Annotated in this window: 60 protein-coding genes (2 of these 60 cut by a window edge); 29 read left to right on the forward strand and 31 right to left on the reverse strand. The window is 55.7% G+C overall.

The window, feature by feature from the left end; all coding sequences use genetic code 11:
* The 8 genes from pyrD to rmf all read left to right on the forward strand — a co-directional run.
* Positions 1-304, forward strand: the 3' end of a protein-coding gene (pyrD, locus tag LRL22_RS05785; protein WP_005336601.1) for a quinone-dependent dihydroorotate dehydrogenase. The gene continues 707 nt to the left of window position 1, outside the view; the window shows 304 of its 1011 coding nt (coding positions 708-1011); its start codon lies off the left edge, out of view; the stop codon is at positions 302-304.
* 90 nt (positions 305-394) lie between these two features.
* The gene (locus LRL22_RS05790; protein ID WP_270904926.1) at positions 395-931 is read left to right on the forward strand and encodes a cell division protein ZapC; all 537 of its coding nucleotides are present in this window, start codon (positions 395-397) and stop codon (positions 929-931) included.
* Between the two features lie 380 nt (positions 932-1311).
* Entirely contained in the window at positions 1312-1575 is a 264-nt protein-coding gene (locus LRL22_RS05795; protein ID WP_270904927.1) for a type B 50S ribosomal protein L31, read from the forward strand.
* Entirely contained in the window at positions 1576-1701 is a 126-nt protein-coding gene (gene ykgO / locus LRL22_RS05800) for a type B 50S ribosomal protein L36 (RefSeq protein ID WP_005336596.1), read from the forward strand.
* A 139-nt stretch (positions 1702-1840) separates the two neighbouring features.
* The gene (rlmKL, locus tag LRL22_RS05805) at positions 1841-4036 is read left to right on the forward strand and encodes a bifunctional 23S rRNA (guanine(2069)-N(7))-methyltransferase RlmK/23S rRNA (guanine(2445)-N(2))-methyltransferase RlmL (protein ID WP_270904928.1); all 2196 of its coding nucleotides are present in this window, start codon (positions 1841-1843) and stop codon (positions 4034-4036) included.
* Positions 4036-4266, forward strand: a complete 231-nt coding sequence (locus LRL22_RS05810) for a glutaredoxin family protein (RefSeq protein WP_047435069.1) — start codon at positions 4036-4038, stop codon at positions 4264-4266. The genes rlmKL and LRL22_RS05810 overlap by 1 nt, the downstream gene beginning before the upstream one ends.
* Positions 4267-4339: 73 nt before the next feature.
* A complete protein-coding gene (uup, locus tag LRL22_RS05815) occupies positions 4340-6253 on the forward strand; it encodes an ATP-binding cassette ATPase Uup (protein ID WP_270904929.1) in 1914 nt (637 codons plus the stop codon).
* Positions 6254-6411: 158 nt separating this feature from the next.
* Positions 6412-6591 (forward strand): ribosome modulation factor, encoded by a 180-nt coding sequence (gene rmf, locus LRL22_RS05820; RefSeq protein ID WP_005315693.1) that lies wholly within the window; start codon positions 6412-6414, stop codon positions 6589-6591.
* Positions 6592-6675: 84 nt separating this feature from the next.
* Here the strand turns inward: rmf and fabA are convergent, their stop codons facing one another.
* The 3 genes from fabA to LRL22_RS05835 all read right to left on the reverse strand — a co-directional run bounded on the left by fabA (position 6676) and on the right by LRL22_RS05835 (position 9731).
* Positions 6676-7236 carry a 3-hydroxyacyl-[acyl-carrier-protein] dehydratase FabA gene (gene fabA / locus LRL22_RS05825; RefSeq protein WP_270904930.1) on the reverse strand — a complete coding sequence of 187 codons (561 nt, stop codon included), beginning with the start codon at positions 7234-7236 and terminating at the stop codon, positions 6676-6678.
* A gap of 76 nt (positions 7237-7312) precedes the next feature.
* Positions 7313-9289 (reverse strand): Lon protease family protein, encoded by a 1977-nt coding sequence (locus LRL22_RS05830; protein ID WP_184233778.1) that lies wholly within the window; start codon positions 9287-9289, stop codon positions 7313-7315.
* Between the two features lie 49 nt (positions 9290-9338).
* A complete protein-coding gene (locus LRL22_RS05835; protein ID WP_247822793.1) occupies positions 9339-9731 on the reverse strand; it encodes a helix-turn-helix domain-containing protein in 393 nt (130 codons plus the stop codon).
* Positions 9732-9855: 124 nt separating this feature from the next.
* Between LRL22_RS05835 and LRL22_RS05840 the strand changes: the two genes are divergently transcribed.
* The 7 genes from LRL22_RS05840 (at position 9856) to LRL22_RS05870 (ending at position 15471) form a co-directional block, all read left to right on the forward strand.
* Positions 9856-10107, forward strand: a complete 252-nt coding sequence (locus tag LRL22_RS05840; RefSeq protein WP_069526815.1) for a hypothetical protein — start codon at positions 9856-9858, stop codon at positions 10105-10107.
* Entirely contained in the window at positions 10094-11626 is a 1533-nt protein-coding gene (locus LRL22_RS05845; protein WP_270904931.1) for a replication initiation factor domain-containing protein, read from the forward strand. Before LRL22_RS05840 ends, LRL22_RS05845 begins: the two co-directional genes overlap by 14 nt.
* Before the next feature lie 34 nt (positions 11627-11660).
* Positions 11661-11981 (forward strand): hypothetical protein, encoded by a 321-nt coding sequence (locus tag LRL22_RS05850; protein WP_023583768.1) that lies wholly within the window; start codon positions 11661-11663, stop codon positions 11979-11981.
* Between the two features lie 298 nt (positions 11982-12279).
* Positions 12280-12504, forward strand: coding sequence for a hypothetical protein (locus LRL22_RS05855; protein ID WP_019446388.1), 225 nt, complete (start codon positions 12280-12282; stop codon positions 12502-12504).
* A 111-nt stretch (positions 12505-12615) separates the two neighbouring features.
* Positions 12616-13947, forward strand: a complete 1332-nt coding sequence (locus LRL22_RS05860; protein ID WP_270904932.1) for a hypothetical protein — start codon at positions 12616-12618, stop codon at positions 13945-13947.
* 6 nt (positions 13948-13953) lie between these two features.
* A complete protein-coding gene (locus LRL22_RS05865) occupies positions 13954-14268 on the forward strand; it encodes a DUF2523 family protein (RefSeq protein ID WP_019446390.1) in 315 nt (104 codons plus the stop codon).
* Positions 14269-15471 carry a zonular occludens toxin family protein gene (locus tag LRL22_RS05870; protein ID WP_270904933.1) on the forward strand — a complete coding sequence of 401 codons (1203 nt, stop codon included), beginning with the start codon at positions 14269-14271 and terminating at the stop codon, positions 15469-15471. It abuts the gene before it with no gap.
* Positions 15472-15775: 304 nt separating this feature from the next.
* Here LRL22_RS05870 and LRL22_RS05875 read toward each other — a convergent pair whose 3' ends face one another.
* Entirely contained in the window at positions 15776-16732 is a 957-nt protein-coding gene (locus tag LRL22_RS05875; protein WP_270904934.1) for a DUF2971 domain-containing protein, read from the reverse strand.
* A gap of 617 nt (positions 16733-17349) precedes the next feature.
* The gene (locus LRL22_RS05880; protein ID WP_043850803.1) at positions 17350-17700 is read right to left on the reverse strand and encodes a DUF3653 domain-containing protein; all 351 of its coding nucleotides are present in this window, start codon (positions 17698-17700) and stop codon (positions 17350-17352) included.
* Positions 17701-17815: 115 nt separating this feature from the next.
* Here LRL22_RS05880 and LRL22_RS05885 point away from each other — a divergent pair, with 115 nt between their 5' ends.
* A complete protein-coding gene (locus LRL22_RS05885) occupies positions 17816-18028 on the forward strand; it encodes a helix-turn-helix domain-containing transcriptional regulator (RefSeq protein ID WP_270904935.1) in 213 nt (70 codons plus the stop codon).
* A 765-nt stretch (positions 18029-18793) separates the two neighbouring features.
* Here LRL22_RS05885 and LRL22_RS05890 read toward each other — a convergent pair.
* The gene (locus LRL22_RS05890; RefSeq protein ID WP_270904936.1) at positions 18794-19078 is read right to left on the reverse strand and encodes a hypothetical protein; all 285 of its coding nucleotides are present in this window, start codon (positions 19076-19078) and stop codon (positions 18794-18796) included.
* Between LRL22_RS05890 and LRL22_RS05895 the strand changes: the two genes are divergently transcribed.
* A complete protein-coding gene (locus LRL22_RS05895; protein ID WP_270904937.1) occupies positions 19077-19343 on the forward strand; it encodes a hypothetical protein in 267 nt (88 codons plus the stop codon). The two genes, LRL22_RS05890 and LRL22_RS05895, sit on opposite strands and share 2 nt — an antisense overlap.
* 165 nt (positions 19344-19508) lie before the next feature.
* On the opposite strand, the gene LRL22_RS05900 is transcribed toward LRL22_RS05895, so the two are convergent.
* Together LRL22_RS05900 and LRL22_RS05905 are read right to left on the reverse strand one after the other, a co-directional pair.
* Positions 19509-20786, reverse strand: coding sequence for a tyrosine-type recombinase/integrase (locus LRL22_RS05900; RefSeq protein WP_270904964.1), 1278 nt, complete (start codon positions 20784-20786; stop codon positions 19509-19511).
* A gap of 378 nt (positions 20787-21164) precedes the next feature.
* Positions 21165-21467 (reverse strand): YebG family protein, encoded by a 303-nt coding sequence (locus LRL22_RS05905; RefSeq protein WP_005333111.1) that lies wholly within the window; start codon positions 21465-21467, stop codon positions 21165-21167.
* 170 nt (positions 21468-21637) lie between these two features.
* On the opposite strand from LRL22_RS05905, the gene LRL22_RS05910 reads away from it, so the two are divergent.
* Complete coding sequence (locus tag LRL22_RS05910; protein ID WP_270904938.1) at positions 21638-22513, forward strand: esterase/lipase family protein; 876 nt, start codon at positions 21638-21640, stop codon at positions 22511-22513.
* A gap of 90 nt (positions 22514-22603) precedes the next feature.
* On the opposite strand, the gene LRL22_RS05915 is transcribed toward LRL22_RS05910, so the two are convergent.
* Positions 22604-24577 carry an SDR family oxidoreductase gene (locus LRL22_RS05915; protein WP_270904939.1) on the reverse strand — a complete coding sequence of 658 codons (1974 nt, stop codon included), beginning with the start codon at positions 24575-24577 and terminating at the stop codon, positions 22604-22606.
* 248 nt (positions 24578-24825) lie between these two features.
* Between LRL22_RS05915 and LRL22_RS05920 the strand changes: the two genes are divergently transcribed.
* From LRL22_RS05920 to LRL22_RS05935, 4 genes are all read left to right on the forward strand, one after another.
* Entirely contained in the window at positions 24826-25398 is a 573-nt protein-coding gene (locus LRL22_RS05920) for a phasin family protein (RefSeq protein WP_005333118.1), read from the forward strand.
* A gap of 94 nt (positions 25399-25492) precedes the next feature.
* Positions 25493-26680 carry a patatin-like phospholipase family protein gene (locus LRL22_RS05925; protein ID WP_042055038.1) on the forward strand — a complete coding sequence of 396 codons (1188 nt, stop codon included), beginning with the start codon at positions 25493-25495 and terminating at the stop codon, positions 26678-26680.
* Between the two features lies 1 nt (position 26681).
* On the forward strand, positions 26682-27323 hold the full coding sequence (locus LRL22_RS05930; RefSeq protein WP_005345492.1) for a TetR/AcrR family transcriptional regulator: 642 nt from the start codon (positions 26682-26684) through the stop codon (positions 27321-27323).
* Positions 27324-27348: 25 nt separating this feature from the next.
* Positions 27349-28137: a hypothetical protein gene (locus tag LRL22_RS05935; RefSeq protein ID WP_270904940.1), complete on the forward strand. Its 789-nt coding sequence runs from the start codon at positions 27349-27351 to the stop codon at positions 28135-28137.
* A gap of 115 nt (positions 28138-28252) precedes the next feature.
* On the opposite strand, the gene LRL22_RS05940 is transcribed toward LRL22_RS05935, so the two are convergent.
* Positions 28253-29683: a wax ester/triacylglycerol synthase family O-acyltransferase gene (locus LRL22_RS05940; protein WP_043820038.1), complete on the reverse strand. Its 1431-nt coding sequence runs from the start codon at positions 29681-29683 to the stop codon at positions 28253-28255.
* Positions 29684-29937: 254 nt separating this feature from the next.
* Positions 29938-30270: a polyhydroxyalkanoic acid system family protein gene (locus LRL22_RS05945; protein WP_058057034.1), complete on the reverse strand. Its 333-nt coding sequence runs from the start codon at positions 30268-30270 to the stop codon at positions 29938-29940.
* A 259-nt stretch (positions 30271-30529) separates the two neighbouring features.
* Here LRL22_RS05945 and LRL22_RS05950 point away from each other — a divergent pair, with 259 nt between their 5' ends.
* Positions 30530-31258 carry an FFLEELY motif protein gene (locus tag LRL22_RS05950; RefSeq protein ID WP_270904941.1) on the forward strand — a complete coding sequence of 243 codons (729 nt, stop codon included), beginning with the start codon at positions 30530-30532 and terminating at the stop codon, positions 31256-31258.
* 99 nt (positions 31259-31357) lie between these two features.
* On the opposite strand, the gene LRL22_RS05955 is transcribed toward LRL22_RS05950, so the two are convergent.
* The 3 genes from LRL22_RS05955 to prpB are packed head-to-tail and all read right to left on the reverse strand — an operon-like array spanning position 31358 to position 34839.
* On the reverse strand, positions 31358-32803 hold the full coding sequence (locus LRL22_RS05955; protein WP_270904942.1) for a bifunctional 2-methylcitrate dehydratase/aconitate hydratase: 1446 nt from the start codon (positions 32801-32803) through the stop codon (positions 31358-31360).
* A gap of 10 nt (positions 32804-32813) precedes the next feature.
* The gene (prpC, locus tag LRL22_RS05960) at positions 32814-33941 is read right to left on the reverse strand and encodes a bifunctional 2-methylcitrate synthase/citrate synthase (protein WP_150389117.1); all 1128 of its coding nucleotides are present in this window, start codon (positions 33939-33941) and stop codon (positions 32814-32816) included.
* A 10-nt stretch (positions 33942-33951) separates the two neighbouring features.
* Positions 33952-34839 carry a methylisocitrate lyase gene (prpB, locus tag LRL22_RS05965; RefSeq protein ID WP_270904965.1) on the reverse strand — a complete coding sequence of 296 codons (888 nt, stop codon included), beginning with the start codon at positions 34837-34839 and terminating at the stop codon, positions 33952-33954.
* Positions 34840-34986: 147 nt separating this feature from the next.
* On the opposite strand from prpB, the gene LRL22_RS05970 reads away from it, so the two are divergent.
* The 4 genes from LRL22_RS05970 (at position 34987) to rsmF (ending at position 40382) form a co-directional block, all read left to right on the forward strand.
* Positions 34987-35613: a paraquat-inducible protein A gene (locus LRL22_RS05970; RefSeq protein WP_100645876.1), complete on the forward strand. Its 627-nt coding sequence runs from the start codon at positions 34987-34989 to the stop codon at positions 35611-35613.
* Positions 35597-36199: a paraquat-inducible protein A gene (locus tag LRL22_RS05975; protein WP_005333132.1), complete on the forward strand. Its 603-nt coding sequence runs from the start codon at positions 35597-35599 to the stop codon at positions 36197-36199. The genes LRL22_RS05970 and LRL22_RS05975 overlap by 17 nt, the downstream gene beginning before the upstream one ends.
* Positions 36200-36254: 55 nt before the next feature.
* Positions 36255-38807 (forward strand): MlaD family protein, encoded by a 2553-nt coding sequence (locus LRL22_RS05980; RefSeq protein ID WP_270904943.1) that lies wholly within the window; start codon positions 36255-36257, stop codon positions 38805-38807.
* 144 nt (positions 38808-38951) lie between these two features.
* A complete protein-coding gene (gene rsmF / locus LRL22_RS05985) occupies positions 38952-40382 on the forward strand; it encodes a 16S rRNA (cytosine(1407)-C(5))-methyltransferase RsmF (RefSeq protein ID WP_270904944.1) in 1431 nt (476 codons plus the stop codon).
* A gap of 226 nt (positions 40383-40608) precedes the next feature.
* On the opposite strand, the gene LRL22_RS05990 is transcribed toward rsmF, so the two are convergent.
* From LRL22_RS05990 to yceD, 15 genes are all read right to left on the reverse strand, one after another.
* Positions 40609-40893, reverse strand: a complete 285-nt coding sequence (locus LRL22_RS05990) for a RepB family protein (RefSeq protein ID WP_201951120.1) — start codon at positions 40891-40893, stop codon at positions 40609-40611.
* 160 nt (positions 40894-41053) lie between these two features.
* Entirely contained in the window at positions 41054-42043 is a 990-nt protein-coding gene (locus LRL22_RS05995; protein ID WP_270904966.1) for a tyrosine-type recombinase/integrase, read from the reverse strand.
* A 322-nt stretch (positions 42044-42365) separates the two neighbouring features.
* Entirely contained in the window at positions 42366-43145 is a 780-nt protein-coding gene (locus LRL22_RS06000) for a TatD family hydrolase (protein ID WP_005345529.1), read from the reverse strand.
* Positions 43146-43170: 25 nt separating this feature from the next.
* A complete protein-coding gene (holB, locus tag LRL22_RS06005; RefSeq protein ID WP_270904945.1) occupies positions 43171-44118 on the reverse strand; it encodes a DNA polymerase III subunit delta' in 948 nt (315 codons plus the stop codon).
* Positions 44103-44744: a dTMP kinase gene (gene tmk / locus LRL22_RS06010; protein ID WP_270904946.1), complete on the reverse strand. Its 642-nt coding sequence runs from the start codon at positions 44742-44744 to the stop codon at positions 44103-44105. The genes holB and tmk overlap by 16 nt, the downstream gene beginning before the upstream one ends.
* Entirely contained in the window at positions 44744-45745 is a 1002-nt protein-coding gene (gene mltG, locus LRL22_RS06015) for an endolytic transglycosylase MltG (RefSeq protein WP_270904947.1), read from the reverse strand. The genes tmk and mltG overlap by 1 nt, the downstream gene beginning before the upstream one ends.
* Positions 45735-46541, reverse strand: coding sequence for an aminodeoxychorismate lyase (pabC, locus tag LRL22_RS06020; RefSeq protein ID WP_270904948.1), 807 nt, complete (start codon positions 46539-46541; stop codon positions 45735-45737). Before pabC ends, mltG begins: the two co-directional genes overlap by 11 nt.
* A gap of 68 nt (positions 46542-46609) precedes the next feature.
* Complete coding sequence (fabF, locus tag LRL22_RS06025; RefSeq protein WP_005333158.1) at positions 46610-47851, reverse strand: beta-ketoacyl-ACP synthase II; 1242 nt, start codon at positions 47849-47851, stop codon at positions 46610-46612.
* Between the two features lie 82 nt (positions 47852-47933).
* Positions 47934-48170: an acyl carrier protein gene (gene acpP, locus LRL22_RS06030; protein ID WP_005300909.1), complete on the reverse strand. Its 237-nt coding sequence runs from the start codon at positions 48168-48170 to the stop codon at positions 47934-47936.
* A 158-nt stretch (positions 48171-48328) separates the two neighbouring features.
* On the reverse strand, positions 48329-49063 hold the full coding sequence (gene fabG / locus LRL22_RS06035; RefSeq protein ID WP_270904949.1) for a 3-oxoacyl-ACP reductase FabG: 735 nt from the start codon (positions 49061-49063) through the stop codon (positions 48329-48331).
* Positions 49064-49076: 13 nt separating this feature from the next.
* A complete protein-coding gene (gene fabD / locus LRL22_RS06040) occupies positions 49077-50012 on the reverse strand; it encodes an ACP S-malonyltransferase (RefSeq protein WP_042083039.1) in 936 nt (311 codons plus the stop codon).
* A gap of 71 nt (positions 50013-50083) precedes the next feature.
* A complete protein-coding gene (locus tag LRL22_RS06045) occupies positions 50084-51043 on the reverse strand; it encodes a beta-ketoacyl-ACP synthase III (RefSeq protein WP_040065495.1) in 960 nt (319 codons plus the stop codon).
* Positions 51044-51050: 7 nt separating this feature from the next.
* Positions 51051-52070, reverse strand: a complete 1020-nt coding sequence (gene plsX, locus LRL22_RS06050) for a phosphate acyltransferase PlsX (RefSeq protein ID WP_005351844.1) — start codon at positions 52068-52070, stop codon at positions 51051-51053.
* A 9-nt stretch (positions 52071-52079) separates the two neighbouring features.
* Positions 52080-52247, reverse strand: coding sequence for a 50S ribosomal protein L32 (rpmF, locus tag LRL22_RS06055; RefSeq protein WP_005300935.1), 168 nt, complete (start codon positions 52245-52247; stop codon positions 52080-52082).
* Between the two features lie 19 nt (positions 52248-52266).
* Entirely contained in the window at positions 52267-52788 is a 522-nt protein-coding gene (gene yceD / locus LRL22_RS06060; protein ID WP_043850932.1) for a 23S rRNA accumulation protein YceD, read from the reverse strand.
* Between the two features lie 119 nt (positions 52789-52907).
* Here yceD and LRL22_RS06065 point away from each other — a divergent pair, with 119 nt between their 5' ends.
* Positions 52908-53489: a Maf family protein gene (locus tag LRL22_RS06065; RefSeq protein ID WP_270904950.1), complete on the forward strand. Its 582-nt coding sequence runs from the start codon at positions 52908-52910 to the stop codon at positions 53487-53489.
* A 100-nt stretch (positions 53490-53589) separates the two neighbouring features.
* Here the strand turns inward: LRL22_RS06065 and LRL22_RS06070 are convergent, their stop codons facing one another.
* Complete coding sequence (locus LRL22_RS06070) at positions 53590-54252, reverse strand: HAD-IA family hydrolase (RefSeq protein ID WP_270904951.1); 663 nt, start codon at positions 54250-54252, stop codon at positions 53590-53592.
* Entirely contained in the window at positions 54252-55196 is a 945-nt protein-coding gene (gene rluC, locus LRL22_RS06075) for a 23S rRNA pseudouridine(955/2504/2580) synthase RluC (protein WP_270904952.1), read from the reverse strand. Before rluC ends, LRL22_RS06070 begins: the two co-directional genes overlap by 1 nt.
* Before the next feature lie 413 nt (positions 55197-55609).
* Between rluC and rne the strand changes: the two genes are divergently transcribed.
* On the forward strand, positions 55610-56004 hold the 5' end (the start) of the coding sequence (rne, locus tag LRL22_RS06080) for a ribonuclease E (RefSeq protein WP_270904953.1). Its footprint extends 2698 nt past the window's final position; the window shows 395 of its 3093 coding nt (coding positions 1-395); its start codon is at positions 55610-55612; its stop codon lies off the right edge, out of view.

Genomic DNA, 56004 nt, shown 5'->3' on the forward strand with positions numbered 1-56004 from the left:
TAATGGCATTGATGGGGTTATCGCCACCAATACCACCCTCGAGCGCGAGATGATTTATGACATGCCCCACGCCGGTGAAGCGGGTGGCTTGAGCGGTCGTCCGCTGCAGCACAAGAGTACCGAGGTGATCCGTCATCTGGCCAAGGCGCTCAATGGTGCTCTGCCAATTATCGGTGTGGGTGGTATTGATAGTGCCATGGCCGCCCGTGAAAAATTGGCCGCCGGTGCCAGTCTGGTACAAATTTATAGCGGCTTTATTTATAAAGGGCCGGGGTTGGTCAAAGAGATTGTGACCAATATTTAAGAAATAGATGGCGGAGCCCTTTATTTGACGTTGCTGATTTCCTGCATATGGAATAAAGTCAACTGGTAATTATCAAGTAAGGGCTCCAACATGTTTATCCAACCGACCGATAGCTGGCAATGGCACTATGATGCCCAGAGTGACCGTCTGATGTTGGACCTGTCTGATAACATGTTATTTGCTACCGAGTATAAAGGGCGACATTTGGTGCCCAGCTCATTTGCAACCCAGCCTTTTTGTGTCGATGATGCCGCCCTCTATTATCAGTTGATGGATAAAGCAGCCGAACTTGAGTGGAGTATTCCACATCAGGTTCAGTTGGTGCTTAATGCCATCGCGGTCAGTCGTTTTTATAAACCCCTGATGCCGCAAAGCTGGTTTTTTAGTGAACAGCATCCGCAAGTGATCCCGCAAAACGGTGATCTGGTCCTGATGAATACACCCCATGGTAACGGCGAATTTATGGTCATTGAGGTAGGGGAGCAGGCCAGCGTCTGTTTGAACCTCACAGCCGATCTGGTATTGACCACCAGTAAAACCTTGCCGCGTTTCGGGGTGATCAAGGTGATGAATAACCGGATGAAACCGCGTATTACCGTGACCGAGCAATATCGTCAGGTCAGTTGATATATTTTCATCAATCGTTTTATCTCTGTGATTACACCGCTGCCTGTTTTTACTGTTGTCACCTCAATCGCGCCTCGTTTCTGATACTTCATTGATCCGCGAACATCTTGCCCATTCTCATTGATCTTCATGGTTGTGATTCAGCCTCTCTTGAGGCTTGTTACAGTCACTTGCGCCTTGTGTTCTGACCCACGCAGTATCTTGGTCTTCCGTGCTATAAGCATGGTCTCTCATTCTTGTTTCGTTCTGCTTGCGTAGTGCTTCCACCTCGCTATCAACACATCACTCACTGCTGCGATTTTCTTTATACGACATTTTATGCTTGAAACGAGAGCTATTCTCACTTACATTTTGTTATAACATAACAAAATGGAGTTGCCATGAAGCCTCATATTCATCCTGATTATCGTTTGGTGCTGTTCCATGACACGGCAGCAGATGCCTTTTTCCTGGTCGGGTCAACCATCAAGAGCGATCGCCGCTATACGTGGCAAGACGGGAAGGAGTATCCCTATGTGTCGATCGATGTTTCCAGCCAGTCGCACTCGTTCTATACCGGCAAGCAGAAGCAGGTATCGAGCGAGGGGAGTGTGGCCCGTTTCAACAAGCGCTTTGGCGCATTTTCAAGCAAGAAGGAGTCCTGAATGCAGGTCGTCTGTTCACTCAAATCCGCACGTGCGCGTCATCCTGATTGTCAGTTGGTGCGCCGCCGGGGCAAATTGTTCGTGATTTGTAAAAGCAATCCCCGCTTCAAGGCTCGCATGAAGTGATTCGTTAATGATGTCTGGCCCCATGATCTCGCCATCGGGTAGTCATGGGGTCTCTTGCCTTTCTCTCTGTCTACCAATCTGTTTCCATCCTGCTGTTTGCGCCGACTTTTGCATGCTCCAGCCCGCCTGATGAGGTATAATGCGGCACTATTTTTATGGGTTCCCCGTGAGCGTGATGAAAGAATTTTTTGCAACCTGCCCCAAGGGGCTGGAAAACCTGTTGGCCGATGAGCTGACCAATCTTGGCGCAGAGCAGGTCCGTGAGACCGTTGCTGGCGTTCACTTCAAAGGCGAACTGGCGATTGGCTACAAGGCCTGCCTGTGGAGCCGTTTTGCTTCCCGCATCGTGCTGGTGTTGTCCGAATTCCAGATGAACGACGATCTTGATCTCTATCTGGGCGCCCACACAATCCCCTGGGAAGAGCACTTCTCCGGTACCTCTACCATCGCGGTGGACTTTACCGGTACCAACCCTGCCATCCGCAATACCCAATATGGCGCGCTGAAGATCAAGGATGCCATCGTCGACCGCTTCACCAAGCGCGGTCATGTGCGTCCGGACGTGGACAAAAAGTCGCCGGATATCCGCATCATGGCGCACCTGTGCAAGGGCAAGGCCAATATCACGCTGGACTTGTCGGGCCCGGCGCTCCACCAGCGTTTCTATCGTCAGGGCACCGGTGAAGCACCGCTCAAAGAGAACCTGGCCTGCGCCATGATTGCCCGTAGCGGCTGGGCCGGTGAGCCCATGATGGACCCGATGTGCGGTTCCGGTACCTTGCTGATTGAAGCGGCCTTTATCGCCGCCGACATGGCGCCGGCGCTGCGCCGCGAGCGCTTCGGTTTCGATCGCTGGCTGCAGCACGATAGCGAGTTGTGGCAGAGCCTGATGATGGAAGCGCAAGTGCGCGCCAAACGCGGCATGCAGCGCTGTGAAGTAAAACTGTTTGGTTGTGATGCCGACCAGCGTGTGCTGCTCAAAGCCCGTGATAACGCCAAAGCAGCCGGTGTGGCCCACCTCATCACCTTCAAGCAGGCCGACGTCACCAAGCTGGAAAACCCGCTGCCGATGCCTGCCCCTGTTGAAGGGGAAGAAGGTCAAGGGGAGGCCCGCCAGGTTGGTATGCTGATCTCCAACCCGCCTTACGGCGAGCGTCTTGGCGAATTCCCGGCGCTGCTGGAAGTGCATCAGGCCCTCGGTGATGCTCTGCGTCGCAGCTTCCAGGGGTGGAGAGTCTCCATTCTTTCCGCATCTCCCGAGCTGCTCAGCTGTCTGCGCCTGCGCGCCGACAAGCAATATCGCCTGTTCAATGGCGCCCTCGAGTGTCAGCTGCGCAATTATCAAATCGCACTGGACTCCGTGGCTTCCCAGAAAGAGGTGGCACAGGACTTTGCCAACCGTCTGCGCAAGAATCTGAAAACCCTCGAGAAATGGGCCAACAAAGAGGGCATCGATTGCTATCGCATCTACGATGCCGACTTGCCGGAATACAATGCTGCCATCGACCGCTATCAGGACTATCTGGTGGTGCAGGAATATGCCGCGCCCAAAGACATTCCCGCCCAGAAGACCCGTCAGCGTCTGCTCGACATGGTTCAGGCCGCCATCAAGGTGACCGGCATGGATGGCGAGAAGGTGATCCTGAAGGTGCGCGAGCGTCAGGAAGGGAAACAGCAGTATCAGAAGCTCTCCGAAGAGCAGCACCGGATGGAAGTGCAGGAGTACGGTGCTCGTCTGTGGGTCAACCTCTACGACTATCTGGATACCGGCCTGTTCCTCGACCATCGTCAGACTCGCCGCATGCTGGGTCAGATGGCGAAGGGCAAGCGCTTCCTGAACCTGTTTGCCTACACCGGCAGTGCCACCGTGCACGCAGGTCTTGGCGGTGCCAGTGAGACCACCACAGTGGACATGTCCCACACCTACCTGAACTGGGCACAGGACAACATGCGTCTCAACTCGCTGGTGGGCCGTCAGCACAAGTTTGTCCAGGCAGATTGCCTGAAGTGGTTGTCTGAAGCCGATGATAAGTACGACCTCATCTTCATCGATCCGCCCACCTTCTCCAACTCCAAGCGGATGGACGAGAGCTTCGACGTACAGCGCGATCACCTGCTGCTGATGCAGCACCTGAAGCGCCTGCTGGCGGCGGACGGCACCCTGGTCTTCTCCAACAACAAGCGTCACTTCAAGATGGATCTGGCCGGTCTCGAGGCCACTGGTCTCAAGGCCCAGAATATAACCCAGAAGACGCGGCCGAAGGATTTCGAACGTAACCAGCACATCCACAACTGCTGGATCATCACCCATTCACCGGAGCAAGGCGAGGCGTGATGCTGACCCTGTTTCATACCGACGGTTGTCACCTGTGCGAGCAGGCCTGGGCGCTGGTGGAGGAGGCAGGCCTTGCCGCCGCCACCCGCCAGTGCGACATCATGGATGATGAGCAGTGGCTTGCCGCCTATCGGGTGCGCATTCCGGTGCTGCGTGACGAAGCGGGCCGCGAGCTCGGTTGGCCCTTCACGCTGGTGGAGCTCAAAAGCTGGGCCGCCCGTCAGGGGTGAGAGTGATTTGACGATAAAACGGGGGCAGACCCAGTCTGCTGCCCGTTTTTTTCATATGAAATAAGGAACACACATGGCTCTTTTAACATTGCACGGCGCATGTCTGTCGTTCAGTGATTTCCCGCTGCTCGACAATGCCGAATTGACCATCGAGCGGGGCGAGCGCCTCTGTCTGGTTGGCCGCAACGGGGCGGGCAAGTCTACCCTGATGAAGGTCATTGCCAGCGAATTGCCGCTGGACGACGGGCGTCTGGTGTTGCAACAAGATTTGAAAGTGACCCGCCTTGAGCAGGATCCGCCTGCTTCCAGCGAGCTGACGGTGTTTGACTATGCCGCCGAGGGGCTGGCCGGGGTAGGGGAGCTGCTAAAGCAGTACCACCACATCTCCATGGAGCTGGCGAGCGATCCGTCAGACGCCAACATTCGCAAGATGAGCGAGTTGCAAGAGCAGCTCGACTATCAGAACGGTTGGCAGTTCGAGACCCGCATCAGTCAGGTGTTGACCCTGCTGGGGCTGGATCCTGACGTGACCCTCGACAGCCTCTCCGGCGGCTGGCTGCGCAAAGTGGCGCTGGCCCGTGCGCTGGCTTGCGATCCCGATTTGTTGCTGCTCGATGAGCCGACCAACCACCTGGATATCGAAGCCATCAACTGGCTGGAAGATTTCCTCAAGGATTTTCGCGGCGCCATCGTCTTTATCTCTCACGATCGGGAGTTTATCCACAAGCTGGCAACCCGGATCATCGATCTCGATCGCGGCGCCATCACCTCTTGGCCGGGTAACTACGACGAGTACCTGCAGGGGAAAGAGGAGTGGCTGCGGGTCGAAGAGCTGAAAAATGCCGAGTTCGACCGCAAGTTGGCGCAGGAAGAGGTGTGGGTGCGTCAGGGTATCAAGGCTCGCCGTACCCGTAACGAAGGCCGGGTGCGCGCCCTCAAGGCGATGCGCATGGAGCGCTCCCAGCGTCGCGAGTTGCAGGGCAAGGCCAAGTTGCAACTGGACGAGGTCAATCGCTCCGGCAAGCTGGTGTTCGAGACCGAAGGGCTTGGGCTGGACTTTGGCGATCGCACCCTGTTCAAGGGGCTCGATCTGCAAGTGCTGCGTGGCGACAAGATTGCGCTGGTCGGCCCCAATGGCTGCGGCAAATCGACCCTGATCAAGCTGTTGCTGGGTCAGCTTGAGCCAACCCGTGGCACCGTCAAGGGGGGTACCAATCTGGAGGTGGCCTACTTCGATCAGTACCGCGAGCAGCTCGACCCCGAGCAGACAGTGGTGGACAACGTCGGGGAGGGTAAGCAGGAGGTGATGGTGCGCGGCCGCTCCCGACACATTCTTGGTTACCTGCAGGACTTCCTGTTCGAACCCAAGCGGGCCCGTACCCCGGTCAAGGCGCTCTCCGGTGGCGAGAAGAACCGGCTGCTGCTGGCCAAGCTGTTCCTCAAGCCCAGCAACCTGCTGATCCTCGATGAACCGACCAACGATCTGGATGTGGAAACGCTGGAGCTGCTGGAAGAGCTGCTTTCCGACTACCCCGGTACCCTGCTGCTGGTGAGTCACGATCGTCGCTTCATCGACAACACAGTGACCGGCTGCTGGCTGTTTGAGGGGGATGGCCGCATCAGCGATTACGTGGGTGGTTACGCCGATATGATGGCGACCCGCGAACAGCAGAATGCCCAGCAACAGGCCAAGAGTGCACCGGTCAAGGCGCCCGAGCCGGTCGTTGCCGCCGAGCCAGAAGCGCCGAAGAAAAGCAAGAAGCTCTCCTACAAGCTGCAGCTTGAACTTGAAGGGTTGCCTGCTCGTCTTGAGCAGCTGGAAGCCGAGCTGGATGCGCTGCAAAGCGAGATCAACCAGCCCGGGTTCTTCTCGCTGCCGGCAGATAAAACCCAGCCGAAACTGGATGCGCTCAATGCCGCTGAAGCCGCGCTGGAGCAGGCATTTGCTCGCTGGGAAGAGCTGGAAGGACTCAAAAATCAGGAGTAAGTTCCCTGTAATTAAAACTTAATCCAGTTCAGTGCCTTGTGTCACATAGCCCGGTTAGGGTGGAAGTTTTTGTTTGACCGAGTGCGCTCGCAGGAGTAAAGATGAAAGCGACCGATGCAGAATTGGTCGCTTTTTTTGTTCCACGAAGAGGGTCGTAGATGATGAAGAGACAGAAGCGGGACCGTCTGGAAAGAGCTCGTGCTCGTGGTTATCAGGCTGGCGTGGTCGGCAAACAGAAAGAAGCGTGTCCGTATCAATGCCTGGATGCCCGAGGGCATTGGCTTGGTGGTTGGCGTGACGCCATGGAAGGGCGGGGCTCAGGCCTCTTCATGAAGTAGCAGGTACTTCATCACTCATTACAAAAGGAAAGGGGCCGTTGTGGCCCCTTTGCGTTAATGCTGTTTTACCACCAATCAGAGAGATCAGAATGCGGTGGTATCTTTGAACAGGCCCACTTTCAGGTCGGTGGCGCTGTAGATCGGACGGCCGTCAACTTCGACCACACCATCAGCAATCCCCATCACCAGCTTGCGGTTGATGACGCGCTTGAAGGTGATCTTGTAGGTCACTTTCTTGGCATTCGGCAGGATCTGGCCGGTGAATTTCACTTCACCCACGCCCAGAGCACGCCCCTTGCCGGGGCCGCCTTTCCAGCCCAGGAAGAAGCCAACCAGCTGCCACATGGCGTCCAGACCGAGACAGCCAGGCATCACGGGATCATCCGGGAAGTGGCAATCGAAGAACCAGAGATCGGGGGTAATGTCGAGCTCTGCCAGGATCTCGCCTTTGCCGTGCTCGCCACCGTTGTCATTGATCTTGACGATGCGATCCATCATCAACATGTTGGGGGCGGGCAGCTGACTGTTACCCTCACCAAAGAGTTCGCCACGGCTGCAAGCCAGCAGCTCTTCACGGGTAAAAGAGTTCTTGCCCTGTTCACACAGGGAAAGGCGGGCTTCCAGGGTCGAATTGTCTACGGTCACGCTGAGTTTCCTTCAAATGAATAAAGCTGCGCCAATTTAGCTTACAGTTGTTCGCTAAACAACTCCGATCACTTCATCAGCGGCCAAACAGGCGCCCCAGCAGGGATTGCAGCAGTCCGACTTTGGCAGTGGAGCCGTTCAACTCGTCCAACCGCTCCTGAATACGGCCAAACAGGGTATCGGGCATATCAGGCTCACCGGCGACACAGCCAGTGAGCAACTCGATGGCCTCTTCCACATGATCCACCGGGTGGATGTGGAACTGGCCTGCTTCAACCGCTGCAATCACCTCGTCAGAGAGGTTCAGCTGCTGGATGTTGGTGCCCGGCAAAATGATCCCTTGCTTGCCGGTGATGCCGTGGATTTTGCACACCCGGAAGAAGCCTTCAATCTTCTCGTTCACGCCACCAACGGCCTGCACATTGCCAAACTGATCGACCGCACCGGTCACGGCGAAGTGCTGATAGATAGGCTGGCGGGCGAGGGCAGATAGCAGGGCACACAAGCCGGTCAGTGAGGCACTGTCGCCATCAATTTCGTGGTAAGACTGCTCGAACACCAGATTCGCCGACAGGGGGGAGGGGTTCTCTGCACCAAATTTGTTGGAGAGATAGCCGTGGATAATCATCATCGCCTTGGCGTGGATATGACCGGCCAGCTCCGCTTTGCGCTCGATATCCGCCACATCGCCATCACCAAGGTGTACGGTAGCGGTGAGGCGCACCGGTTCGCCGAAGTCATAAGGGTGACCGGAGACCTGAATGACCGACAGGCCGTTGATCTGGCCAATCTCTTCGCCATCGGTTTGCAGCAGGATCTGGCCGTCGATAACCCCCTGATCGGACTGCTCAACCAGATAGTTGAGGCGGTAATCCTGCTCCTCCAGTGCGCCACGGATATGCTCGTCGGTGACCACATCGGATCCCAGTTCCCGGGCCAGACTGTCAGCCATCCGCATGATGGCGGAGAGTTGCACTTCGGAGAGCGACAGCCACTCCTGATGGTCACAGAGGCGGCTGGCATGACGACAAAGGGCGGCGAGGGCGGCTGGCGTGAAGTCCAGCAGGCTCCAGCGCTGGCGCAGCCAGGCCAGGTACTGCAGAAATTCCTGCAGATCCTCTTCAATATTCACCTCTGATACCAGATCCGCGCGCAGGAAGATGCGTTCGGACATATCCCGATCCAGCATCTGGAACTCGGCCACGTCCAGTCGGTCACCGACCAGGATCAGCTTGAGCTTGATAGGAGTTGCTTCAGGCGCGAAGAAGGGAGTCAGAGTTTTCCCTTCCTGATAGGCGTTCCAGTCCAGCTCGCCTTTTTGCATGGCATTTTTCAGTTTGAACCAGAGGTGCGGCTGATCCAGCAGCTCATCCAGTTGCAAAATGAGGTAACCGCCGTTGGCTTCGCGCAGCAAGCCAGGCTCCAACAGGTGCTGGTTGGCATAGACAGAGCCTTGCTCGGTCTGGTAGTTGATGGAGCCAAACAGGGTATCCCAGTTGAGGTCACGGCCATAAATTACCGGCGCTTCCTGCGCTTCGTGGTGGATCAGCAGGTTGATCAGAATGGGGTGCTGGAACTCCAGACCCAATGCCACGTGAGCCGCCAGATCGGAGAGGAAATCATCGATTTTCGGATCATTGTTCTGCTTGCGCATGATGCGGGTCACGATGCGTTCGGCATCGAGATGGTGGCTCAACAGCTTAAGCAGCTCGCCAACCATTTCGCAAAACTCGACGCCAGTGCCCGGTTGCAGGCGCAGCCAGATAGGCTTGTAGGGGTTGTTCAGATTCTCGGTGTAGCAGAGATCAAACAGGTCACCGTCCTTGCCATTGGAGTCGGCAATCAACGTTTGGCAAACGCCTTCGTAATCTGCGCCGGGGAACCCGTTAAGCAGCATGACCGGACAGTCACCATCAAAACTGGCAAGACGTTTGATGCCGGAAATGGCTCTGGGTTGCAGCGCAGCAAAGGGGATAGGTTCAAGCTCGCTAAGCTTGGGGAACTGTTCAATCGCAAAAGCGGGTTTTAATTGTTCTGATGTTAATTCAGCCACTTAAGACATCCGGTCGAAGATAGGATCAATTGTTGCCATTATACACAGTTCAATAAGTGGTGACAGGAAACAAGATACTTAATTTAACATAATATACATTATGCGCAGTGTTGTCTGGCCCGTGGCTGGGGGTCAGGAACATAGCTACCGCAAGGGCTACAGCCGTGCCTGTACCTTTTGTGTACTTCGCTAAAATGTCATACCAAGCGCGTTTTAGCTCGGGATTGGTTTCCCTGACTGCGGCCAGATTTAGCAGTACTTCTTGCACGTCCAAGCCGATCTCCTCGGCAATCTTTTTTGCTGTTGCATCAGTGAGTTGCGACTTTCCTTTGTTCACCGCAGAGATGTAGGAAGTGGTAAATCCCAAGTCTGCGGCGACTTCCTGCAACTGGCTGTACTTTTTGGCCCTCATGTAGGCTTGAATCAGCGTATTCGAGTCCATCTTTTTGTCTCCTGAGTGGTTAGACAATCGGCCCATCATACCGATTTTGGCAAAAAACGGCTTGTTCCCATTCAACAATTCGTATGATTGAATCCATTCAACAAATCATTTGAATGCATGAACCATGACCCACTTTAGCCCACAAAACCTTGATCTGCCTGCTCTCATTGAGCGAAAGGTTTATTGGCAGGCTGAACCGACTGGCGATCTCTCCGCCTGCATCGCGGGTCAGGTCGAGATGTTTCGGGATCTGCATGAGTTGCGGGTCTATCTGTCCATGACGTACCCCGATACCGTGTTCGAGCTGGTCGAAGTGACCGAGGACACATGGCAAGGTTTCTATGATCAGGGAGTCTTTTTCGATGACTGGTCATAATTCCGTGATGCCGATAAATAGCGTTATCGGCACCAAAACCCTGATCGATTATCTGTCCTTCACCTGGGCGCCGACCGAGTTGCGCCAGATGACCGAGCTTGCCAAACAAGGTGCGCTCTTGAAGGCTATCCCGCGCTTTGACACCAAGGTAAAGGCCCTGCAAGCCGCTTTCTCTGAGCCTGCTGTCGAGGGTCTGCGTTACCTGTGGAAGCGTCCGGTTGGTTTTGCTCCCCTCACCCACTTCGACAAGGTGTCAGAGCGGCTCTGTGATAAGGCGCAGCGGTTGGGTGCAGCCCCTGCCCCTACTGCGGCGCGTGTCTACGACAAGGCCACCGAGCGGTTGAGCCTCAAGGGTGTGGTCAAGTCCCCTGCCCCCGTCTTTACCCCTTCCATGACCGAAATGATGGAGCGGGCCTTGCACTCTAACTACCGATCTCGGGCCGACATGCGCAAAGAGCTGAAAGCTGTCTGCGCCTCCCTGCTCAAGTTCTCCCAGTTCGAGGTGGTCGAGGGTGCCAAGTATTGGGAAGCCTACAACGATTTGATCGACTGCTACGGGGTGCAATTTCTCGATGCCCTGTGCTGTTCCGAGATCGAGCTGTGGCTGGAAGAACTGAACACCAAGATCGGGGTGCCTATCCCCGAGCCTCGTTTCACTATGCGCCCTCGCCGCTCCGGTCTGCATGGTTACGCCAACTCGGCCGACCTGCTGTGTGATGGCCTTCCCTGTGGCCTGATTGGTTGGGGGGCAGCCAACCACGGTTGCATGGTGAGTTTTTCCGGCGTGGGTTGTGCCGCCCTCGATATGCAGGCTTTGCACTCTGTTATCTCTCACATTCCATCGGTTCGCATCACTCGGGTAGATTTGGCGCTCGATGACTACAGCGGTGAGGTGATCAGTTATCAGGGGGCCATTGATGGCGCTCAGGCTGGCGAGTTTCACCCAGAGCGGGGCCGTGCTCCGGCGTGGATGAAAATCGAATCAGGTGAGTTCGTTATATCCGAGATTGCCAAGGGCATCGTAAAGCGGTTTGGCATGGCACCGACCAAGGGCTGCTCTTTTTATGTGGGCAGCCGGATCAACGGTAAATGTGCTCGGGTATACGAAAAGGGTAAACAGATGCAATCGGCAGAGAACCCAAATTGGGTACGCGCCGAAGGCGAGTTACACAATAAAGATCGGATAATTCCGCTCGATGTGCTGATTAATCCTGACCCTTATTTTGCAGGGATGTATCCGCAATTTGCCAAATGGCTTGATGCTATTAAGCAGTCGGAATCTGTTCCGGTACGTGTGACCACTTTTAAAAACAAGTTCAAGACCAGTCGGGACAATGCAGTTTTTCATATGTCTCGGATGGCGGGCCGCCTTGTTAATTGGTTAGCAAGTGTTGAGGGGCTCGCCCCAGAAACGATTGTTCACCAATTAACAGCGCATCTTAAAGAAGATGATATTCCAGCGAGGTTAAGAATGCCGCTACCACCCGAGTTTATATCGGGTGAGCATTGTTTAGTTTGACCTATAAATCAGGTTCTTCAACGAGGTAAATATTATGTCCCTGCTCACTGGTGTTTTGGTAACTCGTGTTACTCATGGTTATGGTGTGTCCCGTAAATCTGGCGCTCCTGTTCCTTATGATTTCGCGCAAGTGGAATATCTGGCTCCGGCAAATAACGTCAACAAACCCGAGTGCAATATCCACTCATGGGGTTATGAAGTTCGCCAACTGGCCCTTCGTAATGATGCGGCGACTATCAAAGAAATGGCCGACTGCCCCAAGCTGGTTGCCATTGATCTTGTGCTTGAAGCAGATCCCCAGAATCCGACCCGAAATGTGGTTGTTGGCTTCCAGCCTAACAAAAAGCCGGTATAACCGCCGCGCACCGAGGAGGAGGAGCGAGAGCGCGCAGCGAGCGACGACGAGGGCGCGATAATGCTTTGTCTAGATATTACCTCCGAGGGATATGCTCGATTATCCGAGGGGGATTCTTGTAAATATGTGCTCCTGACTGTGCAGGAGTATTCCAGACTCACGGATATATCAAACTGGTTCCAGTTCGATATATCCACTGTGGGGATTGCCTTTGGCTCTGGCCTTGCTGTCTGGGTCTTGGGCGTAAAATTGGGCGCAATTGCCCGTGTAATTGTTGGTGCAAAACGAGGATAAAATAATGAAAAAAGTATCAGGCTTGTTCCGTAATGCTTGCATTGCGGCTGTGTGTGGTCTGTCTGCTAATGCTGCTATGGCCGAAGGTGGTACTGGCCTCTCTGATGCCGCAGCCAAGGCAATGGAAGCCGCGCAAGCTGACGTCACTAACACCTCTCCCAAGGTGTTGCTGGTAGTCGCACTGGTGACCGCTACAGGTATCGTTATTTCCCTGATCCGTAAAGCCTAAACCATGTCCCTGCTTATCGGGACACTCTGGTTTTTGTTCTTTGTCGAGGGATGGCGAACATCCTTCTCTATTTAAGGCGGCTCCGGTCGCCTTTTTTATATTGGGGGCTGTGTGCGCTTAGGTTGGCTTTTACTGTTATTTCCATCGGCAGCATTTGCTATTGCGGGTTGTCCTGTCGGTGTGCAATTGGGTAACGTCACGATGGCAACTCCATTGCCTGTTTGTCTTAAATTTGAAGGCTCTCAGCTTGGTGGCTGTTTGGTTGATTGTAATGGTGTGTGTGTAGAGTTGCCGCTGGCAAATACCAAGGGGCCTGTGGAGACTACAGGCAATGCGTGTAATTGGACAGAGAATGGCAGTGGCAACGGTGATTCAGATGGCAGTGGCAATACGCCAGGTGAAGGGGGAAGTTCGGGAAATGGTGGCTTGCCTAAGAATTGGGATTTCTTTAATCCGGTAATTGGTGATGCTACTGGAACATCTGTTTCAGCAACGATCGCCAAGTTAAATAAAAACCTTGGTAAACATATCGGGGCTTTTAGTGAAAACACTGACAAGATTTATCAGCGTGTTAATGAGTTAACGGGTGATTCACGGCGCATTGTCAATGCGACAGAACGTGCCAAAGATTTATTGCAGCAAATGACCGATTTTCAGCGCACTGCTAATTCCAAGCTTGAGGGGATTGAATTATTTGCTTCGCGCTCTGAAAACTACCTTCAACAAATAGCAATGAAAGCAGGTGATTCCGGTTCGGGCTCCGGCTCAGGTGGCACATCTGGAGGTGATAACTCTAAAATCCATGGGGAATTAAAACAGTTTCATCAGGATATGTTTGGCCCTGATTTTGCCGAGAATAATATAGGTGGCACCATGTATGGCCTCTTGAGTGGTTATTCTTATGATATCTCCTCTATAAAAGAGAATATCAGCACCCTAGACAGTAACTTTAATAACTTCTACTGGAATACCGCACAGGAATTAAGAAATAACAGCATTGAAATGAATCGTAATCTGCGCACAATTACCGAAGCTATCAAGAATGGTGGCCTTGGCACTGGCGGCGGTGAAGGTGGTACTGGCATTGATTATTCGAAGCTGCCCGGATCTGGGGATAACCCGCTTGCTGTGAAAGAGGGTAAGTATTCTTCAACATGTTCTGGTAATGACTGTTTCTTTGATGTCGCAGCCATTCAAAAGAAACTGGATGAGGCAAACAAGGCTATCTCTGACAAATACAAAGATATTGGCGATGAAGTCAGGGATATTTTTGATTTTCAGCTCTCCGGCTCTGCTGGGGTTATCGAGTGCTTCGACTTTTTCACTTATGGCGGAAAAGACTATCGCGTTTGTCCACCTGCAAAAGAATATTGGAACATCATCGCCGCACTGATGATGTTTATTTTCTACTTCATTGCGTTCGCAATTGTATTTAAGAGGTAAAATGTCATGGAATGGCTTGGTGAGTTCTTTAATTCGTTCTTCAACGATATATATCAACTGGCTGTGCAGTTCGGTGCATGGCTGGCAATCAGAATGGCGGTGCAATGGGTAGAGTTTAAATTGTTTATGCTCACCTTCACATGGGACGTTGCCAAGCAAATTTTGGTGAACGTTCACTTTAGTGAAATGATCTCCCAATCCTTTAATGCCCTCCCCGCCGACTTCCGCTCGATGCTGCTCTTTATCCATCTGGATAAGGGGCTCGCCATCCTGACGCAAGCCTTCGTTACCCGCTTCCTGCTGAACATCATGGGGTGGTAAATGTCCATCAAGATCCACCATGGGGCGCCAGGCTCTTACAAATCATCCGGTGCCATTCACACCGATGTGATCCCCGCCATCAAAGCAGGCCGCCACATCATCACCAACGTTCGCGGGTTCACCGCCGAACGCTGCAAAGAGGTACTGGGTAAGGCTGTGCCCGATGAGTTCAAGGTGACTTACATCGACACGGAAGCCCAAGAGGGCCGCGACCACTTGGCTCGCTTCTACCACTGGGCACCGAAGGGGGTGTTCTTTCTGGTCGATGAAGTGCAGCGGATCTTTCCGCCTGCATGGCGCCAGAGCGACCTAGACCGACTCGATTATCCGGGGGGGCCGGAAGTCGCCAAGGCTGACGGGCGACCGGAAACCATAGACGTTGCCTTTGATATGCACCGTCACCACAACTGGGATTTCGTCTTTACTACCCCGAACATCAAGAAGGTTCACGCCGTGATCAGGGCCGCGTCAGAGACGGCGATCAGACACACCAACATGAAGATATTGGGCTTTGGGAAGCGCTATAAAACGGTCTTGCATCTGGCGGACAACAGCGGCGCTTCTATGTCCGATGTTCTGCAGGCCAAGCCATTCAACAAGGTGCCCAACTATGTTTTCAAGCTCTACGACTCAACTACAACAGGCCAAGTCACGGATACAATCGCGGGTAGCTCGATTCTGCGAGATCCTAAAATTCTGTTTTTTCTGGGTGTTATTGGATTCTGTCTCTATTTTGGCCTCATCAAGCCAGAATTTATTGATAAGCCTAGTAAGGCCCCTGCGCCCTCTCCTGCCGCTGCTGCGACTTCTGGGGCGGTGGGTGCTTCGCCCTCTGCTGGGGTACGTCCTAGCGGCGCTCCTGTTGCGTCTGATAGCGGGGTTCTTTCTGTAGGGCCTTTCGCGGGACACAAGCTGATCATCAGTTGTCACCAGCTGATAAAGGATGAACGGGGATCATATCGGGTCGAGTATTGCTTTGCCCTTCGCAAGGGTGACGATGTGCAACCTGTTTACAGTGATGACTGGCCGGATCAACTGGCCAGTGTGGACGCTATGAGCGCCTGCCATGCCGTTGTGAAGTATCAGGGCAAGCCTGTTGACGTTTATTGTGATCCAGAGGGTGACGCTCTGCGCCGTAAATACAATGCTGCCCTCTTTGCTGGCGGTGATACCAAAAACAAACCAAGTGATGACCGGACATAATTAGAGCCGGCTCTGAAGTACGGCATCTTTTCGCTGTACTGAACGAGCTGGCGGGCAAGCGATAGCGCGGCAGTTCTATACCCACTGCGCACCGCGAATATTTATGTTAAATATGGCTGTTAACGTCACAAAGAACAGGGGCGGTAGCCCCTACAAGCCGTCCTCTGCTGTCCATTTGACCTCCAAACGCCTCGCGGCGGAACACGCCCATCTATCCCAGAGACTTGATCACCCCCTTCCCTGCTAAACCGGCTTTTAAGGGGTTAAATTACTGAGGAAAAAACGCTTCAATCCTCTGTAAAAATTATTCAGCAGTAATCATTGTAAAATATTCATCGGATAGTTCTTCTTGCTGTAATTCAAACCGTTCTTTGCTGGTAGATAGTCTGTACATTTTTACATGTTTAAGCGGATGGTGTTCAGACTTTATTTCATTATATATGTCCCTAACAGTTTTAATATCTGACTTACACCCAAAGTATATTTCATTTATAGATGTGGGTGATATTTCCTGTAGGAAGGTGATGCTTTGGAAATAAGCCAGATTTGATAGCATGACAAGTGATAATTTGGCTCCGTTAATTTCATATAGGCCCTTAACATCAGCTTCCCTTATAGCATTTATTTTAATTAAAGAGTCCTTTACGTTTTTTAGTAATATATCGTAAACCTTGCCATCATGTTCCTTGTAAATAATTTCATCTTCATTCTTTATTAATAAATGTGTTGAGTATGCATAGGGAACAATAGATCTATGCTCTTTTTCATAAATCCATTCATCACTTTTTGTATAAAAGTGCCGCTTGAATGCTTCATAAACGAGGTCGCCTGGTTTAAATAATTTATTGGTGTCAAATCTATGGTTGTCATAATTTACTTTTTCAGGCTTCAGTATTGCCATGCAATAATATTGAAAATCTTGCTCTCTATCATCGACATCTAAATTAATTTCATTGATAAAGTCAGGGCTAAATCCTATGCACATTCCTTTATGGTGATCTCCATAATGGGCCCACATTAATGAATTTCTTTGTGTTTCTGATAAAGATACAATCCCATTACATTCAATCATGTTTTTTATATGTTCGAGTACACCATCTGGGCATGGTAATTTAGTCGTGTTTTCAATTGCTTTAATAATGTTTTTACTTGGTTGGCTCTCGAAAGGATCGTTTAAAAAATATGGTACAGATAATTTAATTGTTGGCCTTTTGAAAAAATTAAGATCCATCATTCCTGAGTATTTGTAATAAATATCCACAAAAAGTTCCCCCCCCCGTATAGTAATACGGGGGGAATTCTACCCCATCCCCTACCCTCTCGGAACCCTTCCGGCCTCGATGGTGGGGCCATACGGGCAACCTCTTGGGTCAGGCTCACTCGGGAGTGTCTTTAGAGCAGGGGCGCTCTTACTAAAGCGCGGGGGGCGCAGCCTCCAGCTTTTGCGGCGCAACGCGCCGACGAGTATCTTTTCTGTCAGCCCAACAAAATGGGGGCCGCAGCCCCCACTCATAACGCAAGAGCTTGTTAACTTGGTATGTCGTTGATAGACCACAGCCACGGCACAGATGGATCTGTGTTACTGCAAACTTTATTGCCCCGAGAGTGTTTGGGAAAGTCACTTAAGATCTCATTGGCTTCTGATATTGTCAGAACCCAACCCGCATCCTTAGCCCAGTTGATAAACTGATTAGTATCAAGGTTGAAGTGTGGTGTTATCTTTACATCTAGTCGTTCTTGGGCTGTGTCTGGAAACCTAGTTCCATAGTGTTTAATGATGTCCCATGCCTCAGTGAGATCCATATACCTTCCTCTTTTTGCGTCTCATTGGAATCTACTGTTTATAGTGCATATGCTGGCTTTTTCCATCAATTTGAATCAGTTAACACCCAGTTTTTTCCTCCAATAGAACGCGGCCATTTGCCGTTCTGAACGTTCCGCCTGGATGATGGCTATAGCCTCCAGCCTTCTCCTGTCGTAGGTGACTCCTGTCGGTGAGACAAGGCAATCATTCTTCATCCGCCAGCCTTCCCATTCCTTCCAGATAGTGGGCAACTCCCTACCCGAAGCCATACGCATCAGCCGTTTATAGGCAGGTGGGATCTCTTTACCCTTATCCCAATATGTGACCTGCCTCACAGAAACAAAACAAAGATTGGCCGTTTCTTCAATTGATAAACCGCACTCAAACCAACGAAAAATGAAGTTTTTGGTCAACTCTCGTTCCATCCAAGTAAATACCTGATAAACCAGCAAAATTGCGTGGAGTGGCTTATCGGCGGGTTTCGGATGGGCATTTAACAAAACGTCGCATTATGCGCAATGGCGGATGCAGGAGGACAGAATGAAGAAACCTGAGCAATGGAGCCGTTTTGATGCGGCTGACGGCTTGGCCACCGAGGCCGACATGGTTGCCTATCTGGAGGCACCTCTTGAAGATGGTGATCCGGCGCTGCTGACTGCGGCGTTTGATGAGCTGGCTCGGTGTGACCCCAGCGCCACCGCAGCAAGTGAGATTGATTGGGGTTCAGATGTTGGATTGGAACGTTTTGAGTAACTACGGTTATCTTATCCGCGGATTGTAAGATTTTTGCATATCTCGCGCTCCTGCCCATCTATCGTTCGATGAAATGTCTTCTGTCGGTGCATTGATAATGGCGCTTTACATGGGTAGCAATGAGTGGCGTTTGGCATGATAGCAAGAAGATAAAAGCACAAAGGTAAGCCGATGACTCCCAGAAGAATGATTAATACTTGATTGTCCATCTAGCACCTTCAGGCAATGAAGTGGTTAGATGCCGATAAATAGGGTTATCGGCATTGCTGTGAGAGATAACAAGGCTTATTAAAAGAAGTAGCCCGCAGCTTTTCCTTCGCTTAAAGGTTCGGAAATCGATCAGGATCGAGGCTACACACAGACCTCCATCGATCTGACTGCCCAAAGCAGAAGGACGATATCTGGTTGATTCCCCCTGAAGTGCTCTTGCAGCGATAACAGAATAACACAGTCAACCGCCCTGCCCCACATCACCGAAATGTGCCATTATGAGACAAGAGTCCACTTTTAAAGCAAGACGTTGTGCGGAATCCCCCTCACTTATTGAACATTATGTTTGATTTTCACAGTTAAAACCCTCGTTATTACAATGAATATTCTTAGAAATATCTGTCCCCTACTTGAGAGGTCTCTCTCTGGAAATATTGATACTCCTTCTTGTAAAACAGCCATAAAAATGCCGACTACCGCGATAGATTCCCCTCCCCTTAATCCTCACGGCTTATTGTTGTGGCTGGCATGATTGCGACTTTTTTGGAAGTCGGGTCAATTCATATTCAAGGCACGTTTGGCGATGGCCAATGTGGGTGGCTGGCAGGTCAAGTAGAGGTTGCTGTTGAACTGCTGCAATATAGGTTTGAGCTCGTTCATATCATCGGGATGGAGGGTTAAGGACCAGAGTGCTCTGGGCTGGCCGTGATGGAGGCCATTGGTATAGATAATGGTGCAATCTTCGATACGCAACTCTTTGCAGTGGGCCTCCATCTGCAGGCCCACATCCGGAAACCAGATATGCAGTGTGCCTGAAGAGATAAAGGTGAACTGGGCCATGAGCGACCCTTTGCCAACGATCCTGAAGGTCTTTTCCACCACTGCCACTTGCATATCAGCTCCTTGGTTTCTCGTTAATATTGACATCAATATCACCAATGATGACTGGATATGCAAGTGTGATAACAAGGCGCAGCTCAAACCGAATATTATTGCTTCAGGCATGTTACTTGGCTTTCGGCATCAGGTGGTCTCGGTGTTTCAGCAAGCAATTTCGTTTTTTGCTTCTCTGTTACTACGCGATAAATATGTATGCCGCAGATGAGAAGGTGCCTGTTCTTAATCATCCATGTGAACCAGAAATATTCCCTGAACCGATTGCCATCCAGAGAAGTACAACATCGCCGCAGCAACTTCTATGACACCCCAAGCAAGCCATTCTGTGCTCTAAGAGCAGTCAATACAAATAAGGGGCATGTCACGTTGTTCGTTAGCTTTTGTGAACGTTATCTCTCACTTGTTGGTTCAATCGATCCAGCGGTTTTTGCTGGGCGCTCTCATGTCGTTCACTGTTGCTGGTGTGCAGATATTTCGAAGTGGTGTCGATGCTGTCATGTCCTGCATCGGCTTGTACGTGGGAAAGCGGTCTCCCATGCAGGTTGATGTCATGGGTGATCCCGGTGTGGCGTATAGCATGGGGAGATAGTTGCCGCATTTCGGCCGCATCCTGGACAAATCCATCCTGCTCTGCCAATTCTGCCCCTTTACCGATGATCACCATGATCAAATCCCGTAGCTGGCGAATTCCAAGGTTGGCGTTGAGTTCCCCTTGCTCGCGACCGTGGGCTGCCGCTTTATGGCGAACGAACAGTGGCGTCTGTTCATCCGGTGTCGGCAAGGGAGAGAGACCGAGGAAGCGGCGGTAGCGTTCGAGTGCCGCCAACAGCGCTTGGGATACCGCTACGGTACGCCGTTTGCCCCCTTTGCTTTGCGGAATAAAGTAGCCCCAGACGCCAGTTTTGCGATCCCGCCTGAACTGCCCCATCACAGGGGTAAAGCCCGGCCGGGCAGCAACCTCAGAGATCCGCAGATAGCAGGCGTACATCAGAATGGTGAGAAAACGGCTGCGCTCGTGCTGCTCCGGATGGTCGTTGGCAAGGGTATCGGCGGCCTGCATCACGTATGACCACTGCAACTCGCTGAAGGCCTGCACCTGATCATCGGCTTCCAGCTGTTGCGGCCGTTTGACCCGCTGCAGCAGCAGAGCGGGATTCCTGTCCATGTACTCCTCCTGGATCAGAAACTGGAAGAAGGCCGACAGGATGGCGAGCTTGGTCTTCATCGCCTGCTCGCTAAGGCGGTAGGGCAAGGTGCGGCCCAGTTCCCGTTTGCCCAAAAACGGTCGCCATTGCGGATTGGGTAAGCGCTCTCCCCATTCCTTGTCGAGGACAAATTGCGCCACGTTGCGATAGGCGATTAGCTCTTCAGGAGGGGACTGACAGTAGTCAAGATAGCGGATCATGATACGGCGAGTAAGATCTTTTGGACTGATGGCAGCGTCGCGAAAGCACCAGTGCAAAAAAGTGGTCAGTTCGCTGCGATAGGTTTTGTAGTTGTTTTCGCTGTTGCGTTGCTCTAGCAGCCAATCGACCGCCAGTTCGTAAACCAGCCCGGCATCGGGTACATCATTGAGGCTGAGGTTGGCAAGGTACTGATTGACCTGCGGATTGCCAACTTCCAGATAGATAAGGCTGTCAAACAGCGGCATGGCCGGCGGCAAGGATAATGGTTGTTGAGTCATGGTGATACTTGTTGATGCTGAGATGAGTCGATATGAGCCTGTGAGCCGAGACGATAGAAAAGGGCTCGTGATAGATGAATGCGGCTTCTATTGGGATTGGTACTGCCTCTTGTTGTTGCTGATTAAGGTAACCGGGAGCGATCTGGATAACGTTCTCTCCACTGTTTGCTCATTATTTCCTCATAGATCTGGCTGATGTCGCTCAGTGGTGCACACAATTCAGTTATGCATAGGATATGCAGCATGGTTAAAAAATTCTCGGGGTAAATAGCCGTGAAAATGGTTTTAAATGCAAATAAAGTGAATGCGTTGAACCATTTATCCCGAGAAATAAGGTCTGTGCAATCAGGCCACCTGTTTGAGTGGCTTCTCCTTGCGCTTGGCTGCTGGTGCCTCTTCCTCTTTCGTACCTGCCTGAACCTTGCCGCCGCGCAGCAGGGTTTGCAGCACATCACGCTGCTCTGCCAAGTAGAATGCCAGACTCTCTTGCTGCTCTGGTGCCAGCTCGATCGGGGCGCCAGCCAACAGGGTCATCAACTCATCGGCCGTATCCAGCAGCTTGTCATAGGCATCGGCCTCTTTTTTGCTGGCAAAGGTCATTTTTTCCACTCCCCCACGAACAACCACATATTTGATCTCGACAGCCATGATGGCCTCCTCTTGGTGATGATGGATAAAGTATATGTATGGATATACAGCATTGCAAATAACCTCACCGGAAAAGAGTTCGCCGGGGTTTAGCGACAAAAGCCGCGCTGGATCAAGCTGTCTCAAAGTGCCATTTGACTTCCACGCCTGACTGGTCGGATCATGGCCTTATGACGATCGTACGACACCTGTTTATCCTGCTGATGGTAGAGGTGCTGCTCCTCGGGAGTATCGCCCACGTGGTCGTGGGACTCTCTTGGTTGCTGACCCTGCTGTTTGTAGTGTTTGCCCTGCTTGGGTTGCGCTGTCTGGTGGTGCTCGGCAGCTGGCTGTTTACCCGCTTCTACCCCTCCCCGGCTATCGGCCCTTGGCGCAGGGTGAAGATGATGGCGCAGGAGATGCTGGCCTACCTCTATACCTTCACCTTGTTGCTACCGTTTGAGCCTTTGCTGATGGCACCCGATCGGCTGCGTCCATGCCAGCGTCCCATATTGCTGGTGCATGGTTACGGTTGCAGTCGCGGGATCTGGCGCACCCAGCGCGCCCGACTGGAGACCGCAGGCCATGTGGTCGCCACCATTACCTTGATGCCACCATTTGGTCATATCGATGAGATGGTGCCGCTACTGGCCAAGCGAATTGACGATGTGCTCGCGCACACTGGGGCTGACAAGCTGGTGCTGGTCGGTCACAGTATGGGCGGGTTGGTCTGCCGCGACTATCTGGCTATCCATGGTGGTGACAAGGTCGCACGCCTGATCACTCTGGCTACGCCTCATCAGGGCAGTCAGTTGGCCGCCCTTGGGCTTGGGGCCAATGCCCGTGAGATGGAGCCCGGTTCCGGCTGGTTGCAGCGTTTCGCCTCGGTTCCTCTCTGCGTACCCGGCATCTCGGTGCGCACCAGTCACGACAATGTGGTGATGCCGCAGGAGCGGCAACGATTGGCGGGAATGGAAGATATCGAGTTGCCTGCCATTGGCCATCTCTCTCTGCTCTACTCCCGTCGCACGACTGATCTGCTGCTTGATCTGTTGTCCCGAGTCTGACCCTCCTTATTCGTCCTTCAACTGTTATTCCAAATAAAACAGGGGCCTGATTGCTCAGGCCCCTGTTGATCTCTTTATCCCATCATCCGGTTAGAAGTGTATCCCCTTGATCAGGGTCGAGACGGCAACCTGATCGGCGGTGGCTTTGGATTTGTCGCCATCCTTGGGATCGGCAAAGGTGCGGAAGCTGGTGTTCATGATCACCTGGGCGACACGTGGTGCCAGGGCATGCACCACCTGACCAAACACCCCGAGGCGAGTGGCCAGTCGCACATGCTTGTTGATGATGGTATCGCACACCAGATCGGCCGCCTCTTCCGGCGTCATCATAGGTACCTGCTCATAGACCTTGGTCGGCGCTACCATCGGCGTTTTCACCAGCGGCATATTGATGATGGAGAAGCTGACCCCCTTATCGGCAAACTCGGAGGCGGCGGTACGCACCCAGGCATCGAGGGCCGACTTGGAGGCAACATAGGCGGAGAAGCGCGGCGCATTGGTCAACACCCCGATGGAGGAGATGTTGATGATGTGCCCTTTTTTCTTCTCAATCATGGTGGGCAGCACCCCCATGATCACCTTGAGTGCGCCGAAGTAGTTGAGCTGCATGGTGCGCTCCAGATCGTGGAAGCGATCGAAGGAGTCCTCGATGGAGCGGCGGATGGAGCGGCCGGCATTGTTGACCAGAATATCGACGCCGCCGTGATCGGCCACGATGCGAGCGGTGATCTCCTCGGCTTGCGCCAGATTGGCGAGATCCCCCTGATAGATCTCGATGGTCAGCCCCAGCTCGGCAAACTCAGCTTTAGTCTCGGCAATCTTCTGCTCGTCGCGCGCGATGGTAACGACGTTGGCCCCTGCCCCCGCCAGCTTGCGTGCGGTTGCTCGGCCAATGCCGGAGGTGGCCCCGGTCACCAGCACCACCTTGCCCTCTACCCGACCACGCAAGGAGCGATCGATGAAGAGCTCCGGGTCGAGGTGACGCTCCCAGTAATCCCACAGCCGCCAGGCGTAGCTGTGCAGTGGTGGCACTTCGATACCGGTCCCTTTCAGTACTCGCTGGGTTTCGCGACTGTCGAAACGGGTGGGATAACTGATAAGGCGGAACACATCCTTGGGCAGACCCAGATCGGCGATGGCGGCATCGCGGATGCGGCGCACCGGCGCCATGGTCATCAGCATGGCAGTCAGGTGGCGGGGAATGAAATTAAAGAGAGAGGCATTGATGCGGATCGCAGGCTCCGGCGCATGGGCGGCGCGGGAGAAGGTGCTCAGCATGTCGCCAACCCGCATCGGGTTGGGGTCGGTCAGGTGGAAGGTTTTGTTCTCCTCGCCCTCTTGATGGGCGATATGCACCATGGCATCGACCACAAAGTTGACCGGCACTATGTTGATGCGCCCGCCCTCAACCCCGATGGCCGGCATCCAGGGCGGCAGCAGACGACGCAGCTTCTGGATGGTCTTGAAGAAGTAGTAAGGGCCGTCGATCTTGTCCATCTCGCCGGTATTGGAGTCACCGACAACGATCCCCGGTCGATAGACTCGCCACGGAACTGTGCACTCGTTTCGCACAATACCTTCCGCTTCGTGCTTGGTCTGGAAGTAAGGCATGTCGAGGTGTTCGGCCTCATCGAACATGTCCTCGCGAAACAGACCGTCGAACAGGCCAGCTGCAGCAATAGAGCTGCAGTGGTGGAACTGCCCCGCCCCCAGCCGCTCGGCAAGTTGAACAGCCTGACGGGTCCCTTCGGTGTTGACCTGCTGCTGGATCCCGGCCTTGGCGTTGAGATCATAGATGGCAGCCAGATGGAAGAAGTGGTCGATCTTGCCGATCAACTGCTCCTGCATCTCGCCCGATACCCCCAGCAGCGGTTGCGTCATGTCGCCAAAAACCGGGACCGCGCGCGATTCATCCACATTCCAGAATGAGAACAGCTCTGGCAATTTCTCCTGATGAGAAGAGCGCATCAGAAAATAGACGGTACAGTCGGGATGCTGTTGGAATAACTTTTTGATCAATCGACGCCCGATAAAACCACTACCGCCGGTAATGAAATAGTTCATAAAGAGAATCCTGCTACTGATTAGGGTGTTACTAGGTTGTTAGATATATCACGATTCATATGGAAATCCGCAATTTGATTGTCGGTTCGTGAGCAAACCCTAATTTCGGTGGTGTGCCTGTTCCGTTATTAGGTAGAACCCTCTATTTTTTGTCCCTAGACTGAAGTTGAAAAATCAGTAATGCCACAACCCGATTGCAGTTTCGTTGTCGCCATTACATTTATCTGTCGTTATTCAAGGAGAAGATCATGGCTAAGAAATTGAAAGCGCTGGCAGGTTCAGTGACCGACAACCAACTCACCTCCACCATCAAGGAGTCCACCCAGCAGATCTGGTTGGCGGGTCTGGGTGCCTATGCCAAGGCGCAGGAAGAGGGTGGCAAGATCTTTGAAGCCCTGGTGCAGGAAGGGGAAGCATTGCAGGCCAAAACCCGTCAGAGCGCAGATGAGAAGATTGCCGCTGTGACCGACAAGACCGCCAATACCTGGGGTCGTCTGGAGCAGGTGTTTGAAGATCGCGTGGCCCGCGCTGTGGCCAGCCTCGGCATTCCGACCCGCAAGGATATCGACAAGCTCTCCAAGCGCATGGCCGAGCTGACCGATGTAGTCCAGCAACTGCTGGATGCGCAGGAAGAGGAAGCCCCTGCCGCTGAAGCCAAACCGGCTGCCGCCAAAAAGCCCGCTGCCCGCAAGCCTCCGGTAAAGAAGGCGCCGGTAGCCAAGGCTAAAGAGGCCGTGGTTGAGCAGGCCGCCGATCTCCTCTCCGCCGCTGAAGATGCGGTGAAAGAGGTGAAAGCCAAAGCAGAGAGCGTCCTGCCCTGATCCCTCGCGGTGACGGAAGGTGATTGATACCGGCCCATGCCCTGCGCTGGGCCGGTCTTGTCATGGTGAATGTCATGGATAGAGAGGCGACGCTATGAGTACCATCGCAATTGCCCTTGCTGGCGGCGGGCCGCTCGGCGGCATCTACGAGATCGGTGCCTGCGCAGCCCTCTCTGACAGCATCAACGGCCTGCGCCTTGACCATGCCGATATCTATGTCGGCGTCAGTTCGGGGGCCGTGGTGGCATCGGCGCTGGCCAACGGCATCTCGCCGGCTAAGCTGGTGCGGATCCTGCTCAGCGATGATTCGGGGGAGATGTTTGACCCGGCCACCTTGCTGCGCCCCGCCTTTCGTGAATATGCCGACCGCCTGACCTCGATCCCGCCACTGGCGTGGCAGAGCCTGACCTACTATCTGGCGGCGCCCTGGAAGCGCAGCCTGTTTGAATCGCTGCAGGGGCTCTCCAAGGCCATTCCGACCGGACTGTTCGACAACCGCGGGGTGGATCGCACCCTGACCCAGTTTTTCTCTCGTCCCGGCCGCAGCAACGATTTCCGCCAGTTGCGCAGTCGACTGTTTGTGGTAGCCACCGAACTCGACACCGGTCATCCGGTCGCCTTCGGCAGCTCGGGGCTCGATGATGTGCCCATCTCGGCGGCGGTACAGGCGTCAGCCGCCCTGCCCGGTCTCTTTCCGCCCTCCTTGATCAACGGTCGTTACTATGTGGACGGGGCGCTGATCAAGACTCTGCACGCTTCGGTAGCGCTGGAAGAGGGGGCGGATCTGGTGTTCTGCATCAATCCGCTGGTGCCCTATGATGCGGACATGGCCGCCGGTGCGCCGACCAATCTGGTGGACAGCGGTCTGCCGGTGGTGCTGGCCCAGACTTTTCGCGCCATCATCCACTCCCGCATGCATGTGGGGATGGATCGCTACAGACACCAATATCCCGACGCCGATGCCCTGCTGTTTGAGCCCTCTTCTGCCGATGGCGAGATGTTCTTCACCAATGTGTTCAGTTACCGGGATCGCCGCCGTCTCTGCGAGCACGCTTACCAGCATACCCGCCGCGATCTCTGGCAGCGTCGTGACGAGCTGGCGCCGGTGCTGGCCAAGCATGGCCTCGAGCTCAATCTGGCTGCGCTGGCCGATGAAGATCGCACCCTGCTGGCCCCCGGCATTGGCTCGGTTGCCGCCCTCGACAAGTCGCTGGAGCAGCTGCAGCACTGGCTTGCCAAACGCTATCGCCACGGCGTGCGTCGTTCATCACCAAAGGAGTAGCATGGATCGCAAACCCAAACGTCGTACCCGGGAGCGGATCCTGACCACTGCCCTCGCCTGCTTCAATCGACAAGGGGAACCCAGCGTCACCACCTCGGCCATTGCGGCCGAGATGGAGATCAGCCAGGGCAATCTGTACTACCACTTCCACAACAAGGAGGAGATCGTCAACGCCCTGTTCTGCGAATTTGAACAGCAGATGGATCGCCTGCTGGAGGCGGTCAGCACCCCGTCCGATGAGCCCGAAGATATCTGGCTCTTTCTCCACCTGATGTTTGAAGCCATCTGGCAGTACCGTTTCCTCTACTACGATATCGCGACCCTGATGAGTGGTTATCATCAGGTGGAACAGCGCTTTTCCGCCCTGCTGCGCCGAAAGGAGCAGACCGCCATCGCCATTTGCAACCATCTGCAAACGGTCGGGCTGATGGAGGGCACGGCGCAACAGATGCGCACGCTGGCGGCCAATGTGGCGCTGGTGGGCACATTCTGGATCTCTTACCAGCGGGCACTGCATCCCAAGGCGGACGCCGATATCGCCCTCGGCGTCTTTCAGGTGATGCAGCTGGTCGCACCCTATTTGCGGGCCGATGCCCGCGCTCATCTGGGCGCCCTCGCCCACCACTACACCGACAAGGTTTGATTCACATGCTACAGGGAGAACAAGCATGACCACTTCACAACTCGAATTTGTCCCCTTCCCCTACGCGGATGCGGCCTATGAGTATGCTGGCCAGAAGCTGGCGGACAACTGGGATCGTCTCCATCAGGGGGATGCCGAACCCTGGCCCGAGGATGAACAGGTACAGGATGCCTGGCGGGCCTATCATGCCGGGGATTTTGCCCGGGCCGTCGCTCTTGGTGAAGCGGCCGGTGAGGCGGGCCTCAATGTGGCAAACAAGGCGCTGGTGATCCACGCCAGCTATCTGCTGGAGGACAAGTATGCCAAACGAGCCGCCTTCGAGCGGGCGGCCAGTCATGCCGAGAAGCTGCAAAAGCGCCAGCCCAGGAACGCCAACGCCTGGTATTTCCACGCGCTGGCACTCGGTCGCTACAGTCAAGTGATTTCCATCTCCAAGGCCCTCTCGCAAGGAATTGGCGACAAGATCAAGGCAAGCCTTGAGAAGGCGCTGGAGCTGGCGCCAGACCACGCCGAGGCCCATATCGCCTTTGGCGCCTGGCATGCGGAGATCGTCGACAAGTTGGGGGCCATGATCGGCGGCCTCACCTATGGCGCCAAGAAGGAGGAGTCCGAGCGTCACTTCAAGGAGGCGCTGGCGCTGATCCCCGACTCGGCTATCGCCCGCATGGAGTACGCCAACGCTCAGGTGATGCTGCACGGCAAGAGCCGCCTGAAAGCCGCCGAAGCCCTCTATGCCGAAGCGGCCGAGTGCGAACCCATGGATGCCATGGAGCGCCTCGATGTGGAGGCGGCGCGCGAAGAGCTGGAGGATTAACCGTCACTCCTGCCACTAAGAGGTAGCAAAACAAGAGGCCAACCCACGGGTTGGCCTCTTTTATGATGGGAGCTGACCGGTTGGCTACGCCGCCACCGGTCTATCAAATGCACGATCAACCGAGCAGCGCATCCAGTCCGTTGGGGTCAAACAACAGCTCCGGCTCCATCAGCACCAGCAACAGCAGTTGCTCGAACTCCACTGCAAACCGCTCGACCACCCGATCCGGATCCGGAACCAGCTTCTTGTCGGTGATAAGGCCAAGCTGCACCTTGTGATCGTAAGAGAGGATGGAGACGCCGACGCCGATATCCCCCGATTGCGGGACCCAGAACAGCGGCTGACGCAATTTTGCTCCAGCCAGATAGAGGGTCTGCTGCGGGCCGGGCACGTTGGTGATCACCGCGCTGGCCTTGGCCGTGAGCAGCTCGACGGCCTGCTGTTGCACCGCATTGGGAGCCATGCCAAGGGCATGTAACAGGTTGAGCACTACCACGGGTTGTAGCGAGGTGCGCAGCGCCTGCATCCGGTCACGTACGGTATAGAGCCGCTGCAACGGGTGTTCAACATCCAGTGGCAAGTCCAGGGCCACCAGCCCGAAGCGGTTGCCAAGTGCCCCCTCATCGTCCGGTGCACGCATATTGACCGGCACCAAGGCGCGGATCTTGACCTTGTTGGCATCATCCCCTTTCTCCTGCAGGTAGTGGCGAAACGCCCCTGCGGTGGCGGCGATCAGCAGATCGTTGACCGAGCAGCCCAGTACCTTGCCCACCGCCTTGATATCCGGCAGATCAATTTGCTCCGACCAGGCCACCCGCTTGGTGCTGGTGGTCTTGCCCCGCAGGCGGCAGGGGGAGTCATCACCGAGGGTGGCGATATTGCACAGCTCACTCGCCAGATCGCGCCCAGTCTTGAGGTAATCCACCGCCTTGGTGGGATGGGTGACCACTTCGACATATTTGGACCAGAGGCTACCGGTCAGCTTGAGACCGGCTCGCACCAGACGGCTGCCCTGGTGGCAATCCTCCTCATCCTCGTCATCGCTGTCATCCAGTGGCTCCGGTGACGGTGGTCGCGGCGCCCCTTCCGGGGTGTTATCCATCATGGTCAGCATGGCCCGCACCAGCGAGAAGCCGTCGCCCATGGCGTGGTGAATGCGCACCACCAGCGCTTGCCCACCCAGCGACGTGTCGGTCAGGTGCATATCCCACAGGGGGCGCTGGTGGTTGAGCGGCGTCGAGGCGAGATCGGCCACCAGCTTCTCCAGCTCCAGCTTGCCCGCTTCACCCGGCAGGATCACTCGCTTGAGGTGCTGATCGAGATCGAAATCGGGATCATGACGCCAGTAATAGGAGCCCCCCTCCAGCACGGCCCGCTGGTGAAAGCGGGGTTGCACCGAAATGGTGTGGCGCAATCCGGCCCGCAGACGCGCTTCATCAAGCTCTCCTTCAAACATCAGGACACCGATGATCTGCATCAGGTTGTTGGGTCTGTCCATGCGTAACCAGGCGGTATCGACGCAGGAGATAAATTCACTCAGTGGCATGGTTGTTTCCCTACAAAATGAATTTACCGAGGCGGCAAATTGCTCCTGTCCTCATATCCGGATGAAGACTTGATGCAATCAGAATGACTTTAATGAGTGCCGACTCGAAATATGAAATAAAGATGAAAGATTACTGACAAATAGAATCAAGACCTCGCCTGAGAATAAATCTGACAAACCATATGGCTTGCAAACTTATTTCAAACAGCCATCGTTTACAGCTGGTTTATTTAAAAGCAGTGCAACGAAGAGTTTCAAACACGTTTGGGGCAAGGTAAGCGATTGTCGACATAATCGAGGATCTCTTGCTCCAGTACGCTGCGTACTGGCAACAGCATCAAACCAAGATGCACTTCCAGTTTCAGGATATCTTCGTCCAGGGTGAGAGTGCCATGTACCCCTGAGCCGCGAAAGCGTAGCTCGGTCTCCTCTTCATCCGCCCATTCGCAATTGAGTTGATAGCTCTCGCTCATGTCCGCAGCGATGGCTTCGGCCGCGATCCGGGCGGCGGCCAGTCCCAGCGGATGCTGACGGCTGATCTGGATGGTAGAGAGTGCGCTGCTGCCAGCGAGCGAGTTGAAGAACATGGTCGTTACTCTGGGTCATAAGTTAGTTATTGATATTAAACACATGTTCACAACAAATGAAAGGATGGTTCACATAAATGGGACTCACTTAACAGAGTCGAGAGGGATGCAGGCCATCAGCGTGGCATGGCATTTATTCCCTCCCCCGTGCGCGCTACACTTGTCACGGAACGGTCAGCAAAAGCTGCTTATTTTTCATTCATTTGTATCTTCGTATCACCGAATCCCCATCAATGGGCCCAAGGCCAGAGAGCTGTAGATGACGCATCAAGAACATGCCCACGACGACGATAGCACCCTGGGTCGGCTCTACCGCCAGCTCAAGCGGGTTGCAGCCTTGCGCGAGCAGATGCGTGCCCACCCGGAAGATCAGCAGGATCGGGATCGGCTACGCCAGTGGCAGGCCGACCGGTTGGGGCGAACCCATCGTGATCTGCTGGAGAGTGACCGCTACGGCCCTGCCGCCGAGTTCTTCCTGACCGACCTCTATGGCTCGGGGGATTGCGCCCGCCGCGATGCAGATGTGATGCGGGTGATGCCGACCGCCGAACGACTGTTGCCGGAGTCCGGCCTCAAGGTGCTGGCGCAGGCGATCGAGCTCGACGCTCTCTCCGAAGAGCTGGACTACCTGATGGTGGTGGCGCTACGGCGCATTGATGGCATAGCTCCCATCACGCCGGACCACTACACCATCGCCTATCGTGCCGTGGGTGAACAGGCGCGCCGGGAACATCAGATTGCGTTGGTGAGCGAGCTTGGCATGACGCTGGACAGACTGGCGAGAAAGCCGCTGCTGGGGGCAACCCTCAAGCTGGTGTCAGGGCCCGCCCATCTGGCGGGGCTGGGCGAGCTCTTCTCCTTTGTCGAGCGCGGCTATCAGGTGTGTCATCAGATGGGGCGTGCCAACGAGTTTCTCGAGACCATCGCCAGTCGCGAGACGGCCATCATGACGGCGCTCTTTAACGGCGACAGCAGTGCGCTTGGGTAAGGCTTATCGAGGGATAAGCCGCCAGAATAACAAAGCGGGCCGATGAGCCCGCTTTTCGTTTATCACTGTTTGCCGATATGTTGGCCAATGCAAGACCGGTCAGATCACCAGCAGATCCATAAAGGCGTGTACCGGGGTGGCAGCAAGCCGCGGCCCATCCTGACAGAGAGCAAGGATGTCGCTGACCCGTTTGGCCGGGAAGCGGGTGGCCAGGTTGTGCTGGAATTTCTCCACCAGCAGCGGAATCCCCTCCTCCCGCCGGCGGCGATGGCCGACCGGATACTCCACCTCCACCTTGGCGGTGTGAGTGCCGTCCTTGAAGAAGATCTGGATGGCGTTGGCAATGGAGCGCTTGTCTGCCTCCAGATACTCGCGGCTGTAGCGTTTATCCTCCTGTACCACCATCTTGCCGCGTAGCGCGTCGATGCGGGGATCGGCCGCCACGTCATCCTCGTAATCCTCGGCGATCAGGCGACCGAAGATGAGCGGCACCGCCACCATGTACTGCAGGCAGTGATCCCGATCGGCGGGGTTGTTGAGGGCACCGACCTTGCTGATGATGCGAATGGCCGACTCATGGGTGGTGAGTTCGATGCGGTCGATCTCGTCGAGCCGCCCCTTCACCTGCCCATGCAGCTTCATGGCGCACTCCACCGCGGTCTGGGCATGGAACTCGGCGGGATAGGAGATCTTGAATAGCACGTTCTCCATCACATAGCTGCCGTATCCCTGATGCAGGGCGAACTGGTTGCCCTTGAACAGCACATCGTAGAAGCCCCACTTGGGGGCGCTCAGCACACCGGGATAGCCCATCTCGCCACTCATGGTGATAAGGGCGAGGCGCACCGCACGAGAGGTGGCATCCCCCGCTGCCCAGCTCTTGCGCGATCCCGCATTGGGGGCATGACGGTAGGTACGCAGGCTCTGGCCATCGACCCAGGCCTGGGAGACCGCATCGATCACCTGATCGCGGGTGCCCCCCAGCATATGAGTCACCACGGCGGTGCTGGCGACCTTGACCAGTACCACGTGATCGAGACCGACCCGATTGAAAGAGTTTTCCAGCGCCAGCACCCCCTGAATTTCGTGGGCTTTGACCATAGCCACCAGCACATCGGCCATGGTAAGCGGCGCCTTGCCCTCGGCCACGCGAGTACGGGAGAGCCAGTCGGCAGTGGCCAGAATACCGCCCAGATTGTCGGAGGGGTGACCCCACTCGGCGGCCAGCCAGGTGTCGTTGTAATCGAGCCAGCGGATGATGGCACCGATGTCCCAGGCTGCCTTGACCGGATCGAGGCAGAGCTGGGTACCGGGAACCCGGGCGCCGTGGGGTACCAGTGTACCGGGGACTATGGGGCCAAGGTGTTTGGTACACTCGGGGAAGCGCAGGGCCAAGAGGCCACAGCCGAGCGTGTCCATCAGGCAGTAGCGGGCGGTGTCGAGGGCCGCCTGGCTGGTAATGGGGTGGTTGCAGACATAATCGGCAATATCGACCAGCACCTGATCAGGGTCTGGTCTGTGGTTGACGTCGACGTTGGCGGACATCGTGACTTCCTTATCGTTGTTGTAGAGAGACAAAGTGACGGGGGGCCGGGCCGACATAATCGGCGCTCGGGCGGATGATCCGGTTGTGCTCGCGCTGCTCCATCACGTGGGCGCACCAGCCGGTGACCCGTGAGCAGACGAAGATAGGCGTGAACAGCTTGGTCGGGATCCCCATGTAGTGATAGGCGCTGGCATGGAAGAAGTCGGCGTTGGGAAAGAGCTCTTTTTCTTCCCACATCACCTTCTCCGCCTCGCAGGAGACGCGATAGAGGCGATCATCCCCCACCGCCTCGGCGAGCTTGGCCGACCACTCCTTGATGATGACGTTGCGCGGGTCCGAGGTGCGGTAAATGGCGTGGCCAAAGCCCATGATCTTCTCCTTGGCCGCCAGCTTGGCCAGCAGTTCGCGCCTTGCCTGCGTTTCATCTTGCCAATGTTCGATCATCGCCATGGCCGCCTCGTTGGCTCCGCCGTGGAGCGGGCCGCGCAGGGTACCGATGGCCGCTGTGATACAGGAGAACATGTCAGAGAGCGTCGAGGCGCAAACCCGCGCCGCAAAGGTGGAGGCGTTGAACTCATGCTCGGCGTAGAGGATGAGGGAGACATGCATCACCCGGCGCTCCAGCTCGCTCGGCGCTTTCTGGTGCAGCAGCGCGAGGAAATGGCCACCGATACACTCTTCATCGGTATCGAGGGCGATGCGAACTCCCTCGTGGCTGAACTTGTACCAGTAGATCAGAATGCCCGGGAAGGCGGCCAGCAGCCGATCCGCCACTTCGTGTTCATGCTCGAAGCCATCTTCCGGCTCCAGATCGCCGAGCATGGAACAGCCGGTGCGCAGCACATCCATGGGATGAGCATCGGCGGGAATCCGCTCCAGTACCTCCAGCAGAGCCGTCGGCAAAGTGCGCAGGCGACGCAGTTCGCGCTTGTACGCGTCAAGCTGCTGCTCACCGGGCAACTCCCCCTTGAGCAGCAGATAGGCGACCTCCTCGAACTGGGCGCTATCGGCCAGCTCCTTGATGTCATAGCCGCGATAAGTAAGACCGGTGCCGCTCTTGCCCACGGTGCAGATACTGGTCTCCCCCGCACTCTGCCCGCGCAGACCGGCCCCGCCCAACGGTTTTTGCTGTCCCATAAGCTGCCTCCTATTCCTTGGCTGTAAACAGACGATCCAGTGTCTGCTCGTAGTGGTGATATCCGAGGAAGTCGTAGAGTGACTCCCGGGTCTGCATGGTCTCCACGACGGCCCTTTGATGACCATCCTGGCGAATATGGTGATAGACGTTGAGGGCGGCCTGATTGGCTGCGCGGTTGGCGCTTAACGGGTAGAGCACCATGTCGACCCCGTGCGCGGCCAGTTGCTCTTTGTCAAACAGCTCGGTTTTGCCGAACTCGGTCATGTTGGCGAGGATCGGCACTTCGGCCGCCTGCTTGAACTGGTCGTACTGGGCAAGCTCGGTCACCGCCTCGGCGAAGATCATGTCGGCACCGGCTGCCACATAGGCAGCGGTGCGTTCAAGAGCCGACTCCATCCCCTCCACCGCCAGTGCATCGGTGCGGGCCATGATGACGAACTCGCTATTCTCGCGGGCATCCACTGCGGCCTTGATGCGATCACACATCTCTTCAAGCGTGACCACCGCCTTGTTGGGGCGATGACCACAACGCTTCTGGGCCACCTGATCTTCCATATGGACGGCGGCAACTCCGGCGCGCTCAAACGCGCGAATGGTGCGGGCGATATTGAATGCCCCGCCCCAGCCGGTATCGATATCGACCAGTAGCGGCACACGGGTCGCCGCTGTGATCCGCTCGGCATCGATCAGCACATCGTTGAGGGAGGTCATGCCGAGATCCGGCAAGCCGTAGGAGGCATTGGCTACCCCGGCACCGGAGAGATAAAGAGCTTGAAAACCGCAGCGCTCGGCCATCAGCGCCATATAAGCATTGATGGTGCCGACGATCTGCAGGGGATGTTCATTGGCAAGGGCAGTGCGAAAGCGCAAGCCTGCCGAGGGGGACAAACTGGACATCATGACTCCTTTCACCTGTCTAGTCTGGCTATCTAATATCACGTTTACGTTAACGTCAATCATACTTTCGTAACATTCCGGCCGCAGGCAAGACAGGAAACCGGTTTTAGGGTAAATTTCACCAATTCCTTCAACAGGTTGAATTGTATGATGGAGCCCGGTTCCGTGATTGTCTGTCCGGCGTGCGACTTGCTGATCCAGCGCAAAGCGCTGCCGCTGCGTCGCCATGCCCACTGCCCGCGATGTCATCAACATCTCTATGGCCGTTATGCCTTTCGTCCCTCCCAGTTGATGGCCCTGACCATCACCGGATTTCTGCTGCTGCCCTCCGCGTTTTTTGAGCCGTTGATCTATCTGCGGCTGGCTGGGGTCAACACCGATGCCGACCTGCTGCGCGGTATCCTGGTGCTGTTTGGCGAAGGTGAGTTTTGGGTGGCCTCTTTGGTGCTTTGGTGCGCCGTGTTGGCGCCGGTGGGGTTATTGGCGGGGATCTTTGTGCTGGCTTCGGGTCTGGCCAAACGTTGGCACATTCTTCCCGTCACCTTGAAGCTGGTCGAGGTGTTTCGCCACTGGGCCATGCTGGAGGTCTATATCGTCAGCTTGCTGGTTGCCCTGTTCAAACTGATCGACATCGCCGATGTGCGCCTCGGTGGCGGCTTGCTCAGCCTCGGTATTCTGATGCTGCTCAACATGACCCTGCTGATCCTGTTTGACCCCGCCCCCTACTGGGCGCGGATCCCGTTAAAGGAGCCGGAACATGACCAGCGCCCGTGAGATGGGGCTCTGCCGCTGCCATACCTGCGGTCTGCTGGTGCGTTATCAAGCCGGGGCAGTCTGCCCCCGTTGCAGCAGCAAATTACAGGTGCGCATTCCCCGCTCCCTCGCCTGGTCGTGGGGCTTGCTGGCGCTCGCCACCTTCATGTTGTTGCCTGCCAATCTGTTGCCCATAACCCATTTCTACAACAAGGGGTTGCTGCAGTCAGATACCATCTTCAGCGGTATCATGATGCTCTATCGCAGCAAAATGAGCGGGATTGCCACCATAGTTCTCACCGCCAGCATACTGGTACCCGTGGGCAAGATATTGGGGCTGGGCTGGATCTGCTGGCAGTTGCAGCGGGCCAAGCCGGTTCGGCGCAAGCGCCAGCTGGTGATGTATCGGGTGATCGATTTTATCGGTCGCTGGTCAATGCTGGACTTGTTCGTGATTTCGCTGATGGTGGCACTGGTCGATCGGGGTGTGCTGCTGAGTGTCCGCGCAGGCCCGGGGGCCACCGCCTTTGCCGGTGTGGTGGTGCTGACCATGATGTCGGCTCGCATGCTCGATACCCGTTTACTATGGGACAAGGCGGCCCGTTGATGATTTCTCTGTTTTTGTCTGATGTGCTGTTTAATCCAGCCAATAAGGAGTCACTATGATCGGGGCTGAACCCGTCATTGAAAAGCGTCGCTGGTTATCGCCGGTCTGGCTGTTACCCCTGATAGCCCTGCTGCTGGCGGGTGGCTTTCTCTATCAGCAGGTATTGAGCCGTGGCCAGCTTATCCAGATCAACTTTGCCCAGGGCAACGGCATCTTGCCGGGTAAAACCCAGGTTCGTTATCAGGGGGTGGCCATCGGCGTGGTGCAAGAGCTGGAGCTGGCTGAAGATGGCCGCAAGATTGCGGTAATGGCCAAGATTGACAGCCGTGCCAGGCCGCTGATCCGCAAGGGATCCGACTTCTGGCTGGTGAGCCCCAAGGCGTCGCTCACCGAAATCTCCGGCCTCGATACCCTGGTCTCCGGCAACTACATCAACCTGCAACCGGGGCGTGAAAGCAATCCGCTGGAGGAGACCTTCGATGCACTGGATGGCCCCCCTCCCGGCTATCAGGCTCAGGGGCGGATGCTGCACCTGACCGCCGATTCGCTGGGTTCGGTTGGGATTGGCGCCAAGCTCTATTTCCGCGGTATCGAGGTGGGCAGCGTCATCAATACCCGCCTGGGTCAAGACAACCAGAACGTCATTCTGGATCTGGTGATCGAGCCGCGTTTCGAGCATCTGGTCAAAGCCGATACCCGCTTCTGGAACATCAGTGGCATCAAGGGCTCCTTCAGTCTGGCTGGCGTCAGCGTGGAGGCCGGCAGCCTCACCTCCATTCTGAGCGGCGGCATTGCCTTTGACTCGCCCAAAGATTCACCGGAACCGGAGAAGGGACAGACTTTCGTCCTCTATAAAGGGCTGGCGGAAGCGGCGCGTGGCGAGCGTATCGACATTGCGGCTGGCGATCTTCCGGTCAAGGAGGGGATGCCCATCCTCTATGAGGGGATCGAGATCGGTCGTATCGACCCCATTCGCCTCACCGACAAAGGCCGTGTGGTCACAGCGCTGATCAACCCGGAGCAGGCCTATCGCATTACTGACAAGAGTCAGCTGGTGTGGGAGAGCGTCTCCCTCTCCGCGACCGGCGTGCAGCATGCAGATCGCCTCCTCTCCGGCCCGGCCATTCGCCTCGACTATGTAGCGGGCAAACCGGTACAGAAGATGACCCTGACCGATCGCGCCCCCCAGAGCGGTACCAAGGTGACGCTGCAGGCTGACGATCTGACGGGGCTCAATCAGGATGCACCTGTCTGGTACAAGGGATTGCAGGTGGGCCGTATCAGCCAGCTCACCCTGGATGCGCGCGGCAATGCCAGCGTCGAGCTGGTGATGGCGCCGAACTATGGTCATCTGCTCAACCGTGCCCGCTTCTATCGCGCCGCCCCGTTGCAGATCGATGCCGATCTGAGCGGCATCAAAGTAGAAACCAGTCCGGCCAGTGCATGGTTGGGGGGCGGGATCAAGCTGGTACAAGCCAGCAGTGGCGAGCGGATTAACCGTCTCTACCCGAGTCAGGAGCTGGCACTGCTCGGTACCCGTGATGCCAAGCCGCAGCGCTGGTTGCTCAAAGCAGATCAGGCCGATGGCATCGGCATTGGCTCACCTGTACTCTATCTTGGGCTTGAAGCGGGCAAGGTCAAACAGCTGCGTGCCGCCAAAGAGGGGGTCGAGATCGAACTCGAGATTGATGGAGTCTATGCTCCCCTCCTCGCCCAGCAACCCCAATTCTGGAAAAAACCGGCCATCGACACCAAGGTGCGGGTCGATGGGGTGCAGGTCAAGGTGGGCAACCTCGGTACCCTGCTGCGCGGTGCCATTGAGTTTGATCGGTTGGCCAATGGCCGCAGCAGTCATCAACTGTTCGATTCCAGGGAGCAAGCCAAGGCCAAGGTGCGCCAGCTGTCACTGGTGGCAGAGAGCAATCCGGGGCTCGGGATTGGCAGTCCGATCCGCTATCGCGGGGTCGATATCGGTAAAATTGAAGAGATCGAGCTGGAGCCGTCTCTGGGTCAGGTGATCTTCAAGGCCGAACTCGATGGCCACTACGCCGAGCGTTTCCTGCAGTCCGGCGCCCGCTTTACTCTGGTGCAGGCCAAGCTGGGATTAGGCGGCGTTGCGCACCTCGATACCCTGATCAAGGGGGCATTTGTAGAAGCACAACCGGGTAAAGGCGCAGGCAAAGATCGCTTCCCCTTGAGTCAGGTCGGCCCGGTGGGTCTGGCTCTGACCCTCAAGAGCCCCTCGGTTAATGGCCTGAGCGTCGGCAGCCCGCTGCTGTTTCGCAAGATGGTGGTGGGCAGTGTCACCAAGGTGGCGCTGGCTCGGGATGGCAGCGAGGTGGTGATCGATGTCAACGTGGATCAGGAGTATGCCCATCTGGTGCGAGCCAACTCCCGTTTCTGGAATGTCTCCGGGGTCAAGGCGGATATCGGGCTGACCGGCGGCACTATCGAAGTGGAGACGGTGCAGAGCCTGCTGGCCGGCGGCATTGCTTTCAATACGCCGGAGAAAGAGATGGGTCCAACCGTCAAAGCGGGCCACAGCTATGCGCTCTACGGCAAGGCCGAGAAAGAGTGGCTGGAGTGGAGTCCACGTATCCAGCCCTGACCTCTTCCCTTTGTATCTCATCCAAGCCCGGCACTGTGCCGGGCTTTTTTATATTCCGGTGCCTGTTGATAGGGTTCAGATTCAGAATATTCTTAGCCTTGTGGTAGGATATCGCCCCTCTTTTTCGGTCAACGAGACGGCACAGTGCACGACAACACCTTCCTTCCCGATTACTTTTTACGCCACATTGCGGCCATTATGCCGGCCCATCTCTCGATGGAAGACTTTGTGGCCAGTTGTCGACGTCCGCTGCGCCGCAGCATTCGGGTCAATACCTTGAAGATCGCCGTCTCGGATTTCGTCGCCCTGATGGAGCCACTGGGTTGGCAGCTTGACCCTGTCCCCTGGTGTGACACCGGCTTCTGGCTGACCCGCAGCGACGAAACCGTCCCACTTGGCAATACCGCCGAGCACTTGAGCGGGCTCTTCTACATTCAGGAAGCGAGCTCCATGCTGCCGGTGACGGCGCTCTTTGCCAGCGACAAGATCAAGGCGGATGGCATGTTGCTGGATGCGGCGGCGGCCCCCGGCTCCAAGACCACCCAGATAGCCGCCTTGATGAACAATCAGGGAATGCTGGTTGCCAACGAGTTTTCCAGCAGCCGGTTGAAAGTGCTTAGCGCCAATATCCAGCGCTGCGGCGTGACCAATGTGGGGATGACCCATTTTGATGCCAAGGTATTTGGCCAGTGGTTGCCGGAGACCTTCGATGCCATCCTGCTCGATGCCCCCTGCTCCGGTGAAGGGACGGTGCGCAAGGATGAAGATGCGCTGCGCAACTGGAGCATCGAGAGCATCGACGAGATTGCGGCGGTGCAACAAGGGTTGCTGGAGAGCGCCTTCCATGCCCTGAAACCGGGTGGTGTGCTGGTCTACTCCACCTGTACCTTGAGTGAGCAGGAGAATCAGGCGGTCTGCCAATCCCTGCTGAACAAGTTTGGCGATGCCTTGAGTTTTGACTCGTTGGCAGACCTGTTCCCCCATGCAGAGCAGGCCTGTACATCCGAAGGATACCTGCACGTTTGGCCCCAGATCTTCGACAGTGAAGGCTTTTTCGTCGCCAGATTGCGCAAGCATCACTCGGTACCCAACACCATGTTCAAGCCGGGCAAGCTGGGTAAATTCCCTTTTGCGCCACTTCCTGCCAAAGAGGCGGAACCCATATTGCGCGAGATCGAAGCCAACTTTGGGGTGGCACCGCAGGGTCAGCTGTTTGGCCGCAATGACGAGATCTGGCTCTTCCCCGAGCGGTTTGATCAGGTGCAGGGCAAGCTTCGTTTCGATCGCATCGGCATCAAGTTGGCCGAAACCTTCAAGAAAGGTTATCGCCTCACTCATGAGTGGGCACTGGCCTATGGCGATAAAGCGAGCAAGGGCGTGGTCGAGCTGGATAGCGCCAATGCGCGGGAATTCATGATGGGGCGGGACGTTTGGCCAGAACAGGATGCTGGTACTGGCGAGGTGATCGTCCGCTATCAGGGGCATACCCTGGGCATGGGGAAATGGGTGGGGAGTCGGGTCAAGAATGCCCTCCCCCGCGAGCTGGTGCGTGACAACAATCTGTTCAATGCGTAGTGGGCCGCTCGGTGCATAAGCACTTGAACGAGTCTGAAATACCCACACTCTGGTTGAACTTTTCTTCGGATCTTGAAAAGCCTTGAGCCTTGTCTAAGCTTAAGGCAATCCGAACACCAGTTAGCGCACGGCTCTGCAAGGAGCCAATTCCCCTATGCCAGGTACAAGGAATTCGTACCTGGCTTTTTTTATCTCTTCACGTATCGCTGTTACTTCACTCTTGGCTCTATTCAACAGTCTCTTCGAGCTGTGTGGCGACTCTGTTTTCAAACGGAGGTTCTCTACCCAGCTCATGTTGGTAGAGCAGATCGATCGCCTGCTCGATGAGTGATGCCTGACTGTCTTCGAGATGGATACCCAGAGCGGCCAATCGCTCGGCGTGGCGATTGCTGATCCAGCATTGCAATCGGGTATGGGTCTCCTGCTTGCGTTTTACATGTTGGCGCTGCCGCTCTGCATTGTTTTGGGGGGCCGCTTCTTGCTCTTCACGCACTGTCATTTCTTGGCTCATATGTCCTTGCGATATTACGTTTCTGAGTTTGTTATCTCTCATCACATGCCATTATCCATTGGAAGATGCCCTTCCCCTTTGGGCTGTTGGCTGCGCGACAAATATATCATCAGATTAACAAGATATCATTTAACATAAAAAACGAAGTGACGCAGTTGTGTCAAAGCAAGCCATCAAGGGCATGATCGGAGAATTTGTGGGCGTCATCGAAATACTCCTGCAGGGTTCGCATATCCTTGTGGCGAGTAACTTCAATGATCTTGTTCATCGGCTTGCCGGCAGTCACCGCCGAGGTGATAAATCCACGCCGCAAGCTATGGCCACTGACATAGAGATCATCGATGGTTTGGCCGGTTCGCCGCTTGATCATCAGATTGATGCCCTGGGGGCCGAGTGGTTCGGCCATCAGTTGCCCCCAACGATTCATGCGTCGAAACAGCGGCCCCTCGCTGATCCGGCTTTTGCTCAGCCAGTTTTGTAGTGCCGACACGGGACAATAGTGCTTGCCCGGGATCAGGGCGATCTCGGTTTCATGCAGCTGATGCTTGCTAGGTTTGAGACGAAGGCGGATCCCCTGCCCCACAAAATCGAGATCGCTCACCTCAATTCGGGCTGCTTCCGAGCGGCGCAAGGCGCCACTGAACATCAGCAGTAGCAGGGTGTGATCACGCAAACCCGCGAGGTCACTGGTGTCGATGCCATCCAGCACCTGGGTCAATGGTTGCAGCGTCAGGGCGCCGGTTTTGCGTTTGCGGTTATCCCCCAACCTGACAATACCGCGCATCATCTCCTTGATTTCGGGATGTTCGGTGGGCATGGGATGAATGCCTTTCTGCTTGAAGGCATAACGGATCCCGGCTAGCCGTCTCACTAGGGTTGCCGGTTTACGAGGTTCACCGTTGCGCAGCTCCCCTTTTCCCTCCTCTTTATCCAGCCATACCCAGTCGGCCAATACGCCGTCAGCCTGATCTGCGAGAAAATTCATGATGTCGTGATGGGTCGTTTGCAGCGGATCCAGCCCGTGCAATTGACACCAGAAGACAAAAATACGGGTATCCGCCTGATAGGCATTGAGAGTGGAATCCGCTTTTGCACTGCGTAAAAAGCGGCGTGCCCGACTATTTAGCTGTGCATCGAAAACAGTCTGCAGTGACTGATGAGCCAGATTGGACAAGGATAGATATGCCACGGAACTCTATGATTCATATGAAGTTTGAGAGGATCTTACAGGATCCTTCCCATACATCAAGTATCGATAATGAATATTATCGATACTTATAGCCTGATGTTTTAATACCCTTTGACCACAGTGAAAAAACGAAACATCGGAATATCATTCACCCAGTTTTGTATGGATGAACGAGTTGAATTGACTGGGTGGGTGAGAGATAACGTTGTGCTAGGTTGGTTTTCAGGTGGGTAATCAGCTTGGTATTTGAAATATAAAAGCCCCGAGCAACGGGGCTTCTGTGTTATTTTTTCGCCAGCTTGAACAGTTCAAAGAAATTCCGGCTGGTGGCTTCTGCCAATTCATTAAGCGGAATATGACGCAGATCGGCAATAAACTGCGCAACGTCTCGCACAAAGGCAGGTTCGTTCTCCCTCCCCCGATGCGGAACAGGTGCAAGATAGGGCGAGTCGGTCTCGACCAGCAATCTGTCGAGGGGCAGAGCCTTGACCACTTCTTGCAGTGCAGACGCATTTTTGAAGGTGGCGATCCCGGAGATGGAGATATAGAACCCCATCGCCATCGCAGCTTGCGCCATTTCGAGGGATTCGGTGAAGCAGTGCAGCACACCGCCAACCTGATCAGCGCCCTCTTCGCGCATGATCTGCAAGGTATCTTGCTGGGCATCGCGGGTATGGATGATCAGTGGCTTGTTCAACGCGCGCGCAACCCGGATATGTTCGCGGAAAGAGGCTTGCTGCACTTCCTTGTTCTCGGGCGAGTAAAAGTAATCGAGACCGGTCTCACCGATAGCCACCACACGTGGATCGGCAGCTTGCTTGAGCAGCAACTCGGCATCGACACCGGGTTCCTGATTGAGCGGGTGTACCCCGCAAGAGGCAAATACCTGGGGATAGGGAGCGATCGCCTCGAGCATGGTCGGGAACTGTGCCTGAGTCACACTGACACAGAGAAAATATCCCACGTCCAGTTTCGCGGCCTTTGCCAGTACATCAGCCATGCTGGTCTGCTTGCTGCCATAGCTGAGGCGATCGAGATGACAGTGGGAATCAACGAGTAACATATAAAACCTTTCTGCTTGTCGGTACTTATAACCAGCGACTGAGCCAGTTCATCAGATGGATGGTGGGATTGGAGAGCTGACCAGGCTGGCATGCCGCTTTCAGGGAAACCAGATCTTGTTCTGCTTCCAGCAGTTTTTCGCTGGAGTGCTGCTCCGCCAACCGTTGACTCAAAATTGCCAGATCAGGCATTGCCAGCTGATGGTGACCACATCCGGCCTGGGTTTTCAGGGCATCGCATAAGAAGAGCTGCAACCAGTGCAACCTGACCTGCGTTTCCTGACCAAGCTGGCTGCACAGTGCCGTCGCCTTGCCCGGACTTTGGCTCAGGGCGACAAACTGTTCCAGCAGTTCGCGGCGAGTACCGTCCTGTTGCTGCTCGATATAGTCGAGTACCCGCAGTGGTGCCCCCTGACAGATCCGCACCTGAGCTAGAGTGGCCTGATGACCCTGCTCGGCCAACCAGCGTACAGTTTCCCCTTCCGCAGGCAACTGACAGACATGTTTGTGACAGCGACTGAGAATGGTAGGGAGCAGCCGGGAAACCTGGGAGGCAATAAGCAACAGCAAGCTGTCGCCGGCCGGCTCTTCCAGGGTTTTCAGCAGGGCGTTGGCCGCCGCTTCGGTCATCCGCTCCGCATCTGGAATGATCACCACCTTGCCACGGCCGAGCTGGGCAGAGCCCTGCAGCCGGGTGCAGATCTCGCGAATGGCCTCGACCCCGATGGTCTTGCTGTCGCGAGTTATGGTGCCGAGATCCGGGTGGTTGCCCTTGTCAAACAGTTGGCAAGAGTGGCACTGACCGCACGGCTCTCCGCGATCCGGTTGCTGGCAAAGGTGCAAACGTGCCAGCCGCTCGGCCAGCTGTTCCTTGCCAAGACCGGGATCGCCGAGCAACAACCAGGCGTGGCCGAGGCGACCGGACTGGGCCGTCTGGCTCAGGGCATGCCAGTCGGGGATCAGCCAGGGATACATAGCGGCTCGTTCGACAGATAGTGCTCCAATGCACGTTCGATGGCAGCTTTGACCTGATCCGGCGTTTGCGCCGCATCGATCACCACAATGGAGTCATCCTTGGCGGCCAGTTCGAGATAACGAGTTCGGGTACGCTCGAAGAAGCTCAGTTGCTCCAGTTCGATGCGATCCAGCTCGCCACGATGGCGCGCGCGCTGCAAGCCAAGGGCGGGATCGATATCGAGATAGAGGGTGAGATCCGGCTTGAAGTTGCCGAGCACCGCTTGCTTGATAGCACCGATAAGCTGGGCATCGATACCACGGCCACCGCCTTGATAGGCCTGGGAGGAGAGATCGTGGCGATCCCCCACCACCCAGACACCGTCGGCAAGTGCGGGTTTGATGCGGGTCTCCACCAGTTGTACCCGGGAGGCATACATCAGCAGCAGTTCCGCCTCGATGGTGAGGCGCTCGTCGTGCACCTCTTTGACGATGGCCCGCATCCGCTCGGCCAGCGGCGTACCACCCGGTTCGCGGGTGCACTCGATCCGGTTGATGCCGTGGCCCTGCAGATAGTCGGTCACATAACGAACGGCCGAGCTCTTCCCTGCCCCTTCCAATCCTTCGATCACAATAAATTTAGACATTAGGGTTTCTTCAATATGTATTCGCGAACCGCCCGATTGTGTTCATCGAGGGTCTTGGAGAAATAGTGGGCACCGCCCCCCTTAGCGACAAAGTAGAGATAGTCGGTCGACTTGGGGTTGAGCGCTGCTTCGATGGAGGCCTTGCCCGGCATGGCGATGGGCGTGGGCGGCAGGCCGTCGATCACATAGGTGTTGTAGGGATTCTTGTCGGTCAGATCGCTGCGACGAATGTTGCCATCGTAGCGATCCTTCACCCCGTAAATGACGGTGGGATCGGTTTGCAGCTTCATGCCCAGACGCAGTCGATTGACAAACACCGAGGCGATCTGCGCCCGCTCGTCCGGCTGGCCGGTCTCTTTCTCGATGATGGAAGCCATGATCAACGCCTCATAGGGCGTTTTGTAAGGCAGGTTGGCCTGACGTTTCTCCCAGCTCTGCTGCAGGAAAGTCTCCATATCCTGATGGGCGCGACGCAGGATCGAGAGATCGCTGGCATGGGTGGTATAGGCGTAGGTTTCCGGCAGGAACCACCCCTCCAGCTTGCCATTCTCGATGCCGAGCTCCTGCGCCAAGTCGGCTTCGGATTGCTCAACAGTCAATCGCTCAAGGTATGGGGCGCTGGAGAGCTGCTTCTGCCAATCCTCGAAACGGGAACCTTCGACGAAGGTGAGGCTGAAGTGAAACTCCTTACCCGATGCGAACAGAGAGAGGGTCTCCTTGAGAGGTGCCCCTTCCTTGATTTCATAGGTGCCCGATTTGATGGCCACCAGTTCGGGATGGCTCCGCAGCCAGAGCCGCACCGCCCAGGGGCTGGCTTCCCCCTCCCCCAGTTCGGCGATGAGGCGCGCCGCATGGGCGCCCTTCTCCACCGTAAAGAGCCGGGTCGGCCCCTTGTTGGTGAGCGTTTCTACCTGTTGCCATTTGTAATGTACATAGCCCCCGGCAGCGGCAACCGTCAGTGCCGCCCCCGCAAGCATGGTGTAAAGCCGATTAAACTTCAATGACCAAACGCTCCTGTAAACGGCGACTCAATACAGCTGGGGGATAGTGAATATCCTCGATGCCATTGACCGGCACGATCCCCATCAGGGTATTGGTGAGCCACACCTCTTCCGCCTGCCATAGTGATTCCAGCGGAGCCTCTACCACACGCAACTCAATACTCATCTGTTTCAACATCGCTATCACCTGGCGACGCATGATGCCATCGACACCACCGCGGGCGAGATCGGGCGTAAACACCGTCTTGCCCCGACGCCAAAACAGATTGGCACTGACCCCTTCAATCAGAAAACCACGACTGTTAAGCACTATCCCTTCGACTGCATTTCGGCTGACAAGTTCGCTTTTCAGCAATACCTGCTCCAGACGATTCAAGGTTTTAAGCCCGGCCAGCATGGGGGCATCGCCGATCCGCTGGCGGCACACCACCATCTCGATCCCCTCCTGTTGCCACTGGCCATAGTGAGTGGGAAATGGCGCCAGAGTGACAATCCGGGTCGTGTGCTGACATCCGCTGCCATCATAGCCTCGCCCCCCCTCACCGCGGGTCAGGATCACCTTGGCCACGCATTGTGGCTGGTCGGCCACCATCTCTTCAACCTCCCGGGTCAAGAGTTCCCAGTCCGGTTCAACCAATCCCAGCCGGTTGTTGGCCAGCTGCAACCGTGCCAGATGGGCAGGCCACTGCAACACGCGACCCTCCTTGACCGCCATGGTGGTGAAATGACCGTCACCATAAGCCAGCCCCCGATCATGGGCCGAGATGGTATCAAGCTGCATTCCATTGATAAGCAAAGGGATCCCTCCGATAAAAAAGGCCCGATACCGGCAGTATCGGGCCTGTGTCTTTGCCCTGCGGCAAATTATACGCGTTTGAAGATCAGTGAGCCATTGGTGCCGCCAAAACCAAACGAGTTGGAAAGGGCGTACTCGAAGCTGCCTGGCTTGGCCACATGGGGTACCAGATCCAAGTCGCACTCTTCATCCGGGTTGTCCAGGTTGATGGTGGGCGGAGCCACCTGATCACGCAGGGCCAACACTGTGATGATCGCCTCGATGGCACCGGCGGCGCCCAACAGGTGACCGGTCATGGACTTGGTAGAGCTCACCATCAGGGATTTGGCGTGCTCACCAAACACCGACTTCATGCCACGCAGCTCGGCCACATCACCCAGCGGGGTGGAGGTACCGTGCGCGTTGATGTAACCAATCTGCTCGGGAGCAATGCCGGCATCCTTGATAGCATTTTTCATGGCGCGAGCACCACCGTTGCCATCTGCAGGAGGCGCAGTCATGTGGTACGCGTCACCGCTCATGCCAAAACCGACCAGCTCGGCGTAGATCTTGGCGCCACGGGCCTTGGCGTGTTCGTACTCTTCCAGTACCAGTACACCGGCACCGTCACCCAGCACGAAACCATCGCGATCTTTATCCCACGGACGGCTCGCTTTTTGCGGCTCGTCGTTGCGGTTGGAGAGTGCCTTGGCTGCTGCGAAGCCACCCATCCCCATCGCGGTGGAGGCTTTCTCGGCACCGCCGGCGACCATCACATCGGCATCACCGTAAGCGATCATCCGGCCAGCCATACCGATGGCATGGGTACCAGTGGTACAGGCGGTCGTCACGGCGATGTTCGGCCCTTGCAGACCTTTCATGATGGAAAGATGACCGGACACCATATTGATGATGGTGGACGGAACGAAGAAGGGACTGATCTTGCGCGGGCCGCCGTTGACCAAGCTTTCGTGGTTCTGTTCAATCAGACCCAGACCGCCGATACCGGAGCCAATCGCCACGCCGACACGTTCGGCATTCTCTTCATTGATGGTCAGGCCGGAATCATCCAGTGCCTGCATACCGGCTGCGATGCCGTATTGAATGAAGAGATCCATCTTGCGAGCGTCTTTACGGTTGATGCCGTATTGCTCGGGATCGAAATCCTTGACCAGACCTGCGAAGCGGGTTGCAAACTCGCTGGCATCAAAATGTTCGATAAGGGAAATGCCGCTCTGCCCGTTGAGCAGTGCTTGCCAGCTGGATTCGGCAGTGTTACCCACCGGGGAAAGCATCCCCAAGCCGGTCACCACGACTCTGCGTTTTGACACTGAGGTAGTCTCCGAGAGGTGTTTTGAAAGGGAACAAATACAAAAGAAGCGGCCCTTGGGCCGCTTCTTTCAGAACAGGAACTTATTCCTGATTAGCGGTGATGTAGTCGATAGCCGCTTGAACAGTGGTGATCTTCTCGGCTTCTTCATCAGGAATTTCGGTATCGAATTCTTCTTCCAGCGCCATTACCAGTTCAACGGTATCCAAAGAGTCAGCGCCCAGGTCGTCGACGAAGGAGGCAGCGTTCTTAACGTCTTCCTCTTTAACACCCAGTTGTTCGATGATGATTTTCTTTACGCGTTCTTCGATGTTGCTCATGACCTGAATTTTCCTTTAAAAATACGCTATTTGCGTCTGGTTGGGGTAGTTTATTCAATTGACGTGAGTTTGCAAGTAGCTTGCCGCTGGTCAAACCACGAAATGTGCCAAACTTCGGCGTACTATCGCAAATTTGAACAGATCTTACGACAAATTGATTACACCATGTACATCCCGCCATTAACATGCAGGGTTTCGCCGGTGATATAGGCTGCTTCATCAGAAGCCAAGAATACCACAGCTGCGGCAATTTCTTTTGGATCACCCAAACGGGCGGCAGGCACCTGACTCATGATGCCGGCACGTTGATCGTCATTCAGGGCACGGGTCATGTCGGTTTCGATGAAACCGGGAGCAACCGCGTTCACTGTGATACCACGGGATGCCACTTCCCGCGCCAACGATTTGGTAAAACCAACCAGACCGGCCTTGGCGGCAGCATAGTTGACCTGACCGGCATTGCCCATGGTTCCCACCACGGAGCCAATGCTGATGATGCGACCGTGACGTTTCTTCATCATGGCACGCAACACCGGTTTGCTCAGACGGTAAAGCGAGGTCAGATTGGTATCGATGATCTCGTTCCACTCGTCATCTTTCATCCGCATCAACAGGTTGTCACGGGTGATACCCGCGTTGTTGATCAGGATGTCGATGTCGCCAAAGCGCGCCTTGATGGCGGCGAAGACGGCTTCGATGGATTCCTGGCTGGTCACGTTCAGTGCTATGCCGCAACCATTGTCGCCCAGATAGGCGCTGATCGCCTCGGCACCGCTCTCGCTGGTCGCCGTACCGACCACTTTCGCGCCACGGGCCACGAATGTTTCGGCAATCGCACGGCCGATGCCACGACTGGCACCGGTCACCAACACAACCTTATCGGTAAAACTCATCACTTGCTCCTGTTTACTTGATCTGGGCCAGCGCCTGCTCGAAAGAGGCGGCATCGTTGGCGTGAATACCTTCCACGCGCTTGTCGATGCGCTTGGCGAGCCCGGTCAACACTTTGCCCGGTCCCATCTCGATCTCGAGGGTAACCCCCTCATTGGCCATCCGCTCGACAGTCTCGGTCCAACGAACCGGGCTGAACAGCTGACGTACCAGTGCTTGCTTGATGGCGGCCGGATCCTGTTCACAGGATACGTCGACATTATTGATGACCGCGATGGTTGGAACCTTGATCTCGATCCCGTCCAGCGCAGCTGCCAGTTTTTCTGCGGCAGGTTTCATCAGCGCGCAGTGAGACGGCACGGAGACCGGCAGCGGCAACGCACGCTTGGCGCCCGACTCTTTCATCAGCACGTTGGCTCGCTCAACGGCCTCTTTGTGACCGGCGATAACCACCTGGCCCGGGGAGTTGAAGTTGACCGGAGAGACCACCTGCCCTTGTGCCGCTTTTTCGCAGTTGGCGGCGATGGATTCGTTATCCAGACCGATGATGGCCGCCATGGCGCCGGTGCCTTCCGGTACCGCTTCCTGCATGGCCAGACCACGCAGCTCGACCAGTTTGACCGCATCGGCAAAATCGAGTGCACCGCTGCAAACCAGCGCGGAATACTCACCCAGGCTGTGACCCGCCATGACGGCAGGGGTTGCCCCACCCAGCTGTTGCCACAGGCGCCACAGAGCGACAGAGGCTGTCAGCAGCGCAGGCTGAGTGCGCCAGGTTTTGTTCAGATCTTCAACCGGACCATCCATCACCAGGGCAAACAGGTCATAACCCAGCACCTGGCTCGCCTCGGCGAAGGTCTCCTTGATCACGGCATGTTGTTCGGCCAGCTCGGCCAGCATGCCTACGGACTGGGAACCTTGTCCCGGGAAGGCAATGGCAAATTGGGTCATCATTGATTCCTTTTAGATAAGACAAAAATGAAATCGGTGACGGGATGATGGGCGCACCATCCCGCCGAAGATCAAAGGCGAACCAGCGCCGAGCCCCAGGCGAAACCGCCGCCAAAGGCCTCCAGCAGAACCAGCTGACCCGGTTTGATCCGGCCATCCCGCACCCCTTCGTCGAAGGCAACCGGAACAGAAGCGGCAGAGGTATTGCCGTGCTTGTCGAGGGTCAGTACCACTTTATCGAGGCTCATACCCAGCTTCTTGGCGGTGGCACTGATGATGCGGAAGTTGGCTTGATGCGGCACCAGCCAATCCAGCTCGCTCGGCTCGATACCGGCAGCGGCCAACGTTTCGGTTACGATCTCGCTCAGACGGGTGACTGCTACCTTGAAGACATCGTTGCCCTTCATATACATGTAGGCTTCGAGCTCGGCACCCGGCATGCCACGACGGGGATGAGGCAGCTTGAGCAGCTCGCCATAACGGCCATCGGCATGAAGATGGGTAGAGAGGATGCCCGGCGTCTCGCTGGCACCGACAATCACGGCCCCTGCCCCATCACCAAACAGGATGATGGTGCCACGATCTTGCGGATCGCACATACGGGAGAGCACATCGGCCCCGACGACCAACACATGGCGGGCGGCCCCGGATTTGACGAACTGATCGGCAATGGAGAGTGCGTAGGTAAAGCCTGCGCAGGCAGCAGCCACGTCAAAGGCAGGAATGCCCGGTACGCCGAGCAGCCCCTGCAGCTCGCAGGCAGCAGCCGGGAAGGCATTTTCAGCACTGGTGGTGGCCAGCACTATCATATCGAGATCGGCAGCGGTCAGACCGGCTGCATCCAGGGCGCGCAAGGCGGCCTGGTAAGAGAGGGTGGCAACGGTCTCGTCAGCCCCGGCAATACGGCGCTCACGGATACCGGTGCGTTCCACGATCCACTCATCACTGGTCTCAACCATCTGCTCGAGATCGGCGTTGGTACGCACTGAACTCGGCAGATAGCTGCCAGTACCCAGAATTTTGCTATGCATAGAGTTCTTATAGATCCCTGTCAGAGAAGACAGCTTCAAGGCGATCTGCTATCTGCAGTGGAAGTTGATGTTTGGCCTCTTGTGCGGCCAGCAGGATCGCATTACACAGAGCGCGCCGTTCGGCCCGCCCATGACTTTTTACCACAATGCCGCGCAATCCTAACAGACTTGCCCCGTTATACTGGTCGGGGTTCAGGTAAGAAAAACGCCGTTTGAACATAAATCCGGCGATCCGGCCAAGAAAAGTGCGTTTCTTGCGGGGATATCCGGCCAGCTGGGCCATCATCCGCACCACCCCTTCTGCTGTCTTGAGGGCGACATTGCCGACAAAACCGTCGCAGACGATCACGTCGCTGTCGCCGCTGAAGATGCGATCCCCTTCGACGAACCCGACATAATTGAGCGCGTGGCACTGACGCAACAATTCGGCACTGTGGCGTACCAGATCATTGCCCTTGATCTCCTCCTCGCCGATGTTGAGCAAGGCAACACGGGGGGATGCAATCCCTTCTACCTTTTCGGCCACGACAGAGCCCATCACCGCAAACTGCAACAAGGTATCGGCATCGCAACTGACGTTGGCGCCAAGATCCAGCATCACGGTGCGTTTGCCGCTCAATGTCGGCAGCGCCTTGATAAGGGCTGGTCTGTCTACCCCGGGCAGGGATTTGAGCACGCACTTGGCCATCGCCATCAACGCACCGGTATTGCCGGCACTGACGCAAGCATCGGCCTCACCGGCTTTCACCAGATTGAGTACCACCCGCATGGAGGAGTCTTTCAGAGTACGCAGCGCCACGATCGGTTTATCGCCCATGCCAACCACTTGGGATGCATGTACGAAACGAACGCGGGGATGATTCAGCAAGCCATGTTGCTGCAGCAAAGAAGAGGTCTGGTGCTGGTCGCCGACCAGGATCAGTTTTAGCTGGGGTAAAAGAGACAGTGCCTGCACGGCGGCAGGCACTGTTTCCGAGGGGCCAATATCTCCCCCCATGATGTCTAGCGCGACAGTTTGCGTAGACAAAGGCAATCCTTAAGCGATTACCTTTTTACCGCGGTAGAAACCATCGGCAGTCACGTGGTGACGACGATGGATTTCGCCACTGGTCTGATCAACAGTCAGGGCAGCGGTGGTCAGCGCATCGTGGGAACGACGCATGCCACGCTTGGCACGGGTTTTACGGTTCTGTTGTACGGCCATTGTAGGCTAACTCCTAAATTCACTTACGTTTAAGCTCTTCAAGAACTGCAAAGGGATTCGGCCGCTCATCAGCAGGTTCGATTTCACCCCAAGTCATCTCCATGTTACCGCGGGGACACGCATCCAGAGAATGCATGGCTACCTGAGGCAACGAGAGGATGAGTTCATCCTCTAGGATTTGATGAAGGTCCATCTCGCCGTTTTCGTCCAACTCAATGGGCTCATAAGCTTCCGGCAGTTCTTCCTCGTTTGTTCTTTCGAACAGCGGAGTGTAGATAAATTCAGCTTCACAGAGATGCTCGAAAGTCTCTCCGCAACGTTGGCAAACCAGGTCAACCTTGGCATGGGCAGTGCCTTTCATAACGGTCAACTTCTGGACATCTTTGCCAAAGTGCAGCGATACCTCGATATCACTCCGCAAGCCAGCGGTTGATTCCTCCAGCCTGGGCATCTGCGACTTTTCCACTATCCCGATGTAATCGAGCAGCTTCAAGGCACTACGGACTGGATCAACCTTAACGGGCAACTTCACCTTTTGCATAGGGCGCGAATAATATAGGTCCAACAACTGATAGTCAAAGGAAAAAGTCCTTACCGCCGATGATTTTAACGTCACAAGTCCCTAGAATGCCGGTACTCGCTTTCATCGGTAACTCGATTATGCCACAGAATCTGATCCTCGCCTCAACTTCTCGCTATCGCAAAGCCCTGCTGGAGAAGCTCGGACTCCCCTTTGAATGTGCCGCCCCCGATGTGGATGAGCAACCACTGGCTGGCGAATCCGCCGAGGCGCTGGTGGCCAGACTGGCTCGTGCCAAGGCTGATGCCATCGCCCGACATCGTGATCACGGCTTGATCATCGGCTCTGATCAGGTGTGTGTCTGCAATGGCCGCATCCTCGGCAAACCGGGCACCATCGACAATGCCATCGCCCAGCTGATGGCGGCTCAAGATCGCAGCGTCACCTTCTACACCGGCCTGTGCGTGGTAAATGCCGCAACCGGTGAGGCCCATCAACTGGTGGAACCTTTCACCGTCCATTTTCGCAACCTCGATAAAGCCGCCATTCGCCGCTATGTAGAAGCTGAATTGCCCCTAAATTGTGCAGGCAGCTTCAAATGTGAAGGGATGGGCATCGTGCTGTTCAAGGGGCTGGAGGGGCGCGATCCTAACGCATTGATCGGTCTGCCACTGATCGGCCTGATCGAGCTGCTGGAGCGCCACGGTATTGCCCTGCCCTGATTGCGGACGAATAGATAAGCTAGAACGAGCATATAAAAAGCCCGGTCAATAGACCGGGCTTCTGTTATCAATCAGATCGATGTCTCTTAAAGAGAGGTGTCTATAACAGCACGCGAAGAGCCGTCATGGAGTCCACCACCGCCACAGGTCCGTGACGACTGAGGGCATCCCGACTATCTACACCCCAAGTAACGCCAATGCGCGGCATGGCAATTGCCTCGGCCATCGCCATATCGTGAACAGAGTCGCCGATCATTACCGCCTGACGGGGTGACAGCCCCAGCTCGTCCAGGATCTGCTCAAGCATCAGCGGATCAGGCTTGGAGCGAGCCTCATCGGCCCCACGACTGGTCACAAACAACGGGCGCAGCCCGGTCTCATCCAATACCCGATCCAGCCCACGGCGTGATTTCCCGGTCGCGACGGCCAGTTGCAGCCCTCGTGACCGCCAATCATGCAGCAACTCCCCTGCCCCGGAAAACAACGGGCTGGGGGTGGCATCGTGCAGATAGTGATGACGATAGCGATCGATGAGTGCGGCAATCTGGCGCTCACCGCTGGTAGCACCACTGCCACTGCATAAGGGGAACAGACGGGACATGGCGACATCGAGGCTCAATCCGATGATCTGCCGGATCTGGGCTGGCGCAGGTACCGCCAGCTCACAATCTCTGGCGGCCCCTTGCACACAGGCCACAATCCGGCCCACCGAATCCATCAGGGTACCGTCCCAATCGAAAATGGCGAGCCGGATATCCTGCATCAGCGTGGTAAGCCGTTGAGGAAGTTGTCGAGTTCAGGTGCAAGCGGCGCTTCGACCTGCATCTCGCGACCATCGGCCGGATGGGTGAAGCTGAGCTTCCAGGCATGCAAAAAGAGCCGTTTCAGCCCTTGGCTGCGCATTTTCTCGTCAAACGCCGCTTCACCGTACTTATCGTCACAGGCGATCGGGTGACCGGCATGCAGGGTGTGCACGCGGATCTGGTGGGTACGGCCAGTGATGGGGCTGCACTCGACCAGGGTCGCTTCGGCAAATTGACGCACGATACGGAACCGGGTTTCCGATGGCTTGCCATCGGCGCTGACCCGTACTACCCGTTCGCCAGACTGCAGATCGTTCTTGCGCAGCGGGACATTAACCACCTTGACGTGAGCCTGCCATTTGCCGCGAACCAGCGCCAGATACTGCTTGCGCATGGTCTTGACGCGCAACTGCTCATGCAGGCTGCGCAGGGCGCTGCGTTTTTTAGCAACCAGCAGTACGCCTGAGGTATCGCGATCGAGACGGTGAACCAGTTCGAGGAAACGGGCTTCCGGACGCAGGGCGCGCAGCCCTTCAATCACGCCAAAGCTCAGGCCGCTGCCGCCATGTACGGCCATGCCGGAGGGCTTGTTCAGCACGATCATGGCATCGTCTTCGAACAGGATCTGACTCTCCAGACGCTGGATAACGCCCAGATTTGCTGAAGGCAGCTCATTCTTCTCGGCAACGCGTACGGGAGGAACCCGCACCTCGTCACCTGCGCAGAGTTTGTACTCCGGTTTGATGCGCTTTTTGTTTACTCGCACTTCGCCTTTACGAAGGATGCGATAGATCAGGCTCTTGGGGACGCCCTTTAGCTGAGTCTTGAGAAAATTGTCGATGCGCTGCCCGTCATGCTCAGCTTCGATGGTGAGCAGCTGCACTTGTTGTTGTATCTGTGTCATGGCGCGGATTTTAACACTGCCAGCGCCCCTTGGCTGCATGGTTTGTTGAAAAATGGCGCCTTGCTATAAAAGAGGTTTAAATGGGATAATAAACAAGGTTTTGTCATTGTGTTCAAGCCTTGTACTAAGTGGCCAAAAAGTATGCCACCCAATCCCGAAACACCGTGTATACAAGAACATGACGGTTCCCGGGTGCGAGGTACAACGCATGGAGAACACAAACATCACCGTTTATTTGTCTCCATTTCGGCATCCTTATTCATTCCTTCTCGAGAAGTGATGACCAGAACGCCCTTAGTTTGCGCCTCATGCATACCCCAACCGGGAGGTTGCCCCAGTATGCTGAAGACCCGAGGCCGGCGCTGGCAGGACCCAGATGGAGGAAATCAAAATGACACAATAATGAGAACTCAATGAAAAGAATGCTTATCAACGCAACTCAAGAAGAGGAGTTGCGCGTAGCGCTGGTTGACGGACAACAGCTCTACGATTTGGATATTGAAAGTCCGGGACACGAGCAGAAGAAAGCGAACATTTACAAGGGTAAGATCACCCGCGTAGAACCCAGCCTTGAAGCTGCTTTTGTCGACTACGGCGCCGAGCGCCACGGTTTCCTGCCGTTGAAGGAGATCGCCCGCAATTACTTCCCCTCCGGTTACTCCTATCAGGGTCGTCCCAACATCAAAGAAGTGGTCCGCGAAGGTCAGGAAGTTATCGTCCAGATCGACAAGGAAGAGCGTGGCACCAAGGGTGCAGCCCTCACCACCTTTATCAGCCTGGCAGGTAGCTACCTGGTACTGATGCCCAA

The organism is Aeromonas sp. PI_26, from assembly GCF_027854445.1.
Classification (GTDB): Bacteria; Pseudomonadota; Gammaproteobacteria; order Enterobacterales; family Aeromonadaceae; genus Aeromonas; species Aeromonas veronii.

What these genes read in the sequence shown, in the direction of transcription:
- LRL22_RS06000 (WP_005345529.1), bottom strand. Translation starts at nt 43,145, where the DNA reads ATGTTACTCGTTGATTCCCACTGTCATCTCGATCGCCTCAGCTATGGC.
- LRL22_RS05980 (WP_270904943.1), top strand. Translation starts at nt 36,255, where the DNA reads ATGATCGGGGCTGAACCCGTCATTGAAAAGCGTCGCTGGTTATCGCCG.
- tmk (WP_270904946.1), bottom strand. Translation starts at nt 44,744, where the DNA reads ATGTCTAAATTTATTGTGATCGAAGGATTGGAAGGGGCAGGGAAGAGC.
- acpP (WP_005300909.1), bottom strand. Translation starts at nt 48,170, where the DNA reads ATGAGCAACATCGAAGAACGCGTAAAGAAAATCATCATCGAACAACTG.
- yceD (WP_043850932.1), bottom strand. Translation starts at nt 52,788, where the DNA reads ATGCAAAAGGTGAAGTTGCCCGTTAAGGTTGATCCAGTCCGTAGTGCC.
- LRL22_RS06065 (WP_270904950.1), top strand. Translation starts at nt 52,908, where the DNA reads ATGCCACAGAATCTGATCCTCGCCTCAACTTCTCGCTATCGCAAAGCC.
- rluC (WP_270904952.1), bottom strand. Translation starts at nt 55,196, where the DNA reads ATGACACAGATACAACAACAAGTGCAGCTGCTCACCATCGAAGCTGAG.
- LRL22_RS05950 (WP_270904941.1), top strand. Translation starts at nt 30,530, where the DNA reads ATGACGCATCAAGAACATGCCCACGACGACGATAGCACCCTGGGTCGG.
- LRL22_RS05870 (WP_270904933.1), top strand. Translation starts at nt 14,269, where the DNA reads ATGTCCATCAAGATCCACCATGGGGCGCCAGGCTCTTACAAATCATCC.
- LRL22_RS05845 (WP_270904931.1), top strand. Translation starts at nt 10,094, where the DNA reads ATGACTGGTCATAATTCCGTGATGCCGATAAATAGCGTTATCGGCACC.
- LRL22_RS05855 (WP_019446388.1), top strand. Translation starts at nt 12,280, where the DNA reads ATGAAAAAAGTATCAGGCTTGTTCCGTAATGCTTGCATTGCGGCTGTG.
- LRL22_RS05975 (WP_005333132.1), top strand. Translation starts at nt 35,597, where the DNA reads ATGACCAGCGCCCGTGAGATGGGGCTCTGCCGCTGCCATACCTGCGGT.
- LRL22_RS05955 (WP_270904942.1), bottom strand. Translation starts at nt 32,803, where the DNA reads ATGTCCGCCAACGTCGACGTCAACCACAGACCAGACCCTGATCAGGTG.
- LRL22_RS05885 (WP_270904935.1), top strand. Translation starts at nt 17,816, where the DNA reads ATGAAGAAACCTGAGCAATGGAGCCGTTTTGATGCGGCTGACGGCTTG.
- rmf (WP_005315693.1), top strand. Translation starts at nt 6,412, where the DNA reads ATGATGAAGAGACAGAAGCGGGACCGTCTGGAAAGAGCTCGTGCTCGT.
- LRL22_RS06070 (WP_270904951.1), bottom strand. Translation starts at nt 54,252, where the DNA reads ATGCAGGATATCCGGCTCGCCATTTTCGATTGGGACGGTACCCTGATG.
- LRL22_RS05915 (WP_270904939.1), bottom strand. Translation starts at nt 24,577, where the DNA reads ATGAACTATTTCATTACCGGCGGTAGTGGTTTTATCGGGCGTCGATTG.
- LRL22_RS05880 (WP_043850803.1), bottom strand. Translation starts at nt 17,700, where the DNA reads ATGGAACGAGAGTTGACCAAAAACTTCATTTTTCGTTGGTTTGAGTGC.
- LRL22_RS05930 (WP_005345492.1), top strand. Translation starts at nt 26,682, where the DNA reads ATGGATCGCAAACCCAAACGTCGTACCCGGGAGCGGATCCTGACCACT.
- LRL22_RS05920 (WP_005333118.1), top strand. Translation starts at nt 24,826, where the DNA reads ATGGCTAAGAAATTGAAAGCGCTGGCAGGTTCAGTGACCGACAACCAA.
- LRL22_RS05900 (WP_270904964.1), bottom strand. Translation starts at nt 20,786, where the DNA reads ATGCCGCTGTTTGACAGCCTTATCTATCTGGAAGTTGGCAATCCGCAG.
- ykgO (WP_005336596.1), top strand. Translation starts at nt 1,576, where the DNA reads ATGCAGGTCGTCTGTTCACTCAAATCCGCACGTGCGCGTCATCCTGAT.
- LRL22_RS05940 (WP_043820038.1), bottom strand. Translation starts at nt 29,683, where the DNA reads ATGCCACTGAGTGAATTTATCTCCTGCGTCGATACCGCCTGGTTACGC.
- LRL22_RS05990 (WP_201951120.1), bottom strand. Translation starts at nt 40,893, where the DNA reads ATGAGCCAAGAAATGACAGTGCGTGAAGAGCAAGAAGCGGCCCCCCAA.
- LRL22_RS05795 (WP_270904927.1), top strand. Translation starts at nt 1,312, where the DNA reads ATGAAGCCTCATATTCATCCTGATTATCGTTTGGTGCTGTTCCATGAC.
- rlmKL (WP_270904928.1), top strand. Translation starts at nt 1,841, where the DNA reads ATGCGGCACTATTTTTATGGGTTCCCCGTGAGCGTGATGAAAGAATTT.
- LRL22_RS05865 (WP_019446390.1), top strand. Translation starts at nt 13,954, where the DNA reads ATGGAATGGCTTGGTGAGTTCTTTAATTCGTTCTTCAACGATATATAT.
- holB (WP_270904945.1), bottom strand. Translation starts at nt 44,118, where the DNA reads ATGTATCCCTGGCTGATCCCCGACTGGCATGCCCTGAGCCAGACGGCC.
- fabG (WP_270904949.1), bottom strand. Translation starts at nt 49,063, where the DNA reads ATGAGTTTTACCGATAAGGTTGTGTTGGTGACCGGTGCCAGTCGTGGC.
- LRL22_RS05945 (WP_058057034.1), bottom strand. Translation starts at nt 30,270, where the DNA reads ATGTTCTTCAACTCGCTCGCTGGCAGCAGCGCACTCTCTACCATCCAG.
- LRL22_RS05935 (WP_270904940.1), top strand. Translation starts at nt 27,349, where the DNA reads ATGACCACTTCACAACTCGAATTTGTCCCCTTCCCCTACGCGGATGCG.
- LRL22_RS06045 (WP_040065495.1), bottom strand. Translation starts at nt 51,043, where the DNA reads ATGCATAGCAAAATTCTGGGTACTGGCAGCTATCTGCCGAGTTCAGTG.
- LRL22_RS05840 (WP_069526815.1), top strand. Translation starts at nt 9,856, where the DNA reads ATGACCCACTTTAGCCCACAAAACCTTGATCTGCCTGCTCTCATTGAG.
- prpB (WP_270904965.1), bottom strand. Translation starts at nt 34,839, where the DNA reads ATGTCCAGTTTGTCCCCCTCGGCAGGCTTGCGCTTTCGCACTGCCCTT.
- LRL22_RS05850 (WP_023583768.1), top strand. Translation starts at nt 11,661, where the DNA reads ATGTCCCTGCTCACTGGTGTTTTGGTAACTCGTGTTACTCATGGTTAT.
- LRL22_RS05925 (WP_042055038.1), top strand. Translation starts at nt 25,493, where the DNA reads ATGAGTACCATCGCAATTGCCCTTGCTGGCGGCGGGCCGCTCGGCGGC.
- LRL22_RS05810 (WP_047435069.1), top strand. Translation starts at nt 4,036, where the DNA reads ATGCTGACCCTGTTTCATACCGACGGTTGTCACCTGTGCGAGCAGGCC.
- fabD (WP_042083039.1), bottom strand. Translation starts at nt 50,012, where the DNA reads ATGACCCAATTTGCCATTGCCTTCCCGGGACAAGGTTCCCAGTCCGTA.
- LRL22_RS05905 (WP_005333111.1), bottom strand. Translation starts at nt 21,467, where the DNA reads ATGGCTGTCGAGATCAAATATGTGGTTGTTCGTGGGGGAGTGGAAAAA.
- LRL22_RS05910 (WP_270904938.1), top strand. Translation starts at nt 21,638, where the DNA reads ATGACGATCGTACGACACCTGTTTATCCTGCTGATGGTAGAGGTGCTG.
- uup (WP_270904929.1), top strand. Translation starts at nt 4,340, where the DNA reads ATGGCTCTTTTAACATTGCACGGCGCATGTCTGTCGTTCAGTGATTTC.
- LRL22_RS05790 (WP_270904926.1), top strand. Translation starts at nt 395, where the DNA reads ATGTTTATCCAACCGACCGATAGCTGGCAATGGCACTATGATGCCCAG.
- LRL22_RS05835 (WP_247822793.1), bottom strand. Translation starts at nt 9,731, where the DNA reads ATGGACTCGAATACGCTGATTCAAGCCTACATGAGGGCCAAAAAGTAC.
- prpC (WP_150389117.1), bottom strand. Translation starts at nt 33,941, where the DNA reads ATGGGACAGCAAAAACCGTTGGGCGGGGCCGGTCTGCGCGGGCAGAGT.
- LRL22_RS05895 (WP_270904937.1), top strand. Translation starts at nt 19,077, where the DNA reads ATGAGCGACCCTTTGCCAACGATCCTGAAGGTCTTTTCCACCACTGCC.
- rpmF (WP_005300935.1), bottom strand. Translation starts at nt 52,247, where the DNA reads ATGGCCGTACAACAGAACCGTAAAACCCGTGCCAAGCGTGGCATGCGT.
- LRL22_RS05890 (WP_270904936.1), bottom strand. Translation starts at nt 19,078, where the DNA reads ATGGCCCAGTTCACCTTTATCTCTTCAGGCACACTGCATATCTGGTTT.
- LRL22_RS05970 (WP_100645876.1), top strand. Translation starts at nt 34,987, where the DNA reads ATGATGGAGCCCGGTTCCGTGATTGTCTGTCCGGCGTGCGACTTGCTG.